Genomic DNA, 56,551 nt, shown 5'->3' with positions numbered 1-56,551 from the left:
GTCGAACGGCGACACCAAGCAGCTTGGCCTCGTGGTCGGCCGGGACGGCAAGGATGGCCGGGCCGGCAGCGCCGGCAAGGATGGTGCGCCGGGCCCGCGCGGTGAGCAGGGACCGCCCGGGGAGAAGGGCGAGCCGGGTCCTTCTGGCGAGCGCGGAGAGCGTGGCGACCAGGGCCGGCCGGGCGAGCGCGGGCCACAAGGTGAGCGCGGCCTGCCGGGCGAGCCCGGCGCTGCGGGTGAGCAGGGTCCGCCCGGTGAGCGCGGTGAACAGGGACCGCCCGGCGATCAAGGAGAGCGTGGCGAGCCCGGCGAGCAGGGGCCTCCAGGCGAGCGGGGCGGACGGGGGCCGCAGGGCGAGCCGGGTCCTCCCGGTGAGCGGGGCGAGCGCGGTGAGCCCGGAGAGCGTGGCGAGCGCGGTGAACCTGGCCCGGCCGGCGAGCGCGGCGAGCCGGGCCCGCCCGGAGAGAAGGGCGAGCAGGGGCCTCCTGGTGAGACGGGCGAGCGCGGTGAGCCGGGGGCTCCTGGTGAGCGCGGCGCCGATGGCTTCGGCTTCGAGGATATGGAGGAGGAGCTCGCCGGCGATGGGCGGACCCTCATCCGGCGCTACCGCCGCGGCGAGGAGGTGAAGGAGTTCCGCCACCGCGTCCCGACGGTGATCGATCGCGGCGTCTACAAGGCGGGCACGACCTACCAGCCCGGCGACGGCGTCACCTGGGCCGGCTCGTTCTGGATCGCTCAGGCCGAGACGAGTTCGAAGCCGGATGGCGGCGAGGGCTGGCGCTTGGCGGTCAAGCGCGGCCGCGATGGCAAGGACGGCAAGCCGGGCGAGCGCGGGCCCGAGGGCAAGGCCGGCCCGCCCGGCCGCGACCCAACTCGGCCCTGATAGCCGGAGGTGGTGAGGGCCATGGCTCTGGTCACGCTGGAAGCGGCCAAGCTGCACCTGCGCATCGACGGCACCGATGAGGATGCGCTGGTGCAGGACAAGATCGAGGCCGCGACCGACCTCGTGCTCGACTACCTCAAGACGCCCGAGCACGGCTGGACCGCGGAGACGGTGCCGGCGCGGGTCAAGGCGGCGATCCTGCTGGCGCTCGGCGTCCTGTACGAGAACCGGGAGGGGCAGGTCGACCCACTGACCGATGCGGTGCGGTCGCTCTTGCATCGGCTGCGCGACCCGGCGATCGCATGAGTGCGGGACCGGGGCTGGCGTTCGGGGCCGGCGCACTCCGCGAGCGCATCCGCTTCGAGAAGCGGGGCGGCACGGAGGACGGCTACGGCAACACCGTGCCGGGCCCGTTCGAGGCGCAGTTCACGCGCGCCGCGGCCTTCCTGATGAAGCCCGGCAGCGAGGCGGTGCTGGCGGCGCGCCTCACCGGCCGCCAGCCGGTCACGATGATCGTCCGCTTCGACAGGCAAACCCGGACCATCACCCCGTCCTGGCGCGCCGTCGATGTCCGCACCGGTACGGTCTACGCGATCCAGGCCGCCGCTGACATGGACCGCAGGCGCCAGTGGATCACGCTGGTGTGCATGGCCGGGGAGACCGCCTGATGGCCGCGCGCGTGCGCTTCCTGCGCGACTTCGACTTCTGGCCCCGGCCGAGCGTCGTGATCGCCCACCGCAAGGGCGAGGAGAAGCGCCTGCCCCAGGTGCAGGTCGAGGCGGCCGTGGCTGCGGGCGCAGCGGAGATCATCGATGGCGATCAGGAACCGCGACAAGCTGCTGCAGAAGCTGCAGGCGCTGCCGGACAAGGTGCGCGCCGCGGTCGGGCCGGCCATCGCGCAGGGGGCCGATGAAATCGTCGCCCTGCAGAAGCGCCTCGCGCCCGTGAAGTCCGGCGCCCTGCGCCAGTCGATCCGGGCCGTGAAGGGCACCTACACGCCCGAGAACGCGAACGTGCGCGGTGTCGGCGGGCCGGGCGGGCTCGTTGGCGACCCCGACTTCTCGGTGCACGTGGTCGCGGGCGATGCGACGGCCTGGTACGCCCGCCTGGTGGAGTTCGGCACCGCGCCGCACATCAACAAGGGGCGATTCTCGGGCACCCAGAACCCAGGGGCGACGGCAAAGCCGTACTTCTACCCGGCCTATCGGGCGCTGAAGAAGCGCACCACGGCGAGGATCGTCCGCGCTGGCCGCAAGGCAGCGAAGGACATTGCAGCCGGTCAGACGGGCGGCAGTGGGGCAGCTGAATGAGCGCGGAACTCGCGCTGCAGGGCGCGCTCGTCGCGGCGCTGAAGACGTCCCCGGCCGGCGCGGCGGTCAGCGGACGCGTCTATGACCGCATCCCCGCCAAGACGGACCTGCCCTACCTCCACCTGCGCAGCTTCCAGGCCGTGGATGACCGGGCCGACTGTGTGGAGGGGCTGGAGGTCTATGCCGACCTCGACGTCTGGTCCGACGCGGTCGGGAAACCCGAGGCCTCCCGCATCGCCGGCCTGGTGCGCGACGCGCTCCATCTCGCGCCCCTGACGCTCGCTGCGCCCTGGGTGCTCCTCGAGATCGAGCACCGGGACACCACGACCGACGGCAGCGAGCCGCTTCTGGTTCGCGCTCGCCTTTCCTTCCGCGCTCTCGTCGAGCGCGTCTGACCCCAGCCCCAGGAGATTGAGATGGCGCAGGCCACGACCCGCAGCTTTGCGGGCTATCAGGTGCTGCTCGAGAGCACCACCACCCCGAACACCTTCGTGGCCCCGTGCGGGCTGACCGAGCGGTCGGTCACCTTCAGCAAGGACGTCAGCGAGACCCAGGTGCCCGATTGCGACAATGAAGACGCGGCGGCCTGGACCGAGCGCGACGTGGTCTCGAAGTCGGTGCGTATCTCGGGCCGCGGTGTGATGGCCAAGGAGAGCGAGCCGCGCTGGCGGGCCGCTTATGATGACGACGCTCCGGTGCGCGTGCGCATCCAGAAGTCCGGCACCGCGGCGGAGGACGGCGGCTACTGGCTCGGCCTGTTCCATCTCACCTCGATGGAAGACGGCGCCAGCAAGGGCCAGCGCGTCACCAAGGCGATCGAGATGCAATCGACGGGGCCGGTCACCTGGGTGGCAGCATCCTGATGGCGCGCAAGACCAGCATCGAACTCGATTGGGCCGATGGGACGTACCTGTTCCATCTGGACATCCCGCGGCTGAAGGAGCTGCAGGAGAGGTGCGACGCCGGCCCGCCCGAGGTGCTCAAGCGCCTGGTGGAGGGCCGCGCCCGGGTCGAGGACGCGCAGGAGACGGTGCGGCTCGGGCTGATCGGCGGCGGGCTGCCGGCGCCGCAGGCGGCCAAGCTCGTGCGGCTCTACGCCGGCGACGAGACGCCTCTGGCGGAGGTCATCGCGGTCGCCATCCTGGTCCTCGGGGCCGCCGTCCTCGGCAATGCCGGCGAGGAGGTCACCCGCCAGGGAAACCGGGAAGCGGCGATCTCGTCGCCGTCGATGACGGCCGCATCGACTTCGCCGCCCTCCGCGCCAACGCCCTGATCATCGGCCTGCACAGCCTCGATGGGCTGTCGCTCGAGGAGTTCAACGAGATCGTCGCGGCTTGGAATAGAGCCCAGGATCCCCGGGGCGACCCAGAGCTGACCGAAGGCGAGGAAAATGCTCTCGCTGCGTGGATCGGGCTTCGCTGATGGCCACTGACCTCGAACGGCTTGTCATCGCGCTGGACGCGGACGTCACCCGTCTGTCGCGCCAGTTGGCCAAGGCGACCGGCGACGTCGATGCGTTCGCCCGCAAGGCGGATCAGTCGTCCAAGCGCGCGGCCAAGGCGATCACCGACAATCTGGAGCAGGGCCTGCGCGGTGATCAGCTGCGCAATCTCGGCTACCAGTTCCAGGACGTCATCGCGTCTCTGGGGTCGGGCGCTTCGCCGCTCACCGTGCTGGCGCAGCAGGGCGGGCAGGTCTACTCGGCCCTGTCCGAGACGCCGGGCGGCGCGGCGGCGGGCGTCAAATCTCTGGCGCGCCAGTTCACTGCTGCCCTCACGCCGGCCCGTCTCCTCGTCGGCGGCATCGCTGGCGCCGGGGCCGCTGCGGCCTTCCTCGGAATCCAGTACGCCGAGATGCAGAACCGGATAGAGCTCGGCCTGACGGGCATCGGCCGGGCGTCCGGCGCCACGGTTCGCGACGTCAACCGCATCTCCGAGGCTATCTCGAAGGCGCAGAACATCTCCCTCGGTGATGCCCAGCAGACCGTCACCTCCGTGGCGTCGACGGGCAAGGTCGGAGTCGGCAATCTGGAGGGCGTAGCCTCTCTGGCGAAAGGGTATGCCAAGCTCACTGGCACGGATCTTCCTGAGGCCGGCAAGGAACTCGCCAAGTTGTTCTCCGACCCGGCCCGGGGCGCCGAGGAGCTGAACGCCAGGATCGGCGCGCTTGACGACGCGACGATGCAGTACGTCAAGACACTGACTGCTCAAGGCAACCGCCAGGAGGCGATCAATGTCCTGACCCGGGCCGTGCAGCCGGAGCTTGAGCGGGCCGCGAAGCTGACCAGCCTGTGGGGCCAGATCTGGAACGATCTCGGCTCCGCGGCCTCGCGCACAGCGGGTATCATCGGTCGCGCGGTCGGCGGCTTCACCGCGCTCTCGCCAGAAGAGCAGCTTGCCATGCTGCAGGCCCAGCGGCGTGCGGCGGCCGAGGGCGTGGAGAGCGAGTACGCGAAAGAGTTACGCGCCAGCGGCCTGTCGGAGGATCAGGTCCGGATGCTCGTGCCGAGCATCGCCGACCCGCAGCAGCTTAAGGTCCTCGACGACGCCATCGCGCGCATCACGAAGCAGCTGGAGGACGCGAAGAAGGCAGCGAGTGACATCGGCGCGCGCGAACTGTCGGTCCAGGCCGGCGAGATCATTCGTGCTCTCGACCCGGAGGCGGCCAAGTTGCGCGAGGTTGAGGCCGAAGTCGTCAAGGTCGAAAAGGCGCTTGCCAACCTCATCAGCCATCCCGACGTGGAAATCGCGGGCGGTGTTCAGAACGCGATCGAGAAGTACGGTGCGTTGCAGGCCCGCCTTGATCTGCTCCGGAAGTCCTATGCGGCCGGCGGAGCGGCGGCGAAGCAGGCCCTCGAGGCCGCCGACTTCGACAAGCGCACGGCCGGCCTCTCGTCCTACGAGCGCGGCCTGCAGCAGATCGTCCGCCGGTTCCACGACATGGCCGAGGCGGCGCGCACCGCCGGCAATGAGCACGCGGCCAAGGGCTTCGAGGCGGCGGGCACCCGGGCTGTTGAAGCCTACCAGGCCCAGGCTGCCGAGCAGGCCAAGGGCGAAGTCATCCTCCCGGAAGGCTACGTGCGGGCGGTGTTCGGAGCGGAGGGCAACAACCCCGCCAAGAACACGAGGTCATCGGCATCAGGGTACGGTCAGTTTCTCGACACGACCTTCGTTGAGCTCTATCGGAAGGAGTTCTCCAATCTGGCTGCGGGCATGACGGATGCGGCCATCCTCGGCCTGAAGCAGGATCGCGCCGTCAACGAGCGGCTGACCGAAGCCTATGGGCGCGAGAACGGCAAGAAGCTCTTGGATGCGGGGTTCGCCGCATCGCTGGAGAACCTGTACTTACTCCACAACTACGGGCCGAGCGGTGGCCTCAACCTGCTGCGCACTGCGCGGGACGGGCGCGGCGGGGTGTCGGGGCGCAGCATCCTGGGCGATGACGCCGCGAACAAAAACCCGGCCGTGGCGCGCAACACGGTCCAGGGCGTCCTTGACGAGTCGGCCGGGCGCGCGCGGCGGTCCTCGCCTCAGAACCTCGCCCAGGCCGAGCGGGTGCGCCAGATCGAGGCCGAGACGGCCGCGGCCGGCAAGGATGCCGTCGCCAAGGAGCGCCTTGCCGCCGCCGAGGATTACCTGCGGGCGGCTCGCGAGCGTGGCGACGAGATCGCGAACCGGTTCAAGACCGCGGAAGAGGCTCTGGCCGCCAACACCAGCACCCTCACGGGTGAGCTGAAGACCCAGACCGAGGAGTTGCAGCGCAACGCCGCGGCGCGCGCGGCGGTGACGGCGGCAGGGCAGCGGAAGGCGCTCGCCCTCGACCTCAGCGACGCCTACGCCGCGCTCGGCCGCACGCCGGGCGAGCAGCAAGACTATCTGATTGCCAGAAGCCGCTTCGGGGAAGGCACGCCAGAGTTCCAGCAAGCCTACGACAGCCTGCAGCAACTGCGCTCCGTTGCAGAGGCCAAGTTGACCGGAAGCGGCTTCGTCAAAGACCTTGTGAGCGATCTGCGCAACGGCAAGAGCTTCGCTGACGCGCTCGGCGGTTCTCTGGTGAGCTTGGTTGGCAGGCTGGGTGACAAGGCGATCGACCGTCTGTTCAACTCGCTGTTCAGTCAGGCGAGCCCGGGCGGCGGAGATATCTTCTCCTCGATCGGCAAGCTGATCGGCTTCGCGGGCGGCGGCTATACCGGAAACGGTGGTGTCGGCCAGATCGCGGGCGTGGTTCACGGCAAGGAATTCGTGTTCGACGCGGCCTCGACCGCCCGCATCGGCCCCGCCAATCTGGAGGCCATCCGCCGAGGTGTGCGCGGCTATCAGGGTGGCGGCTTCGTCGGCGCTCAGCCCAGGTCCGGCTTCCGGGTTGCAGCCCACACGGGTGCTCCCCCTCAGGCTGCGCGTCCTCTGATCCAGGTCAGCATGGTGGTGCAGACGCCCGACGCGCCGAGCTTCGCGCGCTCCGAGGCCCAGATCACCGCCGCCCTCTACCGGGCGGTGCAGCGGGGCATGCGGTCGGGCTGATGGCCGCGCCCTTCCACGAGGTGCGCTTTCCCTTGAGCCTCTCCTACGGCTCGCGCGGCGGGCCCGAGCGGCGCACCGAGATCGTCACGCTGGGCTCGGGCGACGAGGAGCGCAACAGCCTTTGGCGCCACTCCCGCCGCTCCTACAATGCCGGCCCGGCGCTGCGCCGGGCCGAGGACATCGCCCTGCTGCTGGCCTTCTTCGAGGAGCGCCGCGGGCCGCTCTACGGCTTCCGCTGGCGCGACACCTTCGACCATGCCTCCTGTGCGCTTGGCCAGCAGCCGGCTCCCACCGACCAGCCGCTCGGCACCGGCGACGGCAGCACCACCGTGTTCCCGCTCGCCAAGACCTATGGCGGCGCCTTTGCTCCCTATGTCCGCCCCATCCGCAAGCCGGTCGCCGGTTCCGTGCGCATCGCGGTCGCCGGCACCGAGCTCGCCCCCACCGGCTTCTCCGCCGATCCGACCACCGGGCGCGTCACGCTCGCCGCGGCGCCGGCGCCGGGTGCGGCGGTGACGGCGGGCTTCCTGTTCGATGTGCCGGTGCGCTTTGCCAGCGACCGCCTCGAGATCGACCATCAGGCCGTGCTGGCCGGCGTGGTCGCCGACATTCCGGTGATCGAGCTGCGCCGATGAAGACCCTGCCGCCCGGCCTCGCCGCCAGCCTCGCCAGCGGCGTCACCACCCTGTGCCGCTGCTGGATCCTCACCCGCAGCGACGGCCAGCGCCTCGGCTTCACCGATCACGACGAGGACGTCCTCTGTGACGGCGTGCTCTGCTCGGCCGAGAGCGGCGCCACCGGCAGCGCCCTCGAGCAGAGCGCCGGGCTGGCCGTCGACAGCCTGGAGATCATGGGCGCGCTGAGCAGCGGGCGGCTGGCCGAGGCCGAGCTCGCCCGCGGCCTCTACGACGGCGCGGCGGTCGCGGTGTGGTGGCTGGACTGGACCGCCCCGGCCCATGCGGTGCTCATCCTGTCCGGCACCATCGGCGAGGTCTCGCGCGGCCGCAGCGGCTTCACCGCCGAGGTGCGCGGTCTGGCCGATCGCCTGGCGCAGCCCCGCGGCCGGCTCTACCAGCGCTCCTGCGATGCCCTGTTCGGCGATCCCCGCTGCGGGATCGACGCCACCGCCGCCGCCTACCGGGGCAGCGGCCACGTCACCGCCGTGCGCTCCGCCCGCGCGCTCGTCGCCGCGGGCCTTGAGGCCTACCGCCCCGACTGGTTCACGGCCGGCCGCCTGGTCTGGGCCTCCGGCGCCAATGCCGGGGCAGTCGTCGAGGTGCGCGCCCACCTGCGCTCCGGATCGAGCGCCTTGCTCGAGCTGTGGGAGCCGATGCCCGCCCCGATGGCGGCCGGCGACACCTTCACGCTCACGGCCGGTTGCGACAAGTCCTTCACGAGTTGCCGGGCCAAGTTCGGCAATGGCGTCCACTTCCGCGGCTTCCCGGATCTGCCGGGCAACGACTACGCGGTGTCGGCCAGCCCGGCGGGAGCGCAGAATGACGGCGGACGCCTCTGATCGCATCCGCGTGCGGGTCGTCGCCCTCGCCCGGACGTGGCTCGCCACCCCCTACCATCATCAGGCCGCGCTCAAGGGGGTGGGCTGCGACTGCCTCGGCCTGCTGCGCGGCGTCTATGCCGAGCTGTACGGGGCCGAGCCGGAGGCGCCGCCGCCCTACAGCCCGAGCTGGGCCGAGGATCACGGCAGCGAGACGCTGCGCGAGGCGGCCCGCCGCCACCTTGAGGAAATCCCGATCCCGCAGGCGGAAGCCGGTGACGTGCTGCTGTTCCGCTGGCGCAACGGGCTGCCGGCCAAGCACTGCGCCATCCTCACGGGGCCAAGCCGCATGATCCACGCCTATGACGGCCATTCCGTCCTGGAGAGCTGGATCCCGCCGGCCTGGAGCCGGCGCATCGCGCATGCCTTCCGCTTTCCGGAGATCGCCCGATGAGCACGCTGGTGCTGTCCTATGCCGGCAAGGCGGTCGGCACCGCGCTCGGCGGGCCGCTCGGCGGCGTCCTCGGCGGGATCGCCGGCGCCGCCCTCGGCGGGGTCGCGGATCGCGCCCTGTTCGGCGCGCGCGCCAAGCCGCAGATCGCCACCGGGCCGCGCCTGTCCGAGCTCTACGTCACCGCGTCCAGCGAGGGCGCGGCGATCGCCCGCGTCTACGGCCGCACCCGCGTCGCCGGCCAGATCATCTGGGCCACCAGGCTCAAGGAGACCCAGGCCGTCGAGACGGTGAAGACCCGCGGCGGCAAGGGGATGCCGCAGCCGAAGACCTACAACGTGACCTACAGCTACAGCGTCAGCTTGGCGGTGGCCTTCTGCGAGGGGCCGATCCAGGCCCTCGGCGAGGTCTACGCGGACGGCAAGCCGATCCGGCTCGCCGACTACCAGGCCCGGCTCTATCTCGGCACGGAGGATCAGCTGCCGGATCCCAAGATCGAGGCGATCGAGGGCGCGGCCCCGGCCTACCGGGGCGTGGCTTATCTCGTGTTCGAGGATCTGCCGCTGGCCGCCTTCGGCAACCGCGTCCCGGTGATCACCGCCGAGATCATCCGCCGCCCGCCCGCCGCGTCCGCGCGGCCGGCGCTGGAGGAGCTGATCACCGCCGTGACCCTGATCCCGGGCATGGGCGAGTTCGTCTATGCCACCGCCCCGGTGACGGCGAGCGAGTTCGGCAGCATCGCCGGGCAGAACATGGTCTCGGGCGGGGTCGATCTGCTGAAGGCGCTCGATCAGCTGCAGGCCGAGGCGCCGCAGTGCCGGCACGTCGCGCTGGTGGTGGCGTGGCACGGCACCGACCTGCGGCTTGCCGCCTGCCGGATCCTGCCGAAGGTCGAGACGGCGACCAAGAGCACGGATGTGCCCTGGCTCGCCGGCGGCCTCATCCGGGCGCAAGCGCCGGTGGTGAGCCGGGACGCGGACGGCGCCCCGCTGCTCGGCGGGGCGCCCGCGGATCTTGCGGTGGTGCAGGCGATCGGCGAGCTGAAGCGGCGGGGCTTGTCGGTCACGCTCTACCCGTTCGTGATGATGGACATCGCTCCCGGCAATGGCCTGCCCGACCCGTATGGCGGGCCCGAGCAGGCGGCGTTTCCCTGGCGCGGGCGCCTCAGCTGCGATCCGGCGATCGGCCGCCCGGGCAGCCCGGACAAGACCGCGGCGGCCGCCGCGCAGGTGGCGGCCTTCTTCGGCACGGTGCGGCCGGCCGATCTGGCCTGGACCGGCGCGACCGTCACCTGTGCCAAGACCGAGTGGAGCTTCCGCCGCTTCATCCTGCACTGCGCGCGGCTCGCCGAGGCGGCGGGCGGGGTCGACAGCTTCCTGATCGGCTCGGAGATGGTCGGGCTGACCGCCGTCCGCTCGGATGCCGCCACCTTCCCGGCCGTGGCGCAGCTGCGGGCGCTGGCGGCCGACGCCCGCGCCATCCTCGGCCCCGGGACCACGATCAGCTACGGCGCCGACTGGACGGAGTACGCCACCTATCGCCCGGCCGACGGCACCGGCGACGTCTACTTCCATCTGGACCCGCTCTGGGCCGATGCGAACATCGACTTCATCGGCATCGACAACTACATGCCGCTCGCCGACTGGCGCGACGGCTTCGATCATCGCGACGCCGCATCCTACGCCACGGTCTACGATCCGGAGTATCTGACGCAGAACATCGCCGGCGGCGAGCTGTTCGACTGGTACTATCCGACGCTGGCCGACCGCGACGCGCAGAACCGGGTGCCGATCACCGACACCGCTCATGCCGAGCCGTGGGTGTTCCGGATCAAGGATCTGCGCGCCTGGTGGCTCAACCCGCACCACGACCGCCCAGGCGGCGTCCGGCAGGAAGCCGCCACCGCCTGGCGGCCGCAGTCCAAGCCGATCCGCTTCACCGAGGTGGGCTGCCCGGCCGTCGACAAGGGCGCCAACCAGCCCAACGTCTTCGTCGATCCGAAATCCTCCGAGAGCTTCCTGCCCCATTACTCCTCCGGCCGGCAGGACCTGATGATGCAGCGCGCCTACCTGGAGGCGACGCTGCGCCACTGGCAGAGCCCGGACGGCAACCCGGTCTCCAGCCTCTACGGCGGCCGGATGGTCGATCCAGAGCGGCTGTTCGTGTGGACCTGGGACGCGCGGCCCTTCCCCGAGTTCCCGCGCCAGGTTTCGGTCTGGAGCGACAGCCCGAACTACAGCCTCGGGCACTGGCTCACCGGCCGGCTCAACCTCGGCCTGCTGCCCGACGTCGTCGCCGATCTCTGCGCCGGCAGCGGCGCGCCGGTCGACGTGTCGGCGCTGCACGGCCTCGTGCACGGCTACACCGTGGCCGAGGTGCAGGCCCCGCGCGACAGCCTCGCGCCTTTGCGCACCGCCTACTTCTTCGATGGCGTCGAGAGCGGCGGGGCCATCCACTTCCGCCCGCTCGCGCAGGCTCCGGTGGCCCGCTTCACTGAAGCCGATCTGGTCGCTTCCGGCGCCGGGCCGGACTACCGGCGCACCCGCACGGACGAGACCGCGCTGCCGGCCGCGGTGGCGCTGAGCTACCTCGATCCGGCCCGCGCCTACCAGAGCGCGGCCGTCGAGGCGCGCCGTGCCGCCGGCCGCTCGGCTGCGGTGTCGCGGACCGCGCTGCCGCTGTGCCTGGAGGAGGGCGCCGCCCGCGGCCTGGCCCAGGCGCTGCTGTATCAGGCGGTGGTAGAGCGCGAGGCGGTCGGCGCGGTGCTGCCGCCCTCGGCCCTGGCCCTGGAGGCGGGCGACGTCGTCAGCCTGACGCTGGCCGGCAGCCGCACCGAGTACCGCCTGACCCGGCTGGGCCTGGAGGCGGGCCGGCCGGTGAGCGCGGTGCGGGCGGACAGCGGCGTCTTCGCCTACCGGGACGGCAGTACCAGCGGACGGGCGCCGGCCCCGCCGGCGACGATCGGGGTCGGGCTGTTCCAGGCCCTGGACCTGCCGCTGCTGCGCGCGGACGCGGTGGCGCATGCGCCGTACTTCGCCGGCTACACCGCGCCGTGGTCGCCGATCGCGGTGCTGCGGGCGCTCGGCGGCGGGCCGTTCGCGGCGGATGCGGTGGTGGCCGCCCGCTCGATCATCGGCCAGCTCACGGCCCCGCTCTCCAGCGGCCCCACCCAGCGCTGGGACCGGGTCTCGGCGCTCGACGTGCAGGTGCCGGCCGGGGCCGAGCTCACCTCCGCGCCGGAGATGGAGGTGCTCAACGGCGCCAACGCGGCGGCCCTGCTCACCCCCTCGGGCGAGTGGGAGATCCTGCAATGGGCCACCGCCACCCTGCTGGGGCCGGGCCGCTATCGGCTGACCACCTTGCTGCGCGGGCAGCGCGGGACCGAGTTCGCCCTGGGCAACCCGACCCCGGCCGGGGCGCCGTTCGTGGTGCTCTCGGAGGCCCTGGTGCAGTCGGGCATGCCCCTGGCCAGCCGGGCCCTGCCGCAGGCCTTCCGCTGGGGGCCGGCGGCATTGCCGCCGGAGGATGCGAGCTATGCGGGCGCCACCCTGACCATCGCGGGGGCGGGCCTGCGCCCCTACGCCCCGGCGCAGGCCCGGCTGCGGCGCCAGGCGAGCGGCGATCTCGTGCTGAGCTGGATCCGCCGCACCCGGCTCCACGGCGATGCCTGGGAGCAGACCGAGGTGCCGCTCGCCGAGGAGAGCGAGGCCTATGCGGTCGAGATCCGCGACCCGGCGGGTGCCGTGCTCCGCACGCTCCAGGTCTCACGCCCGAGCCTGACCTACACGGCGGCCGAGCAGGCGGCGGACTTCGGCGGGCCGGTGCTGCGCCTGTCCGTCGCCATCCACCAGCTCTCCACCGTCTACGGCCGCGGCACTCCCCTGAGGACGACCCTGTATGTCTGACGCCACCCCCCATCTTGGCCTGCCGCTGCTCGCGGCCGCGCAGGCGCAGAAGCACGTCACCCACAACGAGGCGCTGACCGCCCTCGACACGCTGGTCCAGCTCGCCGTCCTCGACAAGGACCGGCTCGAACCCCCGGCCGCCGCCGAGGACGACCGCTACCTGATCGCCGGGGCGAGCCCGAGCGGCGCCTGGAGCGGCTGGGCCGGGCGGATCGTGCGCTACCAGGACGGGCAGTGGCTCTCCTTCGTGCCCAAGCCCGGCTGGATCGTGGTCGTGCTCGACGAGGGCGACCTCTACACCTACGCGGGAGGCGCCTGGACGAGCTTCCGCAGCACGCTCACGGCGCTGCAGAACCTCGCCCGCCTCGGGATCGGCACCACGGCGGATGCCGCCAATCCCTTCGCGGCCAAGCTCAACGCGGCGCTGTGGACCGCGCTCGCCCGCGCCGAGGGCGGCACGGGCGACCTGCGCTACACCCTCAACAAGGAAGCCGCCGCCCACACGCTCTCGCTGCTGTTCCAATCCGGCTGGTCCGGCCGGGCCGAGATCGGGCTGACCGGCGACGACGACTTGCACCTGAAGGTCTCGGCCGACGGCAGCGCCTGGATCGAGGCGCTGCGGATCGACCGCAGCACCGGCGGGCTCGTCGCCGGCCCGCTCGCCGCGGGCACGTTGACGTACGGCAAGGCGACCCGGCTCCCCACCGCGACGAACCTCGACACGCTCACGACCGCGGGCTTCTATGACGGCGCGCAGCTCGTCAACGCCCCCTCGGCCGAGTGGTGGTACATCGAGGTCCAGACCCACTCGAACAGCAGCCTCTACGCCCTGCAGCGGGCGACGCGGCTGAACGACGCCGCCGCGCGGGAGACCTGGCAGCGCGTCCGGGTCGCCGGCCGCTGGAGCAGCTGGGATCGCCTCTGGACCTCGGCCAGCTTCGATCCGGCCACCAAGATGGACAAGGCGGGCGGCAGTTTCACGGCGGGCATCACCGTCCCCGGCGCCGTGGCCGTCAGCGGCCTTGCGGGCGAGGTGGCGTGGGCGGACCGCTGGAGCGGCGGCGCGCGCTGGGTGGTGTACGCGGCCGGCGGCCCGCTGCGGGTCTACCGGGACGACACCGGCGACCTGTTCTGGTTCACCGAGGCCGGGTTCCATCCGTCTGCCGACAACGCCAAAGCCAGCGGGCTCGCCCCGAACCGGTGGAGCACCGTCTACGCCGCGACCGGCTCGATCAACACCTCGGATGCCCGCGAGAAGACCGGGGTTGCGCCGCTGACCGAGGCGGAGATCGGCTGGGCGAGCGATCTCGCCAAGGAGATCGGCACCTTCCAGTTCCTCTCCGCAATTGCCGAGAAGGGCGCGGAGGGGGCGCGGCACCACATCGGCCTGACGGTGCAGCGGGCGATCGCACTGGGGCAGGCGCGCGGCCTCGATCCCTTCCGCTACGGCTTCATCTGCCATGACGCATGGGCGGCGCAGGACGAGCGCAGCGAGCCGGTGCGCGATGCGGCCGGCGCGCCGACCGGCGAGACGCGGGTGCTGTCGCCCGCCCGGCCGGCCGGCGACCGCTACGGCTTCCGGCCGGATCAGCTCGCGCTGTTCATCGCCCGCGGCCAGGAGGCCCGCCTCGCCGCGCTCGAAGCCGGCCTGGGCTGACCGCACCCGTTCCCCACATCGGAGATCACCCATGGCCGCGCCGACTTACGACTGGGCGCTGAAGCTCGTCCTGGCGCACGAGGGAGGGTATGTCGATCACCCCGACGATCCCGGCGGGCCCACCAACCTGGGCGTGACCCTCGGCACGCTCTCGGCAGTGCTTGGGCGGCCCGCCACCCGCGCTGACGTTCGGGCGCTCACGCTCGCCAAGGTCGCCCCGATCTACCGCGCCCGCTACTGGGACGCGGTGCGCGGCGACGACCTGCCGGCGGGCCTCGATTATGCCCTGTTCGACTTTGCGGTGAACAGCGGGCCGGCGCGGGCAGCCATCGCGCTGCAGCGCCTGGTCGGCGTGGCGGATGACGGCGTGATCGGAGCGGTGACCCTGGCGGCGGTCGCGCGGACGGATCAGCGCTGGCTCATCAACGCGCTGTGCGACAGCCGCCTGGCCTTCCTGCGCTCGTTGAAGGGCTGGCCCACCTTCGGAAAGGGCTGGACCAAGCGGGTGGCCGGCGTCCGGACGGAGGCGCTCGCCCTGGTCACGGCACCGGCCGTCGTGACCGCGACCACCATGGTGCGGCCTGAAGTCGGTGCGCCGCCGAAGGCGAGCACGGTGCGGACCGGCGGCCTGCTGCGGGCGCTCAAGCGCCTGTTTGGCGGCAGGCCGGCCTGAGTAGCAGCCTACAGGCTGCGAAATCAGGACAGGTAGCCCGCTGCTTGCAGGTCCTGGTGGATCGCCTCGTAAAGCCGCTGCTTCTCGTCATTGTCAAGATGAGGCGGCTTCAGCGGTGTCATCTCTGGAAATGGATCAGCATCCTGCATTTGGCGGATAGGGTCAGGTTTGCTCTGCGCCGGGCGCCACCCGGAGATGAATTTCGACACACGGACCGTGAGCTGGCTGGGCATGGGCGTCTCCTGCCGCCCACTCAAGCATGATTTGCACCAGATCTGCCAGTTCGCGCGCTGATTGGCGCGTGACCCCTCCCGCGCCGGCCGGGCCTGCCGCGCAATCTCAGGAGCCCTCCATGAACAGCGAGCAGCTCACCTCACTCCTGCGCACCCTCCTCCAGGTTGCCGGCGGCATCGCTGTCGGCCGCGGCTGGATCGACGCCGATACCGCCACCGCGCTCACCGGCGCGATCCTCACCATCCTCGTGACCCTGTGGGGGCTGTACGCCCGTCGAAACGCCGCCCTGGTCGCCGCAGCCGCCAAGGTGCCCGAGGTCAGGACGATCCTCGCCGATCCGGCGACCGCGAACGCCATCCCGAGCGCCAAGGTCCAGCCGGCGCCCTGAAGAGCCAGGAGGCCAGCATGCATCTCCCGGGTACCCACCACACCGTCTCGCATCCGGCGGGGCCGTACAGCTCGAACCGCCTGTTCGAATGGGCCATGGCGGTGATGATGCTGCTGATCGCCCTGACGCTCGCGCTGCCAGGCGACACCCTGGAGCGCGCCTCGCTCAAGCCGATCGCGGACCTTGGCGTCGGCGAGGGCAGCATGGCCTTCTTCTTCGGGGCGGTGGGCGTGCTGCGCATCACCGCGCTCTACCTCAACGGCCACATCAACAACGGGCTGGTCCGCCCCAACGGAGCCAACGTGCGGGCGATCTGCGCCGGCTTCGGGGCGCTCATCATGGGCCAGCTCACCCTCGCCCTGGTGGTGGAAGCCGTCACCGCCTCAGCGCCATCCTTCGTGATCCCGGTGTTCGGGACACTGACCCTGTTCGAGGCGCTCTCCTGCTACGTGGCACGTCTGGATGCGGTCGACCGCAAGTCGCGGCTGGGCCAGGCGTTAGTAGCCCTGGAGCAGGTGGGCTGACATGGAACACCTGATCGCCTTGCTGCCTCTCCTGTCCTCCATGCCGGTGCTGCAGGTGATTGTCGGCGGGCTGGTGTCGGTGGTCTGCGTCGCGATGGTGCTGCGGGCCAATCGGGACAAGGCTGAGGCCCCGCCACCGGCGCCCGGCAGCCTCGCGGACGGCCCGCTGCTGCACTTCCAGGGTCCGGCGGCGCTGCTCGACCTCCAGCGCGAGATCCGCGACCTGCTGCGCCAGGGCACGGAGGCCCAGAGCCGGATCGCGGAGTGCGTGCGGATCATCCGCGAGGAGAGCCGACGCCAGACCGAGATCCTGGACCGGATCGAGCGCGAGCAGGCCGTGCAGGGGCGGGCCAACCGAGAGCACTGAGCCCTGCGTCAGATCCTTGATCGCACCGAGCCCGCCCGGCCCCGCCACGGCGGGCTTCGTCGTTTTCGCGTCTCGAGCTTCGGGCCCGGCGGTTCCAGCGCCGGGGCCCCGCTTGCGCGGGGCGACCCGCCCACGAGGAGCAAGCGGCTCACCTTCGGGCTGAGCTGGCAGGTTTCGGCATTGCGAGAGGTGATACAGGAAATCTAAGGTCAGAAACCGGCGAGCGCGGTCGCGCGTGACGGGCGACCGAGCTTCGATCTGAACGCCATGAGCGTCGCATGAAGCCCCCTATGCAGCAACTCTGATGGAGGGCATACGTCAGCCTGTGCTGCCGCACCGCCCCTTAGATGACGAAGTCGAACCTGCCGAGGGGCTGATCTTCAAACTTTGTGATGCGCATCAACAACCGCGCATCGAACTCACGGTCCCGCTGGTTCTGTTGTTCTCCCGGAAAATAGAGCTGGGTCGTCAAGACACGATCGTTCGGCCGTTGCACTTTGAAATGATAGTGGCGCGTGCGCGTCCAATAGGCCGCCGGCACGATCGTCGCGAACCACCACATGCCGTGCTCGTTGCTGAACTGGTGGCCGCGCAGCTTGAACCCCACATTGTCGTATCGGCCATCATCATCGGCATGCCAGAGCTCAATGAGAGCGCCCGGAACCGGACGGCAGGCTTCGTCACGCACGAAGCCACCCAGGAAGATCCGATCACCGCGTCCGACGTCGGCGGCGAGATCGCGCTTTAATGGTGATGACGGCCGAAAATAGGGTCCTTCCGGATTGGCAATCGTTCGATGCGCAACGCCGGAGCATTCTGGCGTGAGCGCCAGCCGCTTTCCTTGCGCAAGCGCGGGCGGTGGTCCGAGCGAGAGCACCGGCACCGTGGCCAGCGACGTCAGGAGGCTGCGTCGTGTCATTGTCATGGTGTGATCCTCGTCTGTAATTACCCACGCCCTGTAACGGCGGGGTCAGGCGCCGACAGTCCTGAGGATAATGCCGAAGGCGCCAACCCCCGAGAGGCGGGCCGTGTCCACGACAGTGCGCACCGCTGCCTCGCCTGGAGGCCGATCGGTCCGGTGCCGGTCGACGCTCCCGCGCAGGTGTGAGCGCGGCTGACGCGATCGGCGCGGGCAAGCGCCTGCCGGCTCGGAGGCCGACCGCCCGAGGGGCCGCAACCTCCTCGGCTCGGCGCTTCGGGGGCCTCACCGCGGGGCTCGGGAACTTAAATTCCCAATTTTCGACCCTGGCCATGTGCCCTGCGACGGCGTGGGCGGAATCCTCATCGGCAAAGGCCCGGTTCGCTCCGGGCCTCCCTGTCTCAGCGGCTACTTGCCCGATTGGAGGTTCTTTGCGCCGGGCGACGATCCGGAACCCGCATCGTTCGGTCCCGTGCTGTTCTCAGTGCCGGAGCGGCTCGTGGAGCCGGTCGTATCGGTGTTGCCCTTGAAGCCTGCCGCATTCGGCGGTCCCTGCATCCGGCCGCTCTGCTGCTGCATTTCACGGCCTGGCGCATTGCTGGACGCACCCGGGCTGCCCGTGTTGTCGGCGGCCCAAGCTGTGCTCATCGCCAGCGTGCTCGCGGCGACCGCGAGTGCCAACGTCCTCATAGCGATCTCCTTTCGCGCCTCCCCAAGCCGCCTGTTCAGGGCGGCTCTGGCAGTAACGCGAGATGAGCGATGCTGTTCGGCGAGGACCTGGACGTGGAGCAAGAGAAACCCGCCGCGGCAAGACCGGGCGGGTTGGAGGTTCGATCTCAGGTTAGGAGACATCAGCAGAGGAGCACAGCTTCCCGCACGGCGGCACCCGCCATTTTGGGGAGAGCAGGCTCGTCCGTCGCAAGACGCGACAGGTAGCCCAGGCCCTCTGCTCACGCCACTTCGCGGATCTCCGGCCTGAAGCCCTGCTGCCGGCGCAGCTCGTGCAGGATCTCGCGGTTCACCTGCTCCATCTCGCGCAGGCGCTCCTCCATCTCGTTGATGGTGCGGTTGCCCGTGTTCTGGAGCAGGAACACCATCAGGAAGGTGATGATGGTCGTGCTCGTGTTGATCACGAGCTGCCAGGTATCCGAGAAGCTGAAGTATGGCCCGGACAGCGCCCACACGATCACGGTCGCGGAGGCGATCATGAAGGCGTAGGGGCTGCCGAGGTTGTCCGAGATCCAGGCAGCCAGCACCTCGAAGCGGTTGGTGATGAACTTGGTCATGGGGCTCTCCGTGCGACCGGCCGCCAACAGGCCAGGGCAGGAGAGCTGAGCGATCAGCCTCTTGCGCGGACCCGCGGCGGCACGGTCTGTCGACTGTCGCTAGACATCAGGGGTGTCCGTGGATGGAGCCGGCGCCCGTGGGCCGGCGAAACCGCCTGTGCGCTCCTCGCGGGAGGATTGCAACCCTAAAACGCCAACCGTTGGGAGATCGATAACGGGTTCAGAGTGCCGGGGGTTGTTCTCGCCGGACGAGCTCGCCCTGATGAAGCGGTACGCGGACGCGGTACAGGCGACGCACATGCCGAACGGAACCCAGCTGCCGGACGGAGGTCGATCCGGGGCTCTGGCGCGGCAGGTGATGAACCTGATCTCGGGCGCGATCGGCTACAAGCTGGCAGGGCCAGGCGGCGGGGCAGGGGCCTATGGGCTACGGATGGGGAGGGCGGGTCGGCTGGGTCGGGCGCGCCCGAGAAGCTGACCTTTAGGGGGAGTTCGCCGAGCAAGGCCGCGGAGCAAGCCGAGGCGTCGCGTAGGCTATCAGAGATGCGCTCGGCCCCGATCGAACTGCCAAAGCTACCGGCGGCGGCTCGGGGCAGTCGCTCCCAATTGGGCCTGAAGTTATGAAGAGGCAGAGGTATGCCAGAACAGGAAAAGATGCGCGAGGGTACGCGCTATAGTGTCGAGAACGGAGACCAGATGGGTTTCAACTTGCGGCAGTACCTATCAGGGATCGTTCAGGAAGCCAGACAGTTCGATCGCAAAACTTCCGAGACTCGGGTCGGTCGGGTCGAGGTCCAGGGAGGAACGGCGGCAAAGTACGAGATGATCGTGCGCCGGGTCTGATAGGGTAGGGCGGTCAGCGGTACTGTTTCCGCGTGACGTCGTGCAGCTCGATGTCATCGAGAGCATACGCCAGCTGATGATCGGGCATCCGCTTGGATCAGAGGCAGGACACCGCAGACGTTACTTGTATGGTCTGGGGAGATTTGCAGGAAGCTGGATTGGATCTGACGGACAGTGTCCGGTTTGATGTAAATCAGCTCTGGTCGCGAGGCGCTGGAACCGGGCCGAGCCGGCATGCATGTGCCGTCTCGGCTGAGCCCCGCGGTCAAGCCCCATGGCCGCGCAGCGGGGCACCGCAGGCGCCGGGCTTGAGGGCGGGGCTCGCGGGCGAGGGACGCTGGTAGAAGCCGTTGATCGCGACCGATGCAGACACTGTCTGACGGGTCAAATCCAGACTTTTACAGATAATTTCACCTCGGCTGGCGGCTCTGCTCGACCAGCCCCGCGGCGCCCTCGGCCTGAGACCTCCGCCCCCCTTGCCTGCATCGGGCGCGAGATGCCGCGGCGCCGGCAGACGAGGCCGGCATCGCCGGTCCGGGCATAGAGCTCGACCCATCCCGTGCCGTCGCCAGATCCATAGCCGTCTCCCGCCCCGGCTGAGGATCTGATGGACAGCGCGTGCCGCGCTGCCCACAGCTACGACAGAAGGCCAGATCAGCCGGACACTGGGGCGGTGAAATTGAAACGATGTCGCCGGACCTCACAACGAAGTGCACGAAAATGTCCACTTCAGCGACACTCGTTGCTGACGCACTCCACCGCTGCCTCGGCCGTACCCCTCACACTTGATACTCCCACCATGTATGACTAACGACAGTCCAAAGCCGGTTGTTTTCCGCGAGTCGCATGCCACACCCTGGAACCCACGATACGACGCTGGTCGCACTCTCTGTGCTGATCGCGGTGATCGCCTCCTACACCGCCCTTGATCTCGCCACGCGCATCCGCGCGTCCTCCGGCTGGGCGGCCTATGCGTGGCTGGCCACCGCCGCGCTCGCGATGGGCGGCGGCATCTGGTCGATGCATTTCGTGGCCATGCTGGCCTTCAGCCTGCCAGGAGTGGAGGTGGGCTATGATCTCACCCTCACACTGATTTCGCTGGCACTCCCGATCGCCGTGACGGCGCTCGGCTTCTTCGTTGCGAACCGAAGAGAGACGAGTCCGCTCGCCTTGGCAGTCAGCGGTCTCGTCATGGGGCTCGGCATCGCCGCCATGCACTACACGGGCATGGCGGCCATGCGCATGCCTGCCGACCTGCGCCACGACCACCTCTGGGTCGCGCTCTCCCTGCTGATCGCGATCGGAGCCGCGACCGTCGCCCTCTGGCTCGCCTTTCAGATCGTCAGCTTCGGCCAGCGGCTCGCGGCCTCGGTGGTGATGGGGCTCGCCATCTCGGGCATGCACTACGCCGCCATGCAGGGGGCGGTCTTCACGGCGCACGCGCCGGTCGACCACGCCCAGGGTGTTGCCAGCCTCCACCAGACCTACCTCGCCCTCTGGGTCACGGGAACGACGCTCCTCATCCTCATCCTGGCGCAGATCGCTGCCGTGTTCGACCGCCACTTCGCGCACCGCGCCGAGCGCGAAGCGGCGGCCTTGCGCGAGAGCGAGGAACGCTTCCGCCTGCTGCTCCGGAGCGTGACCGACTACGCCATCTTCATGCTCGACACCGAGGGCCGGGTCGCGAACTGGAACGCGGGCGCCGAGCGCATCAAGGGCTACAGCGACCGCGAGATCGTCGGGACGCACTTCTCCCGCTTCTACACCCAGGAGGATCAGGCGCGCGGGCTGCCTGCGGACGCTCTCCGAACCGCTGCGAGCGTCGGCAAGTTCGAGCAGGAGGGATGGCGCGTCCGCAAGGACGGCAGCCGGTTCTGGGCCAGCGTGGTCATCGACCCGGTGCGGGACCAGGACGGCCGCCTGATCGGCTATGCCAAGGTCACCCGCGACATCACCGAGCGCAAACAGGCCCAGGACGCCCTGGAGCAGGCGCGTGATGCCTTGTTCCAGGCCCAGAAAATGGAGGCGGTGGGCCAACTTACGGGCGGCGTCGCGCACGACTTCAACAACCTGCTATCGGTCGTTCTCGCCAGCCTCGACGTGCTCAAGAAGCGCCTGCCGGATGACCCCAAGCTGCGGCGGCTGCTCGACAATGCCGAGCAGGCCACTCAACGGGGAGCGGCCCTGACGCAGCGCATGCTCGCCTTCGCCCGGCGCCAGCACCTGAAGCCGCAGGCGGTGGACCTGGCGAGCCTCGTGCACGGGATGTCGGACCTCCTTCAGCGGTCGCTCGGCCCGACCGTGCAGATCGAGACGCGCTTTCCCCTGAGCCTCCCAGTGGTGATGGCTGACGCGCACCAGCTTGAACTGGCGCTGCTCAACCTCTCGGTGAATGCGCGCGACGCCATGCCCAAGGGCGGTGCGATCACCATCTCAGCCTGCGAGGGCGACCAACCCTCAGACCTCGGCGGAGGCCGCTACGTTTGCCTTGCTGTGGCTGATACGGGCCATGGCATGGATGAGGCGACACTGGCGCGGGCGCAGGAGCCGTTCTTCACCACCAAGGGGATCGGCAAGGGCACCGGCCTTGGTCTCTCGATGGTGCATGGGCTGGCCGAGCAGTCGAACGGGCGGCTCGTGCTTAAGAGCCGCCTGGGCGAAGGCACGACAGCGGAGATTTGGCTGCCGGTCGCCTCGGTCGCCGCCGAGGAGGAGAAGTCGGTCGACGTGGTGCCGCTCTCACCCCAAGCCATTCGCTCGCTGAGCGTGCTCGTGGTCGACGACGACCTCCTGGTGCTGGAAAACACGGCCGTGATGCTGGAGGACTTGGGCCACCGCGTGATGAAGGCCCGCTCCGGGCAGGAGGCGCTCGACCTGCTGGAAGGCGCTCGAATGCTTGATCTCGTCATCACGGATCAGGCGATGCCGAACATAACGGGACCGCAACTGCTTGAGCGGATCCGAGCCGTCCGCCCGCAGGTCAGAGCCATTGTGGCGACGGGCTTTGCCGAGGGTGGCTTGGACGACTGGAGCGTCGTGCGGCTCAGCAAACCGTTCGACCAGGGGACGCTCGCGCGCATGATCCACTCGGTCATGTACGCGTCCGACGACAGGCGGGTCGTGAGCCTCCGTCCGCGGGCTGGTTGATCGTGGTCAATCTGGTGCCATGCGGCGGTCCGATGGTTGAACGGGCCAGACCGTGATCGCGTCCTCGTACTCTGCAAGGCACGATTTTAGATACTCGATCTTCATGATCGCCAGCTCAAGACTGTCTCTCAGGTCGGCTACGAGTGCTAAAGGCTTAGGTCAGTTCGGTTCGAACTGCCTCCAGTTTCGCCTCTGCGGCGAGTTCCCGTGCGGAGAGAGCGACAGCCTGCCACCGCGACAGCACGGCGGCTGCGCTCCTAATGGCAGCACACCTGCGCTTCGGGCACTCGTCGGTCTGAGCAGGGTACATCAGGTGGCGGGATCTTCCGGCCGTTCTCGTTGTAGGCTCCGCGGGGATCGCGGTGCTGTCTCATAAACGGGGAGATGCACCAGGCCAGTTGAGTGTTCGCCAGGGACTGCTATGCTCTACACCGCAGCTCAAAACATAGCACGGCAGGGAGCACGCGATGTCGGCGCTCGACGCGTACAGCGTATTTTGCCGGAAACACAAGCCAGGGGTGCGCTGCGCCGTCCTGCAAGATTGGCCCGTCCCGGACTTCGTCCGAGGCGACGCATGGGACTATGTGGGCACCATCTACACCACGGACCCGCTGCCGCTCGGCTTCAAACCGAAGGCGGCCCGAGAGGGGATGGAGCGCAACGGATATTACCTCTTTCAAGTACTCAACGCCTGAGATCAGAACGCCCGGTGGGCTCGCCTTCCGGGCGCTTGCCTCATCACAACAGATCAAGTCACATTGCCTCATCAGCGCCGATCGCCCAAGCTGAACCCGCCACTGACTCGCTTCGTGAGCACGGCAAGCCGATACGGACGGTTGATCTCATTGAGCCCGCCCGCGCCAAGGGCGCCCGCGTCAGTCAGAACAGGATGCCGTTCACGCAGATCGATTGTTGCCGAAGGCGGCCGTTTCCATCCGCCCATGATGGCCTTGAAGCGGCAGCGAGGCGCTATCGGGTGATCCCCCGGCCGTTCTTGTCATAGGCCCGGCGCGGGTTGCGGCGCCTCACGGCTTAACTCGCGGGGTCAGCACGCAGATCACGCGGCCCTCCGTGTAGATAGGATCAGCGGCGCCCCTGATGATGAAGGGATCTGCGTCGGCGTTGTTCCACAGGATCATCGACAGCGTGCGTGGAAGGCGCTGCCGCAGCTCTGGGAAGTCCGTCGCCTCCTGGTTCAGCCACCACATTATCCCAGCCGCGTCCTCGGGCTGGACGTCCCTGTCCTTAAATATCCTAACGTCAATGTCCCCAGGATTGGGATCGCCGCGGACTGTCGACCCGAACAGGTAGATACGCTGCAGGCAGGTGCCACCTTCGTCGGCCCATTGGTTCAGGATCCTGACGATCGCGTGCGCGTCCTCGGTCACACCGGCCTCGCCAGCAAGATCGCGGTCCTCACCGCCTCCAGGCGATCTAGAGCGGTGTCCGAGCAGCTTGAATCAGTTGGGGTTTCGGCGCGGGCCTGGATGTGATTCGATGCGCGGCTTTCCGATGAGGAGAGCCGGATGCCCTCAGCCATGTCCGCCGATCTGCGCGAGCGGGTTGTTGCCGCGATCGAGGCCGGAGCTTCGCGCCGGGAGGCGGCGCGGCGCTTTGAGGTCAGCCCAGCCAGCGCGGTGCGCTGGCACGAAGCCTTCGTGCGGGAGGGGCGCACCCGCGCCAAGCCGATGGGCGGCGACCAGCGCTCACATGCCATCGAGACACAGGCTGATCTGATCCGGAAGCCTGACGAGGCGCAGCCTGGGTTGTTCCTGCGCGAGCTGCGCGCCCAACTGGCTGAGCGCGGCCTGCGCGTCGGGGTGAGCAGCTTGTCCCGCTTCTTCAAGCGTCACGGCATCACGCGCAAAAAACTAGGACGGCAAAGTTCGCTGTTTGCTAAGCGACGGGTGTAGGAACGCCTGAAGGGAGGCGTGCCCTGTCTCGCACCCAGGCCCGGATCCCGAGCGGATCCTGACCCCGGTGCGCCGGCTCTGTCCGGCCTGCAGCCGGCCCATGCGGATGCGCTACGAGAACCGACGCACGCTGGTCACGCTCACCGGCACGGTGCGGCTGCGCCTGAAGATCCGGCGCTGCGAGACCCAGGACTGCGCCCGCCTCCACAAGCCCTACCGCCCCGAGGCCGAGGGCGCGCTGGCCCTGCCGCAGCACGAGTTCGGCCTTGATGTCCTCGCGCTGGTGGGCGCCTTGCGCCCCCGCGAGCACCGCTCGGTCCCGGAGATCCACGCCCTCCTGCGCCGCCGCGGCGTCCCCATTGCCGAGCGCACCAACTTGCTCGACCGCTACGACGAGGTGCTCGCCACCCAACTGGCCGATCCGCGGCACCTGCGCGGGCAACTGGCCGGGCAGGATCGGATCATCCTGGCCCTCGACGGGCTGCAGCCGGACGTCGGGCACGCGGTGCTGGGGGTGCTGCGCGACTGTCTCTCGGGCACGGTGCTGCTGGCGCGCAGCCTCCTGTCGGGTGCCGCGGACGACCTGACGGCCCTGCTGCGGGACGCCGTCGCGGCCGCCGGCCTGCCGGTGGCCGGCGTGATCAGCGACGGCCAGCATTCCATCCGCAAGGCGGTGGCTCTGGTGCTGCCGGGTGTGCCCCACCAGCTCTGCCACTTCCACTTCCGGCGCGAGGCCGCGCTGCCGATCTTCGAGGCTGATCGCCACGCCAAGCAGGAGTTGAAGCAGCGCGTGCGCGGCGTGCGGCCAATCGAGCGGTCGGTGGAGGGCCGCACCGATCCGGAGGCGCAGGTCGTGCGCGGCTACGCGGCCGCGGTGCGCAGCGCGATCACGGACGACGGCCGCGCGCCCCGCGACGCGGCGGGGCTGCGTCTGAAGCGGCGTCTGGAGAAGACGGCGGGCAGCCTGGAGCGCGTCGCCGCCAAAGGGGGGCGTCGCGCCCGCTTTCGCGGCTCAAGCTCCTGATCGATCGAGCCCTCGCCGACACGGCCGCGCTCTGGCCGGCGGTGGAACAGGGCTTCGTCTGCGCACACGCCGCCGCCCGCCTGCTGGCCAATCCCGCGCGGGAGGCGGGCGCCAAGGTCCGGCGGCGTTTCGACGGGCTGCTGGCGGCGATGCAGCGTCATCGCCACCGCGTCGACGGGCTCGGCGCGGTCCTCGACCACTTCCGCAAGGGGGCGCACAGCTACCGACCGGGGTTGTTTCACGCGGCCGACGTGGCGGACCTGCCGCGCACCAACAACGCCCTGGAGCAGGTGTTCGGCTCGCAGCGCTACCACGAGCGGCGCGCCACCGGGCGCAAGACCGCCTCGCCCGGCGCGGTGTTGCGGGGCCCGGTGCGGCTCGTGGCCGGGATCCGCACGCGGCTCAAGCTCCTATCCGGACCTGACCGCGGCCAAGTCGATCCGGAGCGGTGGCAGAACCTGCGCCGCTCGCTCGATCGCGGGCGCCAGGCCCGCACGGCACGAACCCGGTTCCGGCACGATCCCGAGGCTTACCTCATGGCCCTCGAACACAAGGCTAAACAGCTGATTGTGCCGTCCTAGTTTTTTTGCGCGTGATGCCGTGACGCTTGAAGAAGCGGGACAAGCTGCTCACCCCGACGCGCAGGCCGCGCTCAGCCAGTTGGGCGCGCAGCTCGCGCAGGAACAACCCAGGCTGCGCCTCGTCAGGCTTCCGGATCAGATCAGCCTGTGTCTCGATGGCATGTGAGCGCTGGTCGCCGCCCATCGGCTTGGCGCGGGTGCGCCCCTCCCGCACGAAGGCTTCGTGCCAGCGCACCGCGCTGGCTGGGCTGACCTCAAAGCGCCGCGCCGCCTCCCGGCGCGAAGCTCCGGCCTCGATCGCGGCAACAACCCGCTCGCGCAGATCGGCGGACATGGCTGAGGGCATCCGGCTCTCCTCATCGGAAAGCCGCGCATCGAATCACATCCAGGCCCGCGCCGAAACCCCAACTGATTCAAGCTGCTCGGACACCGCTCTAGGAGACGGCCTGGACGATGAGCGTCGCCTCGAAATGCCGGTCCTTGAAGTCGCCGTGGGCTTGGCGCTTCAGCTTAAGGGCGAGGGCAGTGAGGATCATGGGCCGGCTCCGGGTCGGAGGCGGCAAGCTGGGCGAGTATGCCTAATGGCTGGTGAACGTCACCGCGTTGGCGACAGGCCCATCCGGTCGACGCCTGACGGTACGCAGTGTCGACAGTGGACCGCGACCGGCCTCGCCTTGAGCTGGACGCAGGCGCAGGAGCTGCAACGCGTCCTGCCGTAGGCCGGCGCCAAGATGCCGAAGTGATACTGAGGGTGGGTTAGCGCTGCCCACCGGGCTGTTGACTTGCTGCACGGTCGCCACAACGGGTACCGTCAGCCGCAATATCATCAGGGCTCCGGCAGTTGCTGAAGCGGGATAGTCCTGGCGCAGGTCCTTGAATGAAGGTCGGGGCGGCTGTGGCGGCTGTCCTTCTCAGTGCATGTCCAGCTAATGTCGGGAATTCGCATCCATGATATGGACAGCCAAATGATATTACTTGCCCATTTTCGTAATATGTATTGATCTGTTTGCCAGACTGCTTACGAATCGGGTTCCCATTCTCATCTTCAGCCTTAAAGACAAGCACATCGAGCTTTGAAAGTAACTTGCGGTTTTCTCCCATTAGAATGATGTTCGTTCTACCCGGAGCTTTAGCCGTAACTGCAATTCGCCGATCTGATATGATGGCTACGTCCGCAATACGGCTTTCCCCAACCAAAACGTCAGACATAGGCTCTGGAACTGCAAATATTTCCACGCTACCAGCGTTAATGCGCAATATGTCCTTGGGAATATTAACAGGCTCTTGAGCAAATACTGCGCTGAACGAAAGTGCCGTAACCAATATCGCAATCAGGCCCACTTTGCCCATGATCGATAGCCTCCCCAGGCGAATTAAGACGCACGTTCCAAAACGCCAGCAGCGCCTCATGGTTCTCCCTCACCCACGTATAGCGCGGCGATCTGGATGAGAGCGCGTGTTGCCTCATCCAAGAACGCTCCCGAGCCGATCACTCGTTGCCCTCACGCCAATGTTCCCGAAGGCACGGCTGCTGACGCCTCGGCCGGCGTGGAGCCGAGGACCAGTGAGGTGGCGATCTCGCCGCGCCAGCAACTCGCCGCCGGTGCGCAACGGGTCTGCTTCGAACCACTCCCGCAGCTCCTCGGTGACCGCCACCAGCGGGTCCGGCCGTCGCCGGCCCCGCTTCGGCTTCGGCTGGGCCTGCGCCGTCGGACGCACCTCCCCGGTTTGCCAGGCTGTGCGCAGCCCGGCCAGGAACGCCGCGATCGGCAAGGGCTCCACGGGTGTGTCGGGCGCAGACGGCTGATCCGCGATCGCCACCAGCGCCTGCTGCCCCGCCCGGATCTCCGCCAACAGGCGCACCGGATCAAGCGGAGCCCGCAAGACCTCGACCTGCTCGCGCACCTCAGCCGAGAGGCGCGGATCAGCGAGAAGTCGATCGCAGGGCGTCAGCGGCGCATGGTACCGCTTGCGCACCCGCACGCCCTCGCGCTCCTTGTCCGCCAGCTTGAAGGAGGGCTGGAACGCGTTCACGAACAGCCGCACCGTCGCGTAAAGGCGCGCCAGTTCTCTTGCCGCCGCCAGGCCCTCAAAGCGCCGATAGCCCACGATCCGACGTACGACCGCGCCGTTCTTCTGCTCGATGTGAGCTTGGTCGTCCTTGCGATAGGGCCGGCAGCGGGTGAGCACGATGCCTTCTCCGGCAGGAGTCTCGCACCGTCTCGTTCATGAACACTGAGTCGTGATCGACATCGAGGCCCAGCAGCGGAAAGGGCATCAGCCGACGCAGCTCTCCGAGAACCCCCACCAGCAGCGTCTGCTCGCGCATGAGCAGCGGCGCACACTCCGTCCAGCCGCTGGCGATGTCGGTCAGCACCAGCGTCTGCACGAAGGCGCCGCTGACGCTCGGGCCGGAATGGGCGACGAGGTCGGCCTCGACGAAGCCGGGCGGCGGGTCGCCCCAGTCGGAGAAGGTCCGGACCGGGATCAAGCGGCGCAGCGCCGAGGTAGTCCCGCGCCGAGGCAATCCGCCAGCAGCCCGCTCCCGCTGCGGCCGCAGGGCCCGATCGATGCTCGCCGCGCTGATCGCCAGGAGGGCGGCCTTGATCTCAGGGGCCAGCGCGAGACGGCCGTGGCGCTCCATCGCGGGCAGGAGGGTGGGAAGGAGCGCCTTGAGCCGCTTGCCGCAGATCCAGTCGGCGGCCTCCCAGAGCACGATCAGTGCCTCCCGGACCGCCTCATCGTAAAGCCTCCGGCGCTGGCGGACCGCCGGCTTAGGCCCGGCCAGCTCCGTCCGAAGCAACTGAATCGCGTGCTTGCGACGGAGGCCGGTCACGGCGGCGAACTCATCGAGGATGCGCGTCTTGTCCGCACGCGAGCTCCTCCGGTTGCTGGCCGCCACGGCGGCCAGCAGTTCATTGCGCGTTGCCATGCTCACCCGCCTCACCATCGTCTCCACCGCCGCCCTGCGGTGGGGAGCAAATCAGATGACGCAACGACCCAGCGTCGGGGAGCATTTCAGGCGAGGCAATGCGTCCGGCGCGAGAAGCGGCTAATGGCTGGTGAACGTCACAGCGTTTGCGACAGGTCCGTTCCGCGGCGAGCACCGCCTAGCGAGGACCCACCGCGGCGAAACTTCGCTACATTCAGCTCAGATTCCGCCCACAAAGCGAAGCTGACGATCATGTGAAAAAAAGCGTTAATGCAGTCACCAACGCTATTTTGGCGCCTTCGTTTGAAAAAGGATTCTAAGCTAAAGATTGGACGCTTTCGCGCGGCTTTGATATGCTATCGATCCTGCATATGAGCTTGCAAAGCCTGCCAGTGTAGCGCTAAAGAGCTTGGCCGACTTTCCGGGTGTAAACGGCGGCGAATTCGTCCTGGTAAATGAGTACCCATCGAGCAGAAGCACCGATCTTGGCCTGCGCCTTCGATTTGGATTTAACTAACGCCCAAGTGCATCCGTATCTGTCCAAAATACCATAAAATTCATCTGCCGTTTTGCTTTCCTCGGCTGCAGCCAGAGATTTAAAAAATCCGCCACCGAATAGCTGATCGCTTCGACCGTCGATAAAAGTTTTATAACCTTGAGATATAAGATATCCACCAAAATCATAATCGTTAAATACTGGACCGGAAACTCCAGCGGCCATGGCCGCGGCAAGCGCGGCAAAAGGCGTATTCTCTGCTTTAGGTTTTGGTGAGATATAAAAAGTGACCACCGCCGTCGTGCTAATCAGAGCGGCAAGTCCGAGGGCAGGTTTAATCCTACTATTCAATCTGCCTTGGAACTTCCGGGCTCTCAGAGCCGGAAAATGATGCACGAGCGGACCAACTAACGACATTGCATCCACAATCGCAAAAAGGCCAGTAAAGCGCATATGACGGATCATCAGAGAGCCGATTGCCGAGATGAGCAAAATTCTCCAAAAATTCCGCCGCGGCGAAATTAACAGGATGCCAAGACTCCCAATAAGTGCAGCCGCCGCACAGATCCCGATAAGATCGAATTCCAGCGGCTGCCATTCGCTGATGTAATGGACGGCCTCGTTGTCTCCGAAGAGCTTGAATGTGATGAAAAGCGGCTCGTAGCCGTACGGAGTAATCCCAGTGCTCGCAAGGGCTGCAAGGCCGAAGGCGCCCCACCGTGTGGCGACGCCTTGGCGCGCCGATCTTTCAGCCGTAGCAATCGCCTCCAATCCGAACAACGAGGCAACTACGAAGGCTATGGTGAAGCTCGCGTGAAGATTTGCCCAAAGTGCGAGAACAGGGATAAGCCAAAATGAAGGAGATGTGTTTTTTTCCCGCGCACTGATGAGTCCGCCGACCCAGAGTATAAGAAGCGGATGGAAGAAAATCAGCGGCCTTGCTGTAAATCCATAGCATGATAAAATTATTACTGCGAATATAAGATCAAGCGAAACCGTCATTTTAACACGACGTAAGAACCAAACAAGTAAAAGAGATAATGATGAAGCTATAGTTGCGGCGGTTACGAAAGCAACTCCGGACCATCCAGCGATCGCGTAAGATCCATAAAGAATGAGCTGTGACAACCATTCCTTGGCAATCCAAGGCGATCCCGCAAACGTATGGGACAATTCATCGGTCCGCGGAAAAATGCCCGTGCGCCAAAGGCGTTCACCAACAGCTATGTGCCAGAAGGTATCTGGGTCCTGGAGCAGCCGTTCAGACGCTGCGAGCAGAAGTGTGAGCAAGCTGAAGAAGAATATTGTGACAGGCAGTACATAATTTCTGCCAGCTGGAACCCGATGCTCATGCGTCGTCGAAGCGAAACTCAGGTCATGATGCATAGTTGGCCTCAGGCATACTCCGGTATTGGGGCTGAAGAAAATGGGGGGTATGCCGCAGACGCAACGAAGGATGACTCGGCAGCTTTTGAGAAACATTGATCCACGACATCCATTCGGCTGCGGTTTGACCGAGGCAGTGAAACACGGGCTATCGATTGGATGCGGCGAGTGCCATCGTCGCGTCACGACCAGCCTACTATCTGAGGCATTGCCAAGCAGGGTATGACAAGCAGGTCGAAAAGAATTCTGCGTGTAGTATCATATTAGCCTCATCGCAAGCCATCAAGGCAGATGGACTTGATTGTGATCGCTGCGCGTTTGTGCCTCGCGAAATACCAAAAGTTAACGAATAATGCATATAGTTAAGTAATGGATTACCTCCTGCCCGCGGCTAGGTACTGTGCTCCTGCCGGTATCTGCTTGAAGATGCTCTGGATGCGGCAGGCCAAAGGTGAAAGGCTCGGAAAAAGCAGAAAGTGTTCGCTTTCGATTGAGTGAAGCGAGGCGTTCCTGAGAAGATTTTTCGCATGCGAAGCATCCAGCAACTCTGCATCGTGGTCGAATGGGCAGCGGGCAACTGCTAACCGAGTCAGCGGATTCCAAGGGTTGTGCTCAATCATAATCACAAGTCCACCAGGACGTGTCACGCGGCGCATTTCGGCGACCAAGTTATCGCGCTCACTTGGTGGCACATGATGTATAACGCAGACTGCAAGAACAGCATCAAAGGATGCGCTTGGCCAGGGAAGGTTGCCTTTTGAGCAATGCCTATAATCCACGCCGGGATTGTCATGCCGTGCCCGATCGACAGCCTCGCGTGATGTATCTGCCCCTGCCAAGCGGGAAAGATATGGTAAAATCAACGGGTGCATAAGACCGACGCCGCAACCTACGTCGAGGAGTTCCGGTAGTTTGTCGCTAAAATGTGTGGAAAAGAGTTTAGATAGAACCATAATTTTGGCCTTGAGAAAAAATTTGTGCTCAAGACCTGAAAAGCCGACGGAATTCTGAACTACATCTTCATAGCTGACGCTGTAAGCATCAAAAGCTTCGCTCATTGTACGACGCTCGCTGTTGCATCGCTGCAGGATTTTGTAGCATCAGAATTTCGTATGAGAGCATAGTTTGAGGAATGCAGGATATTATAATGTCGGCCGGTATAGATAGGCAACTCAGCGTCGAATCCAATGGATCGAGCAACAAAGTAGAGCGGTCTGGCTTTAACTTCTGCGTGGATTCGACCGATATAAAGTCCAACTACACCAGTCAAAACCAAATGAATACCTGAAAGAAATGAAAGTATTACAATCGTAGAAGCCCATCCGGCAACAAGATCAGCATTGTGCATCGCCAGCCAGAGCACATAAATCCCATAAAGTAGTGCCCCAAACGATACTGCCGTACCTATCCATAAAGCAAGTCGCAGAGGGATATCTGAAAAGCCGACAATCGCGTCAAAGGCAAGGCGGAGCATTTTCCACCAGCCGTACTTTGTCGTGCCCGCGGCACGTGGTGGCCGGTGAAAGGGGACGGCCGTCTGTCGGAACCCCATCCAACCGAACATGCCGCGTACAAATCGGTCACGTTCAGGCATTGCGCGAAACGCCTCGAGCACTTTTCGGTCAATAAGGCGAAAATCTCCGACGTTCTCAGGAATGTTAACAGCAGTGAGACGGGTCAGCAGCTTGTAGAAAGCCTTCGCGGTCGCGAGCTTGAATCGACTCTCGCCGATACGGGTCATTCGCTGAGCATAGACGATGTCGTAGCCCGCGCGCCACTTCGCTACCAGCTCAAGAGCGACCTCTGGTGGATCTTGAAGGTCGGCATCCATAATGATCACTGCGTCGCCCACGGCCGCTTCCATTCCTGCTGTGATGGCGACTTGATGGCCGAAATTACGCGATAGGGCCATGTAGCGGTAGCGCGGGTCATTTTTCGCGCGATCAACAGCTATGATGCCTGTGGCATCACGACTTCCGTCGTCAACCAAGATTACTTCCGCAGGACCATCCAGGCAGGGGAGAAGCGCATCGAGCCGGCTGAAAAGAAGCGGCAAGACTGCTTCCTCGTTATAAACAGGGATCACGAAGCTGTAGAGATGCGGCTTCGTCGAGCTGCCTATCACGTGCTGTACTCCTCGACAGCGGCTGCGAATAGGATCTTCGTCCACTTGCCTTAGGAGGTCAAGCTGGGAGCAAAACTCAGTTAAATTTGGGAGTGCGGCTTGTTCCCGTTGCCCTGTGCCACCTTTCTCAGCATCAGCAACGGATCCCTCTTTGGCTTCTTGCCGTAGACCCACAAGACAAAGCTGCGCTTGGGAAGAAGCTGCTCATTCGCCTGCGAGCGGTAGGATGTCCCGGCCTATCCCCCGCCGGCGAAATTGAACTTTGTCAGCCGACCGGGTCGCTGCCCCATTGTGGCGAGCTGCGTCCATCGGGATCACCGAGCAGGCGGAAGACAAACAGTGCGTCACGAATGCAACTTAGCGGCCTGTACCCTAAATCGCCTGGGAGAGTCTGTGTACTAACGGTACAGCTTTACATTCTGAAATATTTTTGCGTCAAGTGCCGTGACTTCCCCCGTAAACTCACCGATAAGTTGTCGATCGCTCGCTGCTCCGGTAGTATTTACGGGTTCCGTGATGAAGAATTTGGCGAAGCCCGCGACGGGTATATTGTCTGCATTGGCACCATTGCCCATCAGAGTCGCGTTTTCCGTGCAATTAATAACTGCAATGGGCAGAACGCGTCGACCCGAAACCGCATTGGTAGTTCCCGTACACAGGGGCTGTCCGTTTTCTCCGGTGGAACTGGAGTATGGCGGAGGAGCAGTCCAGTTATTGAGCACTGTCCCGCGCGACCAGTCCGTAACTTTGCTGTTTATAATCTCATATCTATATATTTCATATCGGCTAAAAGTTGTTGAATTGGGATCTCCACAGACTCTGGCCTGACCGAACTCGTTAGCTGTAGGTCGTGGTGTTGTATGGTGGTTGAAATCCCAATAGCCTTGACAGTCCCATTTGCCGTCACCCATTGCGCCACCGCTTGCGAAATTGGTGAACGTGCTATCTTGCGGAAGCGCCAAGGCCCTATCGGTGTCCGGCTGAGCGTTGCACCAATTGGCGCTATTGGAGACCCGTCCTTTTCGGACATTAACGTCCGGGACATGTGTCGCGTCTGCGCCGATGTCGAAACGCGTGTTGAACCCGGCCAGTGCGCTCTGCTTGGCGCCCGTGTTCAAGCTGACATAGCCGTCGCGGTAGCAGGTCTTGGGCGTAGTGCGCGATATCCAGTCCTGGAGATTGCTCGCGCTCACATTGTTGTCAGGGGGGACCAGCCAGCCGAAATGTCCAGGGCTGGACGTTCCATCGTTCAACAGCTTGAGCTGGCGCCGCGCTTGGCCCGGTGTAGCCAGAGCGGTTGTGAGGTCGATGCCCGTGCCCTCCCATGGGTTACACAGATACACGGGTGGAATACTGCAGATGCTCTGGTTCATGCCCGCTACGCTCTGCGCACCCGATGTGAAGGTGTTGGCTAGAGCAGAGTTGACGAACGATGCTGGAAAGATCGTATTGAGCGTGATCGGAGACGCATCAACGATCACGAAATGCGCGTCCGAATCCGCCGTGGCAGCGGTCCCACCAGTCGGGAGTTGACTGGCGACCGGCAGCGTCCGCTTGAACTGAACCGTGACCTGAACCGGTGCAGTAACGCCCATCCCGGAGAGTCCGTTCGAGAGGAGATTATCGATTGCCGCTTGCGCTCGCGCTCTGGCCCCTGCCTTGCCATTGAGTTCGGCTGCGCCGGCCAGGGCCAAAGCGTCGGCGGCAGCCTGCATTTGTGTCTGCAGGCTCATGTATCGGATCCCGTCCAGTCCAAGCAGGGACAAGCCGGCAATAACAACGAGCATAATGCTGACATAGGGAAGCATGATCCCGCGCGAATCTGCCCACAGGCTCCGGCACTGCGACAGAAGGCTGTGCATAAAGGACCGTGATGGGCGGACCACCAAGGGGAAGGGCGTCTCCTTGCTTGCGCTCATGCTCGGCCTACTGGGCACTGGAGGATAGGGCTTCGCCGGTCACCGTGGTCGTGAACGGGCCCAGCGTCTTGTTCGTGAGGCCCAGCAGGCTCCCGAGAAAGAAAAACTGGAACTTGAAAGCGGCGGCGTCGGGCGCCTGCAAGAGCGAAACCGACACGGTCGGCTGAGGCCCGTCCGGCCGATCCACGTAGCCGAGCCCGGTCTGCGTGTACACGACCTGGACGTTGCTCGGCGTGAGTCCCGACAAGAAGTTGCACATGCCGGCGTAGTACCGTGTAGCCGACGCCTGACAGCTGGTGGCGCCCGCCGTGCGACCGTAGACGAGAGTGTTCATCGCCGTGGCGTTGTAGGAGATGGTGGCGCCGGCACAGGCGGCACCCGCGCAGGTGCACGACGCGGTGGAGCCGCTGCAGGTGATCGTGAAGGCCGGCATTGGATCGCCGGGATTCACGGTGCCCACGTTGATAACGCTCGTGCTCAGGGCGTTCAGCCCGCTCGCCACCGGGTTCGACACGGCCGCAAGGCGGGCGCCGGCCGCCACGGCCTTCGTCGCTGCACCCCACTGGTAAGACAGAAGCCCGTAGTCGACCGCACCGAGCAGGAAGGTCGTCAGCAGGGGGATCAGGAGCGTCGTTTCCACGAGAACCCCGCCGCCGCAATCGCGCGCCCACCGGTGCAGTAGCCGCCACATCACAGAGCCGACCCGCCGGTGGTTCGCTCCGAATGCGAGACGCTGATCGTCGGAGCCGTCATGCCGAGGGCCTGGAACAGACCCAGCGACGCTTCGGTGAAACTCGTGCTCACCGTCACGACGTAGCAATACCCGGGAGTCAGTGGGCAATAGTAGCTCCCGGAGCTGTTGGAGATTTGGCTACAGGAAACCGTCACAGCACTTGAAGACCAGCTCGTGACGCGCGCAGATCCACCCGAGATGCTGCCCGTCGTTGCCAGGTTCTTGGCATTAGACACGATCGTGGAGTTGTTGCAGGGCGTCACCGAAGCCGCCGCGAGATACCGGGCCGCATCGCGCACTCCGACCGCAACCAACTGCTGCTGCTGAAAATACCTGGAGAACTCAAACAGGCCGAGAAACAGCACTAACAACACAGGGACGACGAGAGAAGCCTCCACCAGAGCGGAGCCTTCGCAGGCGTTCCACAGTCGAAAGCTGACGAAGCGCGACCACATGAGTGCCAAGTTACCACGTTGATCGAGTTTTGGGAAGAGTTGCTTGTGCCGTCCGATGACTTGTAGGTAGCCTTTATGAAGCATCGTGGTCGTCCGATTGCCCCCAGGGGGTCAGACCGACCTCTCACGTTGTTCAAGAGCAGCCGAAGGGATTGCATGGGTGCTGGAGGACGTGCAGGTCGCGTCAACGCCCGGCAGCCAGTCGGCACTTTGGCACATCGTTGTCACTACCGCCGCGGTCCCCGGGCAGCAGGCCGACACCCGGCCGAGGCGCGCCGCGGAAGCCCACTGTTGTGTCGTCTGCAGGCGGCGGGCCTGAACGTCCACTTGTTTACGAACTCGCCGCGCAGGCGACCTTGCTCGCGCCGATCGAACGCGAGAGACACGAGACCGATGCCTCGGAGAAACAGCATGACAGTCTCTGTGAGGTGAAGCCTGCTCCCTGAGTTCGGTACTGCCAGCGCCATGCCGCTCTATGTGGGTTGATCACCACCGAACCGCCGAGGGCACTCGCTTTGTCTACCGCCGATACTTCTGCCGCACAGCGTCTAGCAGTGCCAGGTTGTTGACGATGAGTTGATTTGTCGGGTCAAGCTCCGCCGCGCGGTGAAAGCGCGCGGCCGCCTCGTTGAAGCGCCCGCGCAGCATGAGAGAGTATCCTTGATTGTTGAGCACGGACGCGTTTGGCCCACCGAGCGCCAACGCCTGGGCGTAGGCTCGGTCCGCGAGATCGAAGCGTTTCAACCTGTCGTACGAGGCTGCGAGGCCGATCCAAGAGTCGATGTCGCCCTGCTTACGCTCGACAGCGTCTCGGAAGTACCGCTCCGCCAGTGCGTAGTTGCCCCGGTCAAACTGTACGATGCCGAGACGATCAGGCTCCGTTGAGGTGACGTACACATCGTCGACCGGCGCCGCGGCCCCCGCTCCGCTCAAATCCGCATAGTGGCATCCTGTGAGGCCAATCAAGAGCCCGATCAAGATGGCGGCTTGCCTAAGATTACGCATACCGAGGTCCTAACTCCGACCGAGGACTGCAATTATTCGGATAACAATCGGCACCATCACGACGATCAAGATCACAGGAAATATAAACGCTCCGAGCGGCAAAACGATCTTGACCGGAAGTGCATTGGCCTTCTCCTCAGCTCGCATCATACGTTTGTTTCTCATTTCATCGCTGTAAACCCGCAAAGACTGGGAAATATCGGTTCCAAGTTCGAGCGACTGTTGAAGCAGGATGGCGAAGGACCGAGCTTCGTCGATATCCAGTCTCTCTGCCAGGCCTTGTAGGCCATCCACGAAGCCACGACCGTTGCGCAACTCGCTCGCCATAATGGCAAGATTGACTCTCAGCGCTCCGCTCTCATCCATCTCGGAACCGACACGGTCGAAGGCCGCTTCCAAGCTCAATCCGGCGTCGACACAAACGACGAGAAGATCAAGCATGTCGGGGAAAGCTGACCTGTAGGCTTCTTTCTGCAGACGTTGCCGCCGGCTTACGAAGGCGTCCGGAATATAATAGGCGAGCAACAGCGATCCTGAAACAAGGGCGAATTTTGTCAAAGAACTTAGATCGCTGCGGAATGCAAACATCGCACAGGCGCAGATAGGCAGGGCGAATACCAAGGTCAACTTGGTAAAATTAAAGTATTCAACAGCGTTTGGATTAAAGAACCCGCCGCGAAGCAGATCAAGGCGTTGGCGCTGGATCGTGCTCTCGTTAACGCCGAAAATGGCTTCCAGACGGCCTTTCCGTTCGGCGGGAAGGTAGGGGGTGTGCTCGCGTTCGGACGTGCGCCGGGCGGCGCGCATGCGCTGGCGCACGGTGCCGCGCTGCCCCACATAGGTGGTCGATAGGTACGTGAGCGCCGCGACTGACAGGAACACAGCGGCCGAAACCATCCAGAAGAGTTCGCGTTGGCCCAAGGGTCAAATCCTGAAGTTCACTATGCGGTACAGGACAATATTGCCGATTATCAGCATGCCTCCGGCAACGGTGAGAGCTAGATCGAACAGTGGATTCCCCCAAACAGAACCATAGTAATCTGGATTAAGGAGCGTGATGAGACCTGCTAGCAGAAACGGAAAGAGGCTCAAGGCTAGGGCGGACAGGCGGCCCTCCGCCGACAACGCGCGCACTCGCTGTCTGAGCCGAGCGCGCTCGCGCAGCAGCGTCGCAAGGCGGGCCAGGATTTCCGCTAAGTTGCCGCCCGTTTGCGCCTGAATGGTCACAGCCGTCGCGAAGAAGCGCAGGTCTTCGAATCCCACCCGACGATATAAATTATAGAGCGCCGCCCCGACGTCGCGCCCGTAGCCGATCTCATCCGCCGTTATGCCAATTTCAGAACCTGCAGGGTCCGGCATTTGCTTGGCGGCCAATGTAAAGGCGACGACCAGCGGATGACCTGCGCGCAAGCTTCTGACCATGATCTCGAGGAGTTCCGGGAGTTGCTCTCCGAACGCAGCAACCCGCCGACGGCGAAGATAATACATGGTCCCGATCCCGCCCGTACTGGCGCCGAGCAGGGCCAGCAGCATTCCGACAGGAACGGACCGCACCAGAGCGTAAGATCCGGCCCAACAGAGAGCGAAAGCCGACGCGGAGGTGAGCGTGATTGCCGGAGCGGCACTCGCGCCGCCTGCTTGCGCGAAAATCGTCGTGAGACTGCTGAGGAGACCAGAGGCGTCGCTTGGCGAGGCCTTGCGACGCAAGGGCTCCAAATAGGGCTTATAGGTCCCATCCTCAATGGCCGACAGGCGCCTGTTGAGCCGTCTTCTCGTAAAGACACCACGTCCAAAGAACAGAAAACCGAACTGGACAGTCAAAAATACTGCCGAAAATATTAGAAAATAAATCAGCCAGGGTTCGGTCATGGCGGTGCTACAAAGCTACGGTCGGGTCGAAGTAAGACGCGGAAAAATCGACACCTCTCAGCTTGAGATCGGTACAAAACTTTGGTCGAATGCCTGTGGCTCTGAACGAGCCGAGTACGGTTCCATTGCTATCGACACCCTCGCGAGCGAAGCGGAAGATCTCTTGCATCTGGACGACGTCACCCTCCATGCCGGTCACCTCGCTGAGGCTCACCATCCTGCGCGTTCCATCGCTGAGCCGCTGAAGTTGAATGACGACCTGGATCGCCGAGGCGATCTGCGTTCTGATCGAGTTCAACGACATTGGAAGGCCCGACATGCCGACCATCTGTTCGAGCCGGCGAATGGCGTCGCGCGGAGTGTTCGCGTGAATCGTCGTCATCGATCCTTCATGGCCCGTGTTCATGGCCTGAAGCATATCGAACGCCTCCTCGCCGCGCACCTCGCCGATGATGATGCGGTCGGGGCGCATGCGCAGCGCGTTCTTGACGAGTTCCCGCTGGCGGATTTCGCCCTTGCCCTCCGCGTTCGGCGGACGGGTTTCGAGGCGGCTCACATGATGTTGCTGGAGCTGAAGTTCGGCCGCATCCTCGATGGTAATCAGGCGCTCCTTCGGAGAGATGAACGTGGATAGGACGTTGAGCATCGTCGTCTTGCCGCTGCCAGTCCCTCCTGAGACGATCATCGAGACGCGACCGTGGACGGCGGCCTTCAGCACCTCCGCGATCGAGGGTCGCAGCGCGCCGACCTCGATCAGGCGATCCATCGAGAACGGGCGTTTCGAGAATTTCCGGATGGAGACCTGCGGGCCATCGACGGCGACGGGCCGGATCGCCGCGTTGACGCGGGAGCCGTCCGGCAGGCGGGCGTCTACCATCGGCGAGGACTCGTCGACGCGACGGCCGACCTTCGCGACGATCTTTGTGACGATACGCAGAAGGTGCGCTTCGTCCTTGAACCGAACGGTGGTCGGCTCAAGTTGGCCCCCTCGCTCAACATAGACGGACTCGTGAGAGTTGATCAGGATGTCACTGATCGTAGGATCCTTGAGCAACGGCTCGATCGGGCCGAGTCCGACCATCTCATCAAATACCTCGTCGGCAAACGTCTCGAATTCGGTCTGGTTGAGTGGAATCCTCTCGGTTTTCACGTATTCCGAGACGAAGTTGCGGACGTGGCGGTTCAGTTCGTCGGCGGGAATTTTGTCGAGAAGCGCGAGATTGAATTCGTCGATGATTTTTGCGTGAAGCTTCACCTTCTCGTCGATGAGGGCGGGCCGGCTGACCTTGGGTACTGCAACGGAGGCGATCTCCTCCGACCGGGAGGGGACAGGCTCGCTGGCAGGGGTCGCATCCGGTTCGACAGCACGCCGCCAGCGCCCCGAGATGATCGGCTTCACTGGGAGCCTCCCGCGTTGCTTGAGACGGTCGTGAGGTGCGGCCGGGCGTCGCGGGCGCGCTGGTCGATCCACTCCGCGACCTTGGCGATGTCCCGTGCCGAGCGACTTCGGGGAGCGGATGCGCTGAGCGACCGCCCCAGGTTGACGGCTTCCTCGGCCTGTCCGGCATCCTGGCGCACGAACAAGACGGTCTGCTGGTTCAGCACGGAGGTGATATCGCGACTCTGGACGGCGCCGCCGAACCAGCGTTGCTCAAAGCGGCTGATCACAGTGGCAATCCGACTGGGCGGCACGGAGAGCGCGGTGAGGCGGCGCACGCGCTCGGCGGCGCGCTTGATGGAGGGCACCGTCTGCCTGGCGGACACGACCACGGCGTCAGACCCGCCGAGCAGGTTTCCCAGCCAGGAAAACCATATCCATGGCAGATCAATATGAATGAGATCGTATCGCAGAGACAGTGCATCGAGGAGCGTGAAGACAGCAACCTCGCCCTGGCCGGCGAGATCGATTTCGCTCGGAGCGCTGCAGAAGAAATCTACACCGGACGAATGAGTTGTCTTCAGCAGCTCGATCAGATGACTGTCCAGCCGGTTTGGATCTGCGGTGATCTCGGCCAGGTCGAAGCGCGGCTCGATGTCGAGGAAGTCCGGGATGGAACTGTGGTCCAGATTGAGGTCCAGAACGGCCACGCGCCGGCGTTGATGGCCTTTCCGGGAGGCGAGCGCGATGGCCGTCTCGGCCGCGTGCGTCGTATTGCCGACGCCGCCTCCGGCGGGGAGGAAACTCACGATTGCAGCGGCATGCGCTTCCGCCGGTGCTCGGCCTCGCGTGAGCCGGCGGAGAGCTTCGTCGATGTCGGGCGCGAGTGACTGCCACCTGACCCATTCGCCGGTCGCGGATCGCACGAGGTCGCGGTAGATCTCGGCGGGCAGAAGATCGCTCGCGACGATCAGGAAAGGCCCGTCCGGCTTTCGGCTGATGGCCTCGATCATCCCGCGCAAGTGGCTCTGGTCGATGCCCTCGTCGTTCAGGAAAATATGCGTGACGTGTTTGGGGAGGGGCGCCGTCGAGGTGGCGAGGCTCTCCGGTGCGACCGCGGTGATGTCGAAGCCGCGCTGCCGCAGGAGATCCTGGAGGCGCGCGGTGCGCTCGGTGCCGGACCGTCCGATCAGGAACGCGGCGAAGCCCGCGTTGCGCCGCGCTTCAGCAGAGCTTGTCCCTTCCTTCGCGCCGCCCCGCAGCAATCGTGACAGGCCCGCCATGTCTGCTTGCCCACTCGTTGGTTGCCTTCAATTAGCAGCGCCCCGCTTCACTACGTGCCCGTACGAGCCAATTGCGGCACCCTCGGCCGAGATCAACTCCTGCAGGCGCGAGGGCTTGCCGGGATTTTTGCTCTTCGGAAGCTCGGTCTGGCCACCCAGGAAATAATCCGCGTCATTCGTGGGCATGCGAGTGTCCAGCGGTGTGGCGAGGGGCTGCCCTGGCTTGCTCGGCTTCACCAGATGAGGCGTGACGATGACCACCAACTCCGTGTCGCGCTGGCGAAACTCCTTGCTGCTGAACAGCGCGCCGAGCACGGGGATGGAGCCGAGCCAGGGCAATTGCTCGAGGTTCTTCTCGTTCACGGCCTGCAGGAGGCCGGCGATCGCGAAGCTCTGTCCGTCGCGCATCTCGATATTGGTGCGGGCGCGGCGCTTGGAGAGCCCTGGAACCGTCACGAGACCGGTGTTGACCGAGATCGCCGGGTCGATCTCGCTCACCTCCGGTTCGAGCTGAAGATTGATGAGACCGTTGCTCAAGACGGTTGGAGTAAATGTGAGGCGGACACCAAACTCCTTGAAGGTGACCGTGATGGTCGGAACGCCGAGCGCGCCACTGCTCGACGCCGTCGGGATCGGGTATTCACCGCCGGCGAGGAATTCCGCTGGCTGCCCGGACGACGCCACAAGGTTCGGCTCAGCCAGGCGCCTGGCCAAACCCTGCGTCTCGAGAGCGCTGATGAACAGATCAACCTTGGCACTGTTGCTGTTGATCAAGCGCGCGGCGAACTGGCCGAACTGCGGTGCGGCGACCGTGCTGAGCGCGGCGCCCGCGACGGCCGGAATGGCGTTGCTCAGAAGGCCGATGCCATTCCCTCCAGGGGCCGTCGTCAGGGCTTCGGGCGTTGCGGCCACGGTCCCGGACCGACCCGCGACAGACCGATTCGTTCCTTCCCAGCGCACGCCCAAGTCACGGCCCGCCGTGCGGTCGATCTCGATGAACCGCACCTTGAGCATCACTTGCTGAGTGGAGCGAACCGTCGTCATGTTCATGACGCCGCCCGGCGCGAGATTGCTGGCGAGCGCCACGGCGCGATCGGCCGCGACCGCGTCCTCGGCGGTCCCGGTCAGAACCGCCTTATCGCCCTCTGTGGTAAATCTGACGCCCCTGGCTCCTGAGCCGCCCAAGACCTTCGCGCCGATGTTGCCGGCATCCAGCCCCACTTCGACATCGACGACCCCGATCACCTTCTTGTTCGCGTCGACCAAGGAGACGTTCGTCGTCCCGACTTCCTTGCCGAGGATGTAAAGTGTCTGATCGCTGAGTGGGATCACCTCGGCAATTTTCGACGCGCCGATCAGAATATCCGAGAATGGTGCGACAACGCGCATGGTCTGAGACTTGTTCACCGGGACGCGCACGCGCGTAACGGTAATCGTCTCGCCTGCAGCGGGTGCTGATCGCCGCATGCTCCCGTCTTGCGCTTGTGCAGGCTCACCGTTCCATCCGATCAGAAATAGCGCCGCCAATCCGGCATACCTGCTGCGCCACGGTCGCATCAATCTAACCCCATTCACGAAACCCATAATTGGGGCAATCGATTGCTACAAGGCTAGCGACCGTGGTGAACGCCTCTTCAAAGCGCTTCGGAGCGGAGGTGGTGCCTTTTTGCCACCGCTCCGGCCGGTCGGTCGGCGCGCTACCGCTATCGTGGGTGCATCTCCTGTCCGAGCCCGCAACTTGAGCCAAAAAAGACTCTGCGGCGGCAGTCCAGACACACCCCTGTGCTCAACGACTCTCAATGACTACACTATACTGCTCTCTGCGGACACCATCCCGCACCACATTAACTGTGCGCGTGGCATCCCTGACGATGGGCGCCGGCTGAGCTGTCAACACGGGCAGGTCCTGCTGAGCTCGCGAGCGCTTGAGTTCTTCGATGCGGGCCTCCAACCGCGCGATCCGTTCTTTGGCATCGTCCTTTGGTCCCGCGATCTCGGGCCGTCCGAGATCCGCGACGGTCACGCGTGACGGCGTGTCCGAGGTCGCATTCCCGGCCTTGTTGAGGATCAATGACAGGCGCCCGACGCCCTGAGCGAGAATAATTTTTTGGGCCTGCACTGGGTTGAGTTCGAGGGTCACGGCGCGCGCGACGGTCGGCTTGTCGGCGTGGTCGTTCGCAAGTTGATCGATCGCCAGAACCTTCACATTTTGGAGCAGGATGTCGGCAAAGCCCTTCGACTCACGCGCCTCTTCATCCCGAGTAAGTACGACGTCGACCCTGTCGTTGGGAAGGATGAAACCAGCCACGCCTCGCACATCGTCGACGCGCACGGCGACAGCGCGCATCCCTTCTTCGATGAGTGTCGACAGCGTCGCCCGCTGTCCGGGCCCGGTGATCTTACCCGCGAGGACAACCTCGTTCCGCGCGATCGACGAGAGGACCACACGACGCTCCCCACGCAGAAGTTCATCCCTCGTCGCGAATGATCCTTCGAGGCGCGTCTCGGATGGCCAGTCAATCTCTGTCGTGTTCTCGGGGGTCAGTTGCGTTCCGAAAGGCAACGGCTGTGTTGCGACGACGATCGTGTGCGCCGGCAGTGGGGCGGGACCGACCGACGAAACGCTCATGAGATAGCTGCGGGCGAGGAAGGCCGCCGATCCTCCTAAAGCCAATGCCAGTACCAGGGTGAGAGTGGAGCCCAGTCGCATAACCTTCCCCACAAACAGAGATCGCTGCCAGCAGTGAAGGCATGACCTGCATCCGGCAGCTAAGAACCAATCCCGGGCCAGCTAGTGCAAAACCTGAATCAGCCCGCTTCCACAGTATCCATGAAGGAGTGGTCAGCCAGGCCTCTGGGCCCTTCAGCGAACTCGCCGTCGACTAAGCGAAAGCCTTTGTAACGGAAAACCAATATGCTCAGCGTCTCCACAGATGTCGCCGGAAGGTGACTCGCAAAGCGCAGCCTTGGCATATTAGTTTGGCAGAATGGTAGTGTAGCTGCCTGAAATCGTGGCGAATGCGCTGACAGGATGAGTTCGCTGAGACCATTACGAGCGCGTCTCAGACCCGAGAAGCCTGATCCGCTTCTTGAGTTGCTGCAACCCTGTCGTGCCGTTCTCAGGCTTTTACGGCAGTGCGCTATTCAGAGCCGTCCACTTGCCGTTGATCCAAGTGCCAACGCCGCCAATGGTCGCGATCACCGCAACGAGGAGGATCCCGAGAAGGACAGTGTACTCCACCAGGGCCGCCCCGTCCTCGTCCCGGAGAAACTTGCTCAACCTGTTCATGTCATCCTCCCATTCTGTCCCGTGGCGATCATGCATCCCATAGCTGTGCCCGGCAGCGATTGCTCTTTCGTGAGTTGCTGCAATCCCGCCGGGTCGTTCTCAGGCTCTGACTACTTCAGTGCGCTATTCAGAGCCGTCCACTTGCCGTTGACCCAAGTGCCAACGCCGCCAATGGTCGCGATCACCGCAACGAGGAGGATCCCGAGAAGGACAGTGTACTCCACCAGGGCCGCCCCGTCCTCGTCCCGGAGAAACTTGCTCAACCTGTTCATGTCATCCCCCTGTTTGCACTCCGACGAGATCGGGCCCTGGAATTTTGTGCCACAGCGTACCGGCGTCGGTGTGACCTGATTAACACTATCTTAACCGGCCTGTGTCAAGACCTAGTGTGGGGATAACTGATGGACCGCAGGCGATTTAGTACATACTACATTTGAATTAGGGCGTTCTAAGATCCAAATCACAGACTTGTTTGAGCAAGGGTGACGCTGTTATGAATCGGCTGCCGGCAGTTCAGTTTGCGGGAATCTGCGTTTGCGCGATAGTGCTGGCAGCCGATCAAGTAGCGGCTCTGGCACTGTGGTACTGGCCGAATTCGCCCACCATGTGGTGGATTAGTTTAGAGTTACTGAGTTTTCTGAAACTTGGACAGCACCCCGCGTCTCCGGTCCGTTCCCTTTTCTCGGAAGGTTCCGCCGCACTTGCGGCTGGAATAATTAGCCTAGCTCTTTTGGCCTACTACCATCGCTCTCGGCTTGTTCTGGCGATCCTGTCAAATTGCTGCTTCGTCGCCGTCTTGGGCCTAGCGTACTCCGTATTCGCGCAGTTCGGGACTTCGGAAATGGCGTCGTTGGCTCCTCGCGCCGTCCTGTTTGACTGGGATGGCGCGGCGGCTTCGATCCTGGCGGGCATAGCTCTTGCGGCCTTCATGTGCAGCCACCTGTCGTACCTGCGCTCGTTCGTAGGCGATGCGACGAGCGATAGGTGAGCACCAGGGAAATGCAGTCAGCCTCGTTCGGTCATCCGATCGCGAGTCGCATTGATTGCTGACAGTCGCCGTGTTCCGTGGCTCGTATTGCGGCGCGGTGATCACCCGCCGCGCGACGAGAGTCCGTGACACGCGGGCGATGTTGATCGGAACAAACTGGTGCTCCACGCTTGACTGTGGGCGACGTGGCGGGTTGAAGTTGTCTTCAAGGCGACGAGCGCGATGGCCAGAGGGATGTTGGGGGCACGTGTGAGAGCATTGATGATCGCGGCCGTTCTCGGCTGCACGGTGGGCGGGTGCAACTCGGCTTTATACGTCGATATGAAGGACACTGTCGACAGTTCCAGCGGCGAGGCGGTTGCCCACAATCTGGCAATGCACGTGATTGATCCTTGGCCTGAGCATGCCAGAAACACCAACATCGGCGGCAATGGTGTTCGCACTCAGGCGGCCGTCGAGCGCTACTGCCGAGATCAGATCAAGACAGCGCCTCAGGGGAGCTTCGCCGCAGGATCAGCGCCAGGCGGCGGCGGCCTCGCCATTAATCTCGGAAGTTCCGCTCCCTCTGGGCCGGAAGCGAATGGGGAGGGCAAACGCCAGCGTGGTTGTGTCTAGAGCATTTTCGCTTCAGGTAGACGCATTCGATGCTGCTCTGCCAAGGGCATGCGGCTTAATGTGAGTCCACGTAGGTCGAAAATGCTCTAGTAGGCTGGGATTCGCCTGATCGGGGGAACTGTGGTCTGCCTTGGATCTGCTGGAGTTTTCGGGCGGGCGTTCAGCCGATCGGTGCTGAGCGGCCCGGCGCCGCCCGATCGGGTTGTCAGGCGGTGTGTCCAGTATTTGCCGGCACGTCGCTGCCCCTGTGTGGCGGGTTCCTCGCAGGCCTGGCCTCGTAGGTCGGCGGGAGCTCTGGTGAGCGCGCCGGTTCGCAGAGACGGTGCCCGCCGGGCGCTTCAGGAGACCCGGCGAACCGGTAGGGTGGAGGGCGAAGTTGGGCAGTGCGGACTCGGTCAGCTGGTGCATGCCATGGCGGGACGTTTGACATCGGACAGCAATGCCGGTGGCAAGCGTTGTTCGGACGAGGAGCACGGCGTAGCGCAGGTGACGGGGTCCAATCTGCTTTCGGCGGCAGCCACTCCCGGCGTGGGTTTTCTGCGCGGTGTGGCCGGGGTGCGAGTGTGCAGCCGCTGCAGGCCGGCGCCGGTCATCATCGTGCTCCTCGCCGCACTGGCGGCTGCGCCGCGCTCCCCGCGCGCGCAGGGCGCCGGCGAACTTCTCCCGCAGGTGGGGGAAACACTGAGCGAATTCCAGGCTCGACTGCGCGGCTCGCCTGCTGAGGCTGGCTCACAGCCAGGCATTGTGACGATCACAGCCGACGCGAAGGGCCATTTCACCACCGATGGCATTATCAATGGCGAGAAGATCCGCCTCTTAGTGGATACGGGGGCCACGACTCTGGCGCTGTCGCACCGAGACGCGGAGAAGATCGGCATCCGCTTGTCGCCGAACGACTATCGCGGGCAGGTCATGACGGCGAATGGCCGGACGGCGGTGGCTCCGATTACGGTTCGTCAGATCCAAATCGGCAACATCGTGATGAGGGAGGTCGATGCGGTGGTCATGAAGCCGGACGCCATCGAGGTCAGCCTCCTGGGCATGTCGTTCCTGGCGCGCTTGAGCGGATTCGAGACATCCGGGCGAACGCTCACCCTGAAGCAGTAGCCGAGCCGCTGACAGCCCGCGCCCTTGCGGCGCGGGTGCTTGGCTGGTCGTGGCATCCGCCGCTCACGGTGCTCCATATCTGTCCCGTTCATCCTTTCCGGACGAGCACAGGTCGAGAATAGCGCTCCTCGTGTCTCCGTCGCTTCAGCGCGATCGGACATTGTTTTCTGAGATGGCCCCAGGGGAGAGCAGGGTAGTAGGTCGTCGACCAGGGCTCGAATCGGCGAGCAGGAGCCGGGATGATCGGAGCCCGGTATGTCACCACGGGCTCCAGTCCCGCCGGCAGCTCATCGTTGTGTTCGACGAACAGATCGGCGGCTTGGGCAGCGCGAGGGACCGCTTGAAGCCCAAGAGCTGCCATGAGAATGACCACAACGCGCATCAACTTCCCCCATCTTTGGCTAGGATGCCCTATTCCGCATCGCTGGGAAAGACCTCTGCCGCCGAGTGGGTTCGACACGGACAAGAAAGATCAAGCCCAATGCAGCTTCTTTCCCTGGTTTTCCCGGCGATCATGGCCTATGCGGCAGCCAGCGATCTCCTCACCATGAGGATCCCGAACTTCATTTCGGTGGCTCTCATCGTCATTTTTTTCGGACTGGCGATCCTCGTGGGCGTGGATTGGAGTACCGTGGCATGGCATGCGGCCGCCGGGGCGACGATGCTCGTCGTCTGCTTCCTCATGTATGCGCTCGGCTGGATCGGGGGCGGCGACGCCAAGCTCGCCGCAGCGACCGTGCTCTGGCTTGGCTTCACGCCCGTGTTGTTGGATTACCTGCTCATTGTCGGCCTCGTGGGCGGGATGATGGGAGTGCTGTTTCTGTCGATCCGTCGCTTCCCCCTTCCAGCTTTCGCACTCACGTGGGAATGGCTGGTGCGGCTCCATGACAAGAAGGCCGGTGTTCCGTACGGTATTGCATTGGCGGCAGCTGGTCTGGCGGTCTACCCGGATTCTCTCCTGTCGCTGAAGCTCCTAGGCACAGTGTAAGGACGCGCGGTGAAGGAATCGCGCTCACTCCGGAGACGCGCGGGATCTGGAGCGGCTTGCAACGCGCCCGGGCCTGCAGATGCTCCGGGGCGACCACCCGCGCGCGAGCCGGGTCGAGCACCGTCGGTGCGGCTGCCCCGGCAGGTTCCGGCGACCGGTCGCGCCAGGCCCCGCGGATGGTGTCGAGAGACCTCGTCTGCGGGACTTCGGCGCGATCGGGGCGCCGGATGTGCGAACGATAATCCGGGTGCGGTCGCGTGTCTCGTGCGCGAGACAGGAACTATCCAGCGTGGGTGACCTTCCAACGGCTCTTCGTCCCCTCCGTCGCGGGCCATAGCTCATGGGAGAGAGGCGGATGCAATCGCCTGGTCAGCATCAGCCGCCCAGCTGGTCGAGCACCGCCTGTAGGATGTTGGAGTAGTTGTCCGTCCAGGGACGGCGGTCAGGATCCGCGAGCACACGCCGCCAGGACGGATCCTGCAGGAGGGACCCGAGGTGGGCCGGATCACGCGCAAGCACCAATAGCTTGACGGCGGCACGCATCGTGCCGAGGTCGGAGACGCCGGTCTCCTGGATCAGCCACGCGGTCAGACCGAGATCGGCACCGACGCGTGCCAGAATGCGGCTCAGGTCGAGGTGTCGATTCGAGATGTGGAATAGGAGCACGCCAGTTCGGTCGAGCTTCGACAGGGCGAGGCGGACGGCTTCCTCGGTGAGGAGATGGGCCGGGATCGCGTCCGACGAGAAGGCATCGAACAGAATAAGGCCGAGGTCAGCGGGCTGTTCGGCCAAGGTGCGGCGGGCATCTCCTAGCACGATCGGCATCGCGGGACCGCACTCGGATAGGAAGCGGAACCGAGCGGGGTCCCGCGCAATACGGATCACTGCGGGGTCGATCTCGAGAAAGGTCCAAGTCTCACTCTCCTGCGCCGCACAGGCGAGGCTGCCGCTGCCGAGCCCGATCACCGCAACACGACCGAGGCTACCGCCCCGAGCGGCGCGGACCGACCGGATCGCAACTCCCATCGGCCCGGCGGGGGCGTAGTAGAGCAGAGGCTCGGGCCGGCGGTCGGCCGGTGTGCCATCGTCCTGGAACAGCCGCATCGCCCCGTGCAGGGTGGTGCCATGCTTGAGCAGGCGGAAGCGTCCGTCCGGTGAGGTCGCGACTGAGTGGACTCCGAAAAATGATCGGACACTCTCGTCCACTGGCCGGCTGCCCACGCCGATGAAAGCGACGAGCGCCGCGAGGCCGGTCACAGTGGTCTGGAGCGGCGCCTTCCACGGCACGAGCAGGAGAATGCAGAGGGCGAGGATCGTGCGCGTCCCAACACCGTCTGCGCCGGTGACGAGGCCGCTGGCCACGACGAGCGCGGTGAGCAGTCCGCACACCAGGGCCGCCCGCGCGATCGCGCGCGCCTGGTCGGTGCGCACGCCGAGGAAATTCCCAGGCCGGCAGATCAGCGCCGCCCCGAGCAGGAACGGGTATTCCAGCACGCTGGAGAACAGGTGCGGCGCGAGGAGCCCGCAGGTGACGCCACCGAGCACACCCCCGAGCGCGATGCAGATGTAGTACTCGGTCAGATGCGCCGGCCCGGGCCGCACCCGATAGAGCGCCGTGTGGCAGAGACAGGCATTGACGAAGAACAGCCCGAGATGCAGGCCGAGACTGGCCCAGAGCCCCGGATTCACCAAGAGACTGAGGATCGCGAGCGCCGTGCCCCAGGCCTGGAGCGGCGCGAGCCAGCGCACCATGCGCGCGGCCCCGTCGCGGAAGGCGATCACAAACGTGAGCAGAAACAGCGCCAGGGGCACGACCCAGAGCAGCGGCGCGGCCGCCACATCTGTGGAGATATGGGCGGTGACCGCGACGAGGAGCCCGGACGGCACGAAGGCGAGCCCGACCCAGGCGGCTCGGCAGCGCCATGTTGTGGGTGCCCCTGACGCAGCGGTGTCGCTTTGGCCCGCCTGACCGGTTACGCAGCCGGCGCAGGTGACCAGGGCGGCGAGCATCGCGAAGCCCACCGCCCAAGCCACAGCCTGAAGACGCAGCGAGGCCAGTGGCTCGATCAGCACCGGATAGGCGAGGAGCGCCGCGAAGGACCCGATGTTGGAGGTCGCGTACAGAAAATAGGGATCGCGGGCGCGCGGGTGGTTGGAGCGGGCGAACCACGCCTGCAGGAGTGGCCCATTCGCCGCCAGCGCGAAGAAAGGCGGCCCGATCGCGACCGTGAAGAGGCCGAGCACCCAGAGCGCCTCGCCCTGCGCGGGCGGGTGCTCCCACCCGGTCGGCAGGTGGAACGGCAGGGTCAGGAGGGCCGCGGTCATGAGTGCGAAGTGGAGGGCGACGGCTCTCCGGGGCGCGAGGAAGCGGGCGAGCAGGTGCGCGTAGAGGTAGCCGCCGAGCAGGGCCGCTTGGAAGAAGACGAGGGCCGCCGACCAAGTGGCAGGCGAACCGCCGAAGATCGGCAGCACCATCTTGGTGAAGAGCGGCTGAACCGAGAAGAGCAGGAAGGCCGAGAGGAACAGGGCGGCGAGCGTCACCCCGAGGTATCCCGTGTGGAGTCTCACGGAGCCGCGCGCGTTAGATGCGACGGAATTCAGGATGGGCGCCACCGCGTGTGTCTCCTTGACGGGAGCGGCCATGATGACCGTCAATGCAGGACGCTCTAGAGAACAAGTTCCGGGCGGGACGTCAATCAATAGCGATTGCCGGCCACCGGCTGGTACATCTGTCATGCGCACCATCCGGTCCGATCCGGCTGACGCTGTCTGCGGGGACTGGTCTGTTCACCAAGGCATTGGGTGATGAATCCACACCGCCAATCGATTGGCGCGCGCCAGGTTCGAACACCAGCGGAACTGGAGGCGGTCTGATGAGGGGCAGCCGGTTTCTCGGCGGCATCGTCTCCCGGATTCACCTGCCACACAGGCCGGTGTCGTGGATGGTCACGGGCGCAACAACGGAAGAGTGAGCTGCGAGGCGGGCGCAACGTGCGAAGGGCAGAGCGAGCGTGGCTGGCGGGCCTTTCAGTGGCAGCCTCAGAAAACGATCACGCACGAGAAGCACGTGTGGCCGTATGGCAAGCTCGGTTCTCAAGATCGTATTCGACGAGCATTGCCTGCTCTTTCAAGATGGGAAGATGCTGAGTCGCCTTTTGGTGTGCAGGGCGAATTGCGACCCTATGATGTTCGAGACGGTCCTCCTGTTCAATCAAATCCGCCGCTCGCCTCGTCTCGTCGAGTTGTGCCTCGATGAGGCCCATGAGTTCGCGCGGGAGCTCGTCAACGCGGTGTACTACGCCAAGACACCTCCTTCGTGCTCAAAGAGGCCGTGCGGGTGACCATCAACGTGGTCGCGAATGGTGGCCACATCGAATTCGTCCGCGCGGACGCCCGAGTCGAGCGGTTCCTCGGCACGAGCGTGATCTGGCGCGTCATCGAAGGGCTGCTGCTGGCGCTCGGTAACGCGAGCCCGATCGCTGCGCATTGATTGCCGGCCTTGGCTGGTGCCTAGTCTGTGGTGTACGGCATCGCAGCCGCGCGGAGGGAACTCGGTTCGAATGTCAGCAGAGCCCTGGTGTGGTGCTTCGTCGAACCTGGCTTGAAGAGACGCGTCATGGGACAGGTTCTTCACGGCAACGCCATACGCCTACATTCTGGTTCGCTCCGGAGACCCCACATGATGCTTGATAGCCTAGCAGGCACGCATGATGGTCTACCGTCTCGCGGCGCTTGCTGCTGATAGTGGGATGCCAAGGATGCGGCAACAGATGCTCACCGAAAGAGCGGCTGGGGATGTCGGTCTTGCCTCTCTTTTTTCCCAGGCTCTGACCCTGCTGGTCGGGGCGCTCTTTATTATCACGACTGCGAACGCGGGTAGCGTCAGACGTGAGCTGATTGCAGGTGAGGAGGGCTGGGTATTTGAAGAATTCGGGAAAGACCTTGCGGTCCTTCGGGCTTCTCTGATGGAGCGAGGCGGGATTTCTCCGGGGCTCATCCTCTTTGCATGCAACAAGAACACTTGGCGAATGCGGGTAATTGTTCCGCAAGACACGTCTCAGCAGCAGCAAAGCGCTCCGATGCGGGGGCAGTTCATGTCGCGAACCAGAGGATTCAGAGGTTCGAAGGATACCTCGACAAATCTTGCAGAAGCGAGGGTACTTGGCGGCGGATCTTTCGAGCTGGTCGAAAATTCCTTTAGTTACCAAACTGTCCGGGATATCACTGCAAGTTTTCGAAAATCAGCGCGCTTGATTGAGCTTGCAATTCGTCAGGAAAATGATGCAGGAAGTTTTGAGAAAGTTCAGACTATGACCATTTTCCTCGACCAAACTGCTGAAATGGTGCTCGCAAGCAGTGCCTTCCTGTATGCCTGCTCAAGAAATTCATGAGGCGGCTTAGGGCTTTTTGAGAACCGTTGTGACCAGACTGGCGGCGGCAAGTGGGTGCTGATCGAGGTCGAGGCCAACCCGGTTTGCCAGACCGTGCTGCTGCAGGTGCAGCGCATCTTCTGTCGGTGCGTGCGGACGGGCAAGGTGCCCGAGGTCTTTGGAGATCAAGCTCCGAAGGCGAAGCTGCCGGCCGTAACCGTCGTCGACCCGACCGCCTCGAATGCCTGGGCGGAGTACGCAGCGGTGTTTGCCAGAACGTGCGCCGTGCACGCGAAGCACGAGAGCGCCAGGGCGGTGCTGAAGGCGCTGGCTCCGGAGGACGCGAAAGAAGCCGCCGGTCACGGCCTTTGTACCCAAGCGCTCCCGGGCGGGCACGATCAACTTCGAGTTCGTGGCGCAGGGAGGCCAGCATGCGCCTGTCCAGTAGCGCCATCGGTCAGCTCGCCGGCGCGTTAGCCTAAGCGCGGGCCGAGCTCACCAACCCAGTCAAAAGTCTGTCGGCCGTCTTGGACCGGCCGGGAAGGGGAGGGGGTAGATCGTATCGCTACGCGCCGCTCTCGGCGGGGCTCGACATCCTCCGAAAACCACTCAGCCAGCACGCGCTCGGATCGCGGTAGGGACGCTCATCACTGAGCGCCCTCCGGCACAGATCCGAGCGGGCCCAATTCGGGCACTCGGCTCCCACCTCGGGTGTTTGACGGCAAAGCGTTCGCTCGGCCACGGGTGGAGAACGCGGGGCCGGGGCACACTCAGCCTGCGCCACCAGGGCAGGCTGATGAACCTGTTGCGCCACGGGCAGGGCCGGTTCCGGTCCGGTCGTGCGGCGGCGGTGTCGGCGCTGCGCCGGGCCGCGGTCGTCCCTCGGATGAGACCAGCGTGCGTATCGAGGGCTGTAACGCGTATCATTGGGTCTTCCACTCGGCCGAGGCGGTCGTTCATCACGCCGCCCCGACGCGGGCCGCCGTGGTGCACCAGATGAGGGACGATCACCGGCCTGCGGTGTGGCTCTCCGACCGCTCCATGGCTCAACAGGGACACGCGGCAGAGCATCAGACCTGCCTGGCGCATCTGGCCCGCGACGTCGCCTTTGCAGTCGAGGTTAGCGAGAATCCGGTGCCGCTGCGCCTGCAGCTATGGCTGGGGTCCGTGTTCAACCCTGGTGGAGGCTCTCGACGCGATCGACGCGAAACGCCCTGAGCGAGGAAGAGCGGGCCACCCTCGGCGCTGCGCTTCTGGCCACCGCTGAGAAGGTAGGGGCCGACCCCGAGGTGCTGATCGCCTTCAGCACGCGGTCGCCTGAGCCGGTTGCCGACACTCCGGATCGCGAAGCTGCTGCAGCCTAGGAGGCGAACGATGCAACGCAAAGCACCGTTCAGCCGCTGCGAACGCCGTGTCTTACCCGGGCGGCTGCGGGCCGACATCATGCTGCGCCAGGAAGGCCGCTGCACCGATTGCGGCACCCGGTTGATCATTGGCTTCTTCGTTTTCGACCACCGGCCTCCATTGGCTCTGCGGAGCGAGGATGAGAATGCGAACGATTCGAACCGGCTTGCGGCGATCTGCTGGGCCTGCGACCAGCGTAAAACGCCGCGAGACCTGAGAGAGATTGCCCGCACCAAGCGACTGGCCGAGGCGCACGAGGATCATCTCGCGCGCATGCGGGACAAGATGGCCGGGCGCCGAGTGCCAACCCGCAAGGAATGGCGGGAGTTCGAGCGCTGGCTGAGTCGAGGGACGACGGCCTCCCTGAAGATGGAGGATCCTGATGCGCAGCCGAGGGATGCTCTCGACGAACAGTGAGACCTGTTGGCGGGCGGCAGATGCCGGGGGAGTGGGCCCAATAGTAGCTTGGCGACAATCTCCTCGGATTTGTGCGCTGTGCCATCTCGTCCGCCTTTTGGGCCCAAAAGACACGCATCAGGACAGGACAACCCTGTCAGATCGGATGAGAGCCGGATTATTAGAGAATGAAGTCCGCCGCGCTCAGAGCAACATGCCCGGCGAGCGTAATATAAAGATCGTGAGCTGGGTTGCCGTCCACGCGCCCTTCGACGTAGGTCAGATTCTGGCTCGCGTCGTAGCCGTAAGCAAGCTGCCCAGCACCTGTGATCGGGTTTGTGCCGACAAAGGTGAAGTGGTTAAGCTTCGTAGTCTTAGTGATGGCGTCGATCTGATGAACGTCGATCTTGTCGCCCGTGATCCAGTCCGTGATCAGATCGTGGGCCGTGCGGGTTGAATCCTTTGTACTAGCATAGACGAAGGTATCGGCTCCGCCGCCGCCCGTGATGGTGTCGGCTCCGAGCGCGCCCGTGATGATGTCGTTGGCGGTGCCGCCCCAGAGCGTGTCGGAGCCCGAGGTGCCCACGACGGTCTGCGGCTGGTCGCCAGAGAGCACGGCGATGTCACCCTCGCCATAGCCGACGAACGGAGCCGTCCACTGTCCGAAGGTGGCGCCATCGCTGAAGGTCTGGAGCGGAAGGCTCTCGAAGTCTTCCGTGATCGAGCCGGTCACGTTGTCAAACGCAACCTTTGCATCCTCGGTGTAGAAGCCGATCTTGCCCGACGTGTACGGTGTCTCCAGATCGGTGATCGTGGCCAGGCTCTGTCCGTCGAGCGTCACCGTGAACGTCGCACCGCTCTGAGAGATGTCAAAGTGGTGCTGCGTTCCGACCGGGGACGCGTAGTCGCCCGTCGCAAGGAAACGCTGGCCGCCGGGATAAGAAGGATCACGTTTGCCGATTTCCCAGCCATTCGTCTTGAATGCGACGTAGTAGAAGTGATCCGGGTCCGTGTAGTCGAATACGGCCCAGGCCGTTTCCCACGGATTCGGCGGCGATCCCGTGCGTAGCTGGGCCAGCGTAATGAAATCCGCACTGAACTGAACGTCGCTGATGGACTGATCTGAGACGACAAGTGCCGAATGAGTCTGATCTGATGAGGTCGCAACGCTGGGTTGCAGAACAAGGGCGTGATTCGATATCATGGAAACCTTCATTTACTAGTGGCTGACGAATTGCTTGCTGCGATCGTGCCTGTTCGCAAACGCGGCAGTTGTCCAGCGACTTGAGGTGCTATATATTTCTGATCTCGTATAGGTCCGAAAATTGTTTTTCCTCGACTCGCATGATGATGCTGAGAATGCATTCGCCCGTGTTCCCGGCCGTGTTGCGTCTGATTGCACGCGCCTTGCTATGGACCACCAGTGTTGGCCGTCCGGGTAACAGAGGCGTTAAGCCGTTGCGCTGACTTGATAGGGATTAGACGTGTCGGTCATCTAGGTGGGAGAGGCGTTAAGCTGCTCGCTTAAACTGCTACGCAATTACGCTCTGCGGCTTCTTCCATCTGGATAGTGAGCCCTCCGAACTGCTCGCAGGTCGCTTCCTGATTGATTTCCTCGCACGGGGGTGGTTCTTCACGCAGTTTCGTGGAAGCGGTAAGACGTCCCGCTCTGGCTGGGAGCGAGCGGCGATGC

At 65.0% G+C, this 56,551-nt stretch carries 52 protein-coding genes and 6 pseudogenes (1 of these 58 cut by a window edge); 31 read left to right on the top strand and 27 right to left on the bottom strand.

All coding sequences use genetic code 11. From position 1 onward, the window contains the following. The 15 genes from MNOD_RS43095 to MNOD_RS12395 form a co-directional block, all read left to right on the top strand. Nucleotides 1–883: the final stretch of a collagen-like protein gene (locus tag MNOD_RS43095; RefSeq protein WP_015929252.1), read on the top strand. It extends 1,421 nt beyond the left edge of the window; the window shows 883 of its 2,304 coding nt (coding positions 1,422–2,304); the start codon falls outside the window, past its left edge; its stop codon occupies nt 881–883. A gap of 21 nt (nt 884–904) precedes the next feature. Beyond that, nucleotides 905–1,189, top strand: coding sequence for a head-tail connector protein (locus MNOD_RS12455; RefSeq protein WP_015929251.1), 285 nt, complete (start codon nt 905–907; stop codon nt 1,187–1,189). After that, complete coding sequence (locus tag MNOD_RS12450; protein ID WP_015929250.1) at nt 1,186–1,551, top strand: phage head closure protein; 366 nt, start codon at nt 1,186–1,188, stop codon at nt 1,549–1,551. Before MNOD_RS12455 ends, MNOD_RS12450 begins: the two co-directional genes overlap by 4 nt. Further along, nucleotides 1,551–1,796: a hypothetical protein gene (locus MNOD_RS48000; protein WP_198157602.1), complete on the top strand. Its 246-nt coding sequence runs from the start codon at nt 1,551–1,553 to the stop codon at nt 1,794–1,796. Before MNOD_RS12450 ends, MNOD_RS48000 begins: the two co-directional genes overlap by 1 nt. Continuing rightward, nucleotides 1,696–2,193, top strand: a complete 498-nt coding sequence (locus MNOD_RS12445; RefSeq protein ID WP_015929249.1) for an HK97-gp10 family putative phage morphogenesis protein — start codon at nt 1,696–1,698, stop codon at nt 2,191–2,193. Before MNOD_RS48000 ends, MNOD_RS12445 begins: the two co-directional genes overlap by 101 nt. Beyond that, nucleotides 2,190–2,588 (top strand): DUF3168 domain-containing protein, encoded by a 399-nt coding sequence (locus tag MNOD_RS12440; RefSeq protein ID WP_015929248.1) that lies wholly within the window; start codon nt 2,190–2,192, stop codon nt 2,586–2,588. The genes MNOD_RS12445 and MNOD_RS12440 overlap by 4 nt, the downstream gene beginning before the upstream one ends. Before the next feature lie 21 nt (nt 2,589–2,609). Next, nucleotides 2,610–3,056: a phage tail tube protein gene (locus MNOD_RS12435; RefSeq protein WP_015929247.1), complete on the top strand. Its 447-nt coding sequence runs from the start codon at nt 2,610–2,612 to the stop codon at nt 3,054–3,056. Next, nucleotides 3,056–3,466 (top strand): gene transfer agent family protein, encoded by a 411-nt coding sequence (locus tag MNOD_RS12430; protein ID WP_015929246.1) that lies wholly within the window; start codon nt 3,056–3,058, stop codon nt 3,464–3,466. Before MNOD_RS12435 ends, MNOD_RS12430 begins: the two co-directional genes overlap by 1 nt. 148 nt (nt 3,467–3,614) lie before the next feature. Further along, nucleotides 3,615–6,713: a phage tail length tape measure family protein gene (locus MNOD_RS12425; RefSeq protein WP_015929245.1), complete on the top strand. Its 3,099-nt coding sequence runs from the start codon at nt 3,615–3,617 to the stop codon at nt 6,711–6,713. Continuing rightward, complete coding sequence (locus MNOD_RS12420) at nt 6,713–7,348, top strand: DUF2460 domain-containing protein (protein WP_015929244.1); 636 nt, start codon at nt 6,713–6,715, stop codon at nt 7,346–7,348. The genes MNOD_RS12425 and MNOD_RS12420 overlap by 1 nt, the downstream gene beginning before the upstream one ends. Beyond that, nucleotides 7,345–8,229 (top strand): DUF2163 domain-containing protein, encoded by an 885-nt coding sequence (locus MNOD_RS12415; RefSeq protein WP_015929243.1) that lies wholly within the window; start codon nt 7,345–7,347, stop codon nt 8,227–8,229. The genes MNOD_RS12420 and MNOD_RS12415 overlap by 4 nt, the downstream gene beginning before the upstream one ends. Next, entirely contained in the window at nt 8,210–8,662 is a 453-nt protein-coding gene (locus MNOD_RS12410; protein ID WP_015929242.1) for an NlpC/P60 family protein, read from the top strand. The genes MNOD_RS12415 and MNOD_RS12410 overlap by 20 nt, the downstream gene beginning before the upstream one ends. Then, nucleotides 8,659–12,564: a baseplate multidomain protein megatron gene (locus MNOD_RS12405; RefSeq protein ID WP_015929241.1), complete on the top strand. Its 3,906-nt coding sequence runs from the start codon at nt 8,659–8,661 to the stop codon at nt 12,562–12,564. The genes MNOD_RS12410 and MNOD_RS12405 overlap by 4 nt, the downstream gene beginning before the upstream one ends. After that, nucleotides 12,557–14,221, top strand: coding sequence for a DUF2793 domain-containing protein (locus tag MNOD_RS41440; protein WP_015929240.1), 1,665 nt, complete (start codon nt 12,557–12,559; stop codon nt 14,219–14,221). The genes MNOD_RS12405 and MNOD_RS41440 overlap by 8 nt, the downstream gene beginning before the upstream one ends. 31 nt (nt 14,222–14,252) lie before the next feature. Further along, entirely contained in the window at nt 14,253–14,894 is a 642-nt protein-coding gene (locus tag MNOD_RS12395) for a glycoside hydrolase family 108 protein (RefSeq protein ID WP_015929239.1), read from the top strand. Nucleotides 14,895–14,917: 23 nt separating this feature from the next. On the opposite strand, the gene MNOD_RS12390 is transcribed toward MNOD_RS12395, so the two are convergent. Continuing rightward, on the bottom strand, nt 14,918–15,127 hold the full coding sequence (locus tag MNOD_RS12390; protein WP_015929238.1) for a hypothetical protein: 210 nt from the start codon (nt 15,125–15,127) through the stop codon (nt 14,918–14,920). A gap of 119 nt (nt 15,128–15,246) precedes the next feature. Between MNOD_RS12390 and MNOD_RS12385 the strand changes: the two genes are divergently transcribed. From MNOD_RS12385 to MNOD_RS12375, 3 genes are read left to right on the top strand one after another with little or no spacing between them, the layout of a single operon-like run. Then, nucleotides 15,247–15,516 (top strand): Pam3-gp28 family putative phage holin, encoded by a 270-nt coding sequence (locus tag MNOD_RS12385; RefSeq protein ID WP_015929237.1) that lies wholly within the window; start codon nt 15,247–15,249, stop codon nt 15,514–15,516. Between the two features lie 17 nt (nt 15,517–15,533). After that, nucleotides 15,534–16,040 (top strand): hypothetical protein, encoded by a 507-nt coding sequence (locus MNOD_RS12380; RefSeq protein WP_015929236.1) that lies wholly within the window; start codon nt 15,534–15,536, stop codon nt 16,038–16,040. A 1-nt stretch (nt 16,041) separates the two neighbouring features. Beyond that, nucleotides 16,042–16,407 (top strand): hypothetical protein, encoded by a 366-nt coding sequence (locus MNOD_RS12375; RefSeq protein WP_015929235.1) that lies wholly within the window; start codon nt 16,042–16,044, stop codon nt 16,405–16,407. Between the two features lie 343 nt (nt 16,408–16,750). Here MNOD_RS12375 and MNOD_RS12370 read toward each other — a convergent pair whose 3' ends face one another. The 3 genes from MNOD_RS12370 to MNOD_RS12360 all read right to left on the bottom strand — a co-directional run bounded on the left by MNOD_RS12370 (nt 16,751) and on the right by MNOD_RS12360 (nt 18,612). Further along, entirely contained in the window at nt 16,751–17,332 is a 582-nt protein-coding gene (locus tag MNOD_RS12370) for a dioxygenase family protein (protein WP_015929234.1), read from the bottom strand. A 402-nt stretch (nt 17,333–17,734) separates the two neighbouring features. Next, nucleotides 17,735–18,007, bottom strand: a complete 273-nt coding sequence (locus tag MNOD_RS12365) for a hypothetical protein (RefSeq protein ID WP_244424719.1) — start codon at nt 18,005–18,007, stop codon at nt 17,735–17,737. Between the two features lie 269 nt (nt 18,008–18,276). Further along, a complete protein-coding gene (locus MNOD_RS12360) occupies nt 18,277–18,612 on the bottom strand; it encodes a low affinity iron permease family protein (RefSeq protein WP_015929232.1) in 336 nt (111 codons plus the stop codon). A gap of 636 nt (nt 18,613–19,248) precedes the next feature. On the opposite strand from MNOD_RS12360, the gene MNOD_RS12350 reads away from it, so the two are divergent. Next, nucleotides 19,249–19,455 carry a hypothetical protein gene (locus MNOD_RS12350; protein ID WP_015929231.1) on the top strand — a complete coding sequence of 69 codons (207 nt, stop codon included), beginning with the start codon at nt 19,249–19,251 and terminating at the stop codon, nt 19,453–19,455. A gap of 413 nt (nt 19,456–19,868) precedes the next feature. Here the strand turns inward: MNOD_RS12350 and MNOD_RS45680 are convergent. Continuing rightward, a pseudogene (locus MNOD_RS45680) lies at nt 19,869–20,064 on the bottom strand (hypothetical protein); the annotation flags it as partial. 237 nt (nt 20,065–20,301) lie between these two features. Here MNOD_RS45680 and MNOD_RS12345 point away from each other — a divergent pair. After that, complete coding sequence (locus tag MNOD_RS12345) at nt 20,302–22,602, top strand: MHYT domain-containing protein (RefSeq protein ID WP_015929230.1); 2,301 nt, start codon at nt 20,302–20,304, stop codon at nt 22,600–22,602. A gap of 467 nt (nt 22,603–23,069) precedes the next feature. Further along, the gene (locus MNOD_RS12340) at nt 23,070–23,297 is read left to right on the top strand and encodes a hypothetical protein (RefSeq protein WP_015929229.1); all 228 of its coding nucleotides are present in this window, start codon (nt 23,070–23,072) and stop codon (nt 23,295–23,297) included. A gap of 330 nt (nt 23,298–23,627) precedes the next feature. Here the strand turns inward: MNOD_RS12340 and MNOD_RS12335 are convergent, their stop codons facing one another. Further along, nucleotides 23,628–23,990, bottom strand: coding sequence for a nucleotidyltransferase domain-containing protein (locus tag MNOD_RS12335; protein WP_015929228.1), 363 nt, complete (start codon nt 23,988–23,990; stop codon nt 23,628–23,630). A 138-nt stretch (nt 23,991–24,128) separates the two neighbouring features. On the opposite strand from MNOD_RS12335, the pseudogene MNOD_RS12330 reads away from it, so the two are divergent. After that, nucleotides 24,129–24,473: pseudogene (locus MNOD_RS12330) on the top strand (IS630 transposase-related protein); the annotation flags it as partial. Between the two features lie 142 nt (nt 24,474–24,615). Then, nucleotides 24,616–26,120, top strand: a protein-coding gene (locus MNOD_RS43090; protein WP_085984975.1) for an ISNCY family transposase whose coding sequence is annotated in 2 segments (ribosomal slippage) — nt 24,616–25,507 and nt 25,507–26,120 — 1,506 coding nt in all. Because the reading frame shifts where the segments join, the coding sequence is not laid out codon by codon here. 1 nt (nt 26,121) lies between these two features. Here the strand turns inward: MNOD_RS43090 and MNOD_RS12315 are convergent. The 19 genes and pseudogenes from MNOD_RS12315 to MNOD_RS12245 form a co-directional block, all read right to left on the bottom strand. Then, nucleotides 26,122–26,466 (bottom strand): annotated as a pseudogene (locus MNOD_RS12315) (IS630 transposase-related protein); the annotation flags it as partial. Nucleotides 26,467–26,557: 91 nt separating this feature from the next. Beyond that, nucleotides 26,558–26,656 (bottom strand): annotated as a pseudogene (locus MNOD_RS46430) (IS6 family transposase); the annotation flags it as partial. A gap of 220 nt (nt 26,657–26,876) precedes the next feature. After that, nucleotides 26,877–27,470, bottom strand: coding sequence for a pilus assembly protein N-terminal domain-containing protein (locus tag MNOD_RS43085; RefSeq protein ID WP_198157601.1), 594 nt, complete (start codon nt 27,468–27,470; stop codon nt 26,877–26,879). A 231-nt stretch (nt 27,471–27,701) separates the two neighbouring features. Further along, a pseudogene (locus MNOD_RS48965) lies at nt 27,702–29,070 on the bottom strand (transposase); the annotation flags it as partial. 382 nt (nt 29,071–29,452) lie between these two features. Then, nucleotides 29,453–30,934, bottom strand: a complete 1,482-nt coding sequence (locus MNOD_RS46425; RefSeq protein ID WP_015929221.1) for a hypothetical protein — start codon at nt 30,932–30,934, stop codon at nt 29,453–29,455. 374 nt (nt 30,935–31,308) lie between these two features. After that, entirely contained in the window at nt 31,309–31,992 is a 684-nt protein-coding gene (locus MNOD_RS41425; RefSeq protein WP_015929220.1) for a class I SAM-dependent methyltransferase, read from the bottom strand. Continuing rightward, nucleotides 31,989–33,059, bottom strand: a complete 1,071-nt coding sequence (locus tag MNOD_RS41420; protein WP_015929219.1) for a glycosyltransferase family 2 protein — start codon at nt 33,057–33,059, stop codon at nt 31,989–31,991. The genes MNOD_RS41425 and MNOD_RS41420 overlap by 4 nt, the downstream gene beginning before the upstream one ends. A gap of 398 nt (nt 33,060–33,457) precedes the next feature. Then, a complete protein-coding gene (locus MNOD_RS43080) occupies nt 33,458–34,846 on the bottom strand; it encodes a pilus assembly protein TadG-related protein (protein WP_280113477.1) in 1,389 nt (462 codons plus the stop codon). Nucleotides 34,847–34,985: 139 nt separating this feature from the next. Beyond that, entirely contained in the window at nt 34,986–35,618 is a 633-nt protein-coding gene (locus tag MNOD_RS12295) for a TadE/TadG family type IV pilus assembly protein (RefSeq protein WP_198157599.1), read from the bottom strand. Between the two features lie 50 nt (nt 35,619–35,668). Then, complete coding sequence (locus MNOD_RS12290) at nt 35,669–36,250, bottom strand: TadE/TadG family type IV pilus assembly protein (protein WP_015929216.1); 582 nt, start codon at nt 36,248–36,250, stop codon at nt 35,669–35,671. Between the two features lie 435 nt (nt 36,251–36,685). Next, a complete protein-coding gene (locus MNOD_RS12285) occupies nt 36,686–37,171 on the bottom strand; it encodes a tetratricopeptide repeat protein (protein WP_015929215.1) in 486 nt (161 codons plus the stop codon). Nucleotides 37,172–37,180: 9 nt separating this feature from the next. Further along, a complete protein-coding gene (locus tag MNOD_RS41415) occupies nt 37,181–38,092 on the bottom strand; it encodes a type II secretion system F family protein (protein ID WP_015929214.1) in 912 nt (303 codons plus the stop codon). A gap of 3 nt (nt 38,093–38,095) precedes the next feature. After that, nucleotides 38,096–39,040 carry a type II secretion system F family protein gene (locus tag MNOD_RS43075; protein WP_015929213.1) on the bottom strand — a complete coding sequence of 315 codons (945 nt, stop codon included), beginning with the start codon at nt 39,038–39,040 and terminating at the stop codon, nt 38,096–38,098. 7 nt (nt 39,041–39,047) lie between these two features. Next, a complete protein-coding gene (locus tag MNOD_RS12270; RefSeq protein WP_015929212.1) occupies nt 39,048–40,439 on the bottom strand; it encodes a TadA family conjugal transfer-associated ATPase in 1,392 nt (463 codons plus the stop codon). Beyond that, the gene (locus tag MNOD_RS12265; RefSeq protein ID WP_015929211.1) at nt 40,436–41,701 is read right to left on the bottom strand and encodes a CpaE/TadZ family protein; all 1,266 of its coding nucleotides are present in this window, start codon (nt 41,699–41,701) and stop codon (nt 40,436–40,438) included. The genes MNOD_RS12270 and MNOD_RS12265 overlap by 4 nt, the downstream gene beginning before the upstream one ends. Before the next feature lie 27 nt (nt 41,702–41,728). Continuing rightward, on the bottom strand, nt 41,729–43,168 hold the full coding sequence (locus MNOD_RS12260; RefSeq protein ID WP_015929210.1) for a type II and III secretion system protein family protein: 1,440 nt from the start codon (nt 43,166–43,168) through the stop codon (nt 41,729–41,731). Nucleotides 43,169–43,487: 319 nt separating this feature from the next. Then, on the bottom strand, nt 43,488–44,411 hold the full coding sequence (gene cpaB / locus MNOD_RS12255) for a Flp pilus assembly protein CpaB (protein ID WP_015929209.1): 924 nt from the start codon (nt 44,409–44,411) through the stop codon (nt 43,488–43,490). A 417-nt stretch (nt 44,412–44,828) separates the two neighbouring features. After that, entirely contained in the window at nt 44,829–44,990 is a 162-nt protein-coding gene (locus MNOD_RS12250) for a Flp family type IVb pilin (RefSeq protein WP_015929208.1), read from the bottom strand. 110 nt (nt 44,991–45,100) lie between these two features. After that, nucleotides 45,101–45,262 (bottom strand): Flp family type IVb pilin, encoded by a 162-nt coding sequence (locus tag MNOD_RS12245; RefSeq protein WP_015929207.1) that lies wholly within the window; start codon nt 45,260–45,262, stop codon nt 45,101–45,103. Nucleotides 45,263–46,239: 977 nt separating this feature from the next. On the opposite strand from MNOD_RS12245, the gene MNOD_RS46420 reads away from it, so the two are divergent. The 3 genes from MNOD_RS46420 to MNOD_RS12230 all read left to right on the top strand — a co-directional run bounded on the left by MNOD_RS46420 (nt 46,240) and on the right by MNOD_RS12230 (nt 48,688). After that, on the top strand, nt 46,240–46,593 hold the full coding sequence (locus MNOD_RS46420) for a hypothetical protein (RefSeq protein WP_015929206.1): 354 nt from the start codon (nt 46,240–46,242) through the stop codon (nt 46,591–46,593). A gap of 411 nt (nt 46,594–47,004) precedes the next feature. After that, on the top strand, nt 47,005–47,700 hold the full coding sequence (locus MNOD_RS41410; RefSeq protein WP_157091444.1) for a retropepsin-like aspartic protease family protein: 696 nt from the start codon (nt 47,005–47,007) through the stop codon (nt 47,698–47,700). Nucleotides 47,701–48,181: 481 nt separating this feature from the next. Beyond that, on the top strand, nt 48,182–48,688 hold the full coding sequence (locus MNOD_RS12230; protein ID WP_015929204.1) for an A24 family peptidase: 507 nt from the start codon (nt 48,182–48,184) through the stop codon (nt 48,686–48,688). A 375-nt stretch (nt 48,689–49,063) separates the two neighbouring features. On the opposite strand, the gene MNOD_RS12225 is transcribed toward MNOD_RS12230, so the two are convergent. Next, nucleotides 49,064–51,331 (bottom strand): fused MFS/spermidine synthase, encoded by a 2,268-nt coding sequence (locus MNOD_RS12225; RefSeq protein ID WP_198157598.1) that lies wholly within the window; start codon nt 51,329–51,331, stop codon nt 49,064–49,066. Between the two features lie 694 nt (nt 51,332–52,025). On the opposite strand from MNOD_RS12225, the gene MNOD_RS46415 reads away from it, so the two are divergent. The 5 genes and pseudogenes from MNOD_RS46415 (at nt 52,026) to MNOD_RS12210 (ending at nt 54,879) form a co-directional block, all read left to right on the top strand. Beyond that, a complete protein-coding gene (locus tag MNOD_RS46415) occupies nt 52,026–52,178 on the top strand; it encodes a hypothetical protein (protein WP_015929201.1) in 153 nt (50 codons plus the stop codon). Nucleotides 52,179–52,395: 217 nt separating this feature from the next. Next, nucleotides 52,396–53,079, top strand: coding sequence for a hypothetical protein (locus tag MNOD_RS46410; protein ID WP_015929200.1), 684 nt, complete (start codon nt 52,396–52,398; stop codon nt 53,077–53,079). 54 nt (nt 53,080–53,133) lie between these two features. Then, nucleotides 53,134–53,535: a hypothetical protein gene (locus tag MNOD_RS46405; protein WP_015929199.1), complete on the top strand. Its 402-nt coding sequence runs from the start codon at nt 53,134–53,136 to the stop codon at nt 53,533–53,535. A 307-nt stretch (nt 53,536–53,842) separates the two neighbouring features. Then, a pseudogene (locus tag MNOD_RS43070) lies at nt 53,843–54,234 on the top strand (IS66 family transposase); the annotation flags it as partial. 198 nt (nt 54,235–54,432) lie between these two features. Next, nucleotides 54,433–54,879: an HNH endonuclease gene (locus MNOD_RS12210; protein WP_015929198.1), complete on the top strand. Its 447-nt coding sequence runs from the start codon at nt 54,433–54,435 to the stop codon at nt 54,877–54,879. Nucleotides 54,880–55,039: 160 nt separating this feature from the next. Here the strand turns inward: MNOD_RS12210 and MNOD_RS41405 are convergent, their stop codons facing one another. Further along, nucleotides 55,040–56,062: a M10 family metallopeptidase C-terminal domain-containing protein gene (locus tag MNOD_RS41405; RefSeq protein ID WP_015929197.1), complete on the bottom strand. Its 1,023-nt coding sequence runs from the start codon at nt 56,060–56,062 to the stop codon at nt 55,040–55,042. Nucleotides 56,063–56,551 lie beyond the last annotated feature (489 nt).

The organism is Methylobacterium nodulans ORS 2060 (assembly GCF_000022085.1).
Lineage (GTDB): Bacteria > Pseudomonadota > Alphaproteobacteria > Rhizobiales > Beijerinckiaceae > Methylobacterium > Methylobacterium nodulans.
Note: the sequence above shows the minus strand (reverse complement) of the source record. Positions and strands in the feature narration are given on the sequence as shown.

Bases quoted from the DNA above. Each gene is read 5' to 3' on its own strand.
- MNOD_RS12455 (WP_015929251.1), top strand. From the start codon at position 905: ATGGCTCTGGTCACGCTGGAAGCGGCCAAGCTGCACCTGCGCATCGAC.
- MNOD_RS12450 (WP_015929250.1), top strand. From the start codon at position 1,186: ATGAGTGCGGGACCGGGGCTGGCGTTCGGGGCCGGCGCACTCCGCGAG.
- MNOD_RS48000 (WP_198157602.1), top strand. From the start codon at position 1,551: ATGGCCGCGCGCGTGCGCTTCCTGCGCGACTTCGACTTCTGGCCCCGG.
- MNOD_RS12445 (WP_015929249.1), top strand. From the start codon at position 1,696: ATGGCGATCAGGAACCGCGACAAGCTGCTGCAGAAGCTGCAGGCGCTG.
- MNOD_RS12440 (WP_015929248.1), top strand. From the start codon at position 2,190: ATGAGCGCGGAACTCGCGCTGCAGGGCGCGCTCGTCGCGGCGCTGAAG.
- MNOD_RS12435 (WP_015929247.1), top strand. From the start codon at position 2,610: ATGGCGCAGGCCACGACCCGCAGCTTTGCGGGCTATCAGGTGCTGCTC.
- MNOD_RS12430 (WP_015929246.1), top strand. From the start codon at position 3,056: ATGGCGCGCAAGACCAGCATCGAACTCGATTGGGCCGATGGGACGTAC.
- MNOD_RS12425 (WP_015929245.1), top strand. From the start codon at position 3,615: ATGGCCACTGACCTCGAACGGCTTGTCATCGCGCTGGACGCGGACGTC.
- MNOD_RS12420 (WP_015929244.1), top strand. From the start codon at position 6,713: ATGGCCGCGCCCTTCCACGAGGTGCGCTTTCCCTTGAGCCTCTCCTAC.
- MNOD_RS12415 (WP_015929243.1), top strand. From the start codon at position 7,345: ATGAAGACCCTGCCGCCCGGCCTCGCCGCCAGCCTCGCCAGCGGCGTC.
- MNOD_RS12410 (WP_015929242.1), top strand. From the start codon at position 8,210: ATGACGGCGGACGCCTCTGATCGCATCCGCGTGCGGGTCGTCGCCCTC.
- MNOD_RS12405 (WP_015929241.1), top strand. From the start codon at position 8,659: ATGAGCACGCTGGTGCTGTCCTATGCCGGCAAGGCGGTCGGCACCGCG.
- MNOD_RS41440 (WP_015929240.1), top strand. From the start codon at position 12,557: ATGTCTGACGCCACCCCCCATCTTGGCCTGCCGCTGCTCGCGGCCGCG.
- MNOD_RS12395 (WP_015929239.1), top strand. From the start codon at position 14,253: ATGGCCGCGCCGACTTACGACTGGGCGCTGAAGCTCGTCCTGGCGCAC.
- MNOD_RS12390 (WP_015929238.1), bottom strand. From the start codon at position 15,127: ATGCCCAGCCAGCTCACGGTCCGTGTGTCGAAATTCATCTCCGGGTGG.
- MNOD_RS12385 (WP_015929237.1), top strand. From the start codon at position 15,247: ATGAACAGCGAGCAGCTCACCTCACTCCTGCGCACCCTCCTCCAGGTT.
- MNOD_RS12380 (WP_015929236.1), top strand. From the start codon at position 15,534: ATGCATCTCCCGGGTACCCACCACACCGTCTCGCATCCGGCGGGGCCG.
- MNOD_RS12375 (WP_015929235.1), top strand. From the start codon at position 16,042: ATGGAACACCTGATCGCCTTGCTGCCTCTCCTGTCCTCCATGCCGGTG.
- MNOD_RS12370 (WP_015929234.1), bottom strand. From the start codon at position 17,332: ATGACAATGACACGACGCAGCCTCCTGACGTCGCTGGCCACGGTGCCG.
- MNOD_RS12360 (WP_015929232.1), bottom strand. From the start codon at position 18,612: ATGACCAAGTTCATCACCAACCGCTTCGAGGTGCTGGCTGCCTGGATC.
- MNOD_RS12350 (WP_015929231.1), top strand. From the start codon at position 19,249: ATGCCAGAACAGGAAAAGATGCGCGAGGGTACGCGCTATAGTGTCGAG.
- MNOD_RS12345 (WP_015929230.1), top strand. From the start codon at position 20,302: ATGCCACACCCTGGAACCCACGATACGACGCTGGTCGCACTCTCTGTG.
- MNOD_RS12340 (WP_015929229.1), top strand. From the start codon at position 23,070: ATGTCGGCGCTCGACGCGTACAGCGTATTTTGCCGGAAACACAAGCCA.
- MNOD_RS43085 (WP_198157601.1), bottom strand. From the start codon at position 27,470: ATGGGCAAAGTGGGCCTGATTGCGATATTGGTTACGGCACTTTCGTTC.
- MNOD_RS46425 (WP_015929221.1), bottom strand. From the start codon at position 30,934: ATGCATCATGACCTGAGTTTCGCTTCGACGACGCATGAGCATCGGGTT.
- MNOD_RS41425 (WP_015929220.1), bottom strand. From the start codon at position 31,992: ATGAGCGAAGCTTTTGATGCTTACAGCGTCAGCTATGAAGATGTAGTT.
- MNOD_RS43080 (WP_280113477.1), bottom strand. From the start codon at position 34,846: ATGCTCGTTGTTATTGCCGGCTTGTCCCTGCTTGGACTGGACGGGATC.
- MNOD_RS12290 (WP_015929216.1), bottom strand. From the start codon at position 36,250: ATGCTTCATAAAGGCTACCTACAAGTCATCGGACGGCACAAGCAACTC.
- MNOD_RS12285 (WP_015929215.1), bottom strand. From the start codon at position 37,171: ATGCGTAATCTTAGGCAAGCCGCCATCTTGATCGGGCTCTTGATTGGC.
- MNOD_RS43075 (WP_015929213.1), bottom strand. From the start codon at position 39,040: ATGACCGAACCCTGGCTGATTTATTTTCTAATATTTTCGGCAGTATTT.
- MNOD_RS12265 (WP_015929211.1), bottom strand. From the start codon at position 41,701: ATGGCGGGCCTGTCACGATTGCTGCGGGGCGGCGCGAAGGAAGGGACA.
- MNOD_RS12260 (WP_015929210.1), bottom strand. From the start codon at position 43,168: ATGCGGCGATCAGCACCCGCTGCAGGCGAGACGATTACCGTTACGCGC.
- cpaB (WP_015929209.1), bottom strand. From the start codon at position 44,411: ATGCGACTGGGCTCCACTCTCACCCTGGTACTGGCATTGGCTTTAGGA.
- MNOD_RS12250 (WP_015929208.1), bottom strand. From the start codon at position 44,990: ATGAACAGGTTGAGCAAGTTTCTCCGGGACGAGGACGGGGCGGCCCTG.
- MNOD_RS12245 (WP_015929207.1), bottom strand. From the start codon at position 45,262: ATGAACAGGTTGAGCAAGTTTCTCCGGGACGAGGACGGGGCGGCCCTG.
- MNOD_RS46420 (WP_015929206.1), top strand. From the start codon at position 46,240: ATGATCGCGGCCGTTCTCGGCTGCACGGTGGGCGGGTGCAACTCGGCT.
- MNOD_RS41410 (WP_157091444.1), top strand. From the start codon at position 47,005: ATGGCGGGACGTTTGACATCGGACAGCAATGCCGGTGGCAAGCGTTGT.
- MNOD_RS12230 (WP_015929204.1), top strand. From the start codon at position 48,182: ATGCAGCTTCTTTCCCTGGTTTTCCCGGCGATCATGGCCTATGCGGCA.
- MNOD_RS12225 (WP_198157598.1), bottom strand. From the start codon at position 51,331: ATGGCCGCTCCCGTCAAGGAGACACACGCGGTGGCGCCCATCCTGAAT.
- MNOD_RS46410 (WP_015929200.1), top strand. From the start codon at position 52,396: ATGATGGTCTACCGTCTCGCGGCGCTTGCTGCTGATAGTGGGATGCCA.
- MNOD_RS12210 (WP_015929198.1), top strand. From the start codon at position 54,433: ATGCAACGCAAAGCACCGTTCAGCCGCTGCGAACGCCGTGTCTTACCC.
- MNOD_RS41405 (WP_015929197.1), bottom strand. From the start codon at position 56,062: ATGATATCGAATCACGCCCTTGTTCTGCAACCCAGCGTTGCGACCTCA.